The organism is Bradyrhizobium sp. WSM4872 (assembly GCF_055811715.1).
On sequence record NZ_JBVVPT010000041.1, the window covers coordinates 1 to 51,476 of the forward strand.

Below are 51,476 nucleotides of genomic sequence, written 5' to 3' on the forward strand. Positions count from 1 at the left end.
CCCCCCCCCCCCCCCCCCCCCCCCCCCCCCCCCCCGCCCCCCCCCCCCCCCCCCCCCCCCCCCCCCCCCCCGCCCCCGCCGGCCCCCCCCCCCCCCCCCCCCGTCATCATTTGACGCATGCGCGCATGTCTCGCTTGCGTATGCGCATGCCCTGCTTGAACCGCTCCGCGCCTCGACTACGTCCGGGAGGATTGCAACGAATTGAGGAGCACAGGATGCGCATCTTTGTTGCGGGCGCGACCGGCGCGGTCGGTCAGTATCTTGTTCCGGCGCTGGTCGCCGCGGGTCATTCCGTGATCGGCACGACACGGAGTGCGGCAAAAACAGAGCTTGTGCGGCGATTGGGTGCGGAGCCGGTCGTGGCCGACGGCCTCGATGCCGGCAGCATGCGGGCTGCGCTGATTGCGGCAAAGCCCGACGCAGTCGTCCATCAGATGACAGATCTCGCGGCCGCCACGGACCTCCGGCATTTCGATCGGGCCTTCGCGCGAACCAACGAGCTTCGCACCCGCGGAACCGACATTCTGCTGAATGCCGCACGCGAGGCCGGCGCCAGGCGCTTCATCGCGCAAAGCTTCTGCGGCTGGACCTTCAGTCGCGCCGGGGGAACGGTGAAGACCGAGACCGATGAGCTGGACTCGAATCCGCCGCGAGAGCTGCGACGCACGCTTGAGGCAATCCGTTATCTGGAGCGAAGCGTCACCGCTTCGACGACGCCGGAGGGCATCGTGCTGCGCTATGGATTCTTCTATGGACCTGACACCGGCACGCTCTCGCCGGCGATGATCGACCAACTGCGCCACCGGCGTGTGCCGGTGATCGGCGATGGCGGCGGCACGTGGTCGTTCATTCACACCGAAGATGCCGCCTCTGCCACGCGTGCCGCGCTCGAACGCGGGCGCGCCGGCAGCATCTACAATATCGTCGACGATCATCCGGCGCAGGTGAAGGATTGGTTGCCCGCGCTGGCCGAACTCCTCGGTGCCAAGCCGCCGCGTCACATTCCCGCCTGGCTCGGCCGCCTGCTTGCGGGCGAGCATATGGTGGCGATGATGACGGAGGTGCGTGGAGCCTCAAACGGCAAGGCCAAGCGCGAGCTCGGCTGGCTGCCGGCGCATGCTTCCTGGCGCGACGGCTTTGCCGACGCGGCACGGCAGCCCACCAGCCACCGCTCGGCGGCCTGAGGCTTCAGGCCAGCTTCCGCGGCAGCTCACCGCCCTTGGTGAAGGCGTCGATCGCCTCGACCATCTGGCCGTAATGGATGCGCAAGCCGTCCTCGGTGGCGTAGCCGAGATGCGGCGTCAGCACGAGATTGTCGAGCTTGCGGAAGGGATGGTCCGTCGGCAGCGGCTCGACCGAGAACACGTCGATGCCGGCGCCTGCAATCCTCTTCTGCTGCAACGCCTCGAGCAGCGCCTGCTCGTCCACGATCGGCCCGCGCGCGGTGTTGACGAGGAAGGCCGTCGGCTTCATCCGCGCGAGATCGGCAGCCCCGACCAGCCCACGCGAGCGCTCGCTCAGCACCACATGGATGCTGACGATATCGGCCTTGGCGAACAGCTCCTCCTTGGTGGCGTAGCCGACGCCGGCGTCCTTGCACTTCTCCGGGGTCAGGTTCGGGCTCCAGGCGATCACGTTCATTCCGAACGCCTTCGCAATGCCCGCCATCTTGCTGCCGAGCTTGCCAAGCCCGACGACGCCGAGCGTCAATCCTTCGATCTCGACACCGGCAAAGGCCTGCCAGGGCTCGCCCGCATGCATGCGCGCGTTCTCGCGGCCGATGCCGCGGGTCAATTCCAGGATCAGGCCCATGGCGAGGGGCGCGGTCGGATCGCGTGAATATTGCGTGCCGCCGATGATGACGCCACGCGCCTTGGCGGCCTCCATGTCGATCGAGGCGTTGCGCATGCCTGAGGTCAGCAGCAGCTTCAGCTTCGGCAGGCTCTCGAACAGGCTCTTTGGGAACGCGGTGCGTTCGCGCATCGCGCAGACGATCTCGAAGTCGGCCAGCGCGCTCGCCGCAGCCTGCTCGGAGGCGAAGGGATGGCTGAACACGGTGACGTCGATGCGGTCGGACAGGCTTTGCCAATCCGCGACGTCGAGGGCGAGGTTGAAATAGTCGTCGAGAATTGCACAGCGCAGCCGCGTCATCAGCGTTCTTCCATGGCGAGAGGTGGAACCAGGCCATGGTTGCGCGCAATCAGGACCGTGCGCAAGCCGTTCGCGTCTTCAAAAATCCGACAGGTGGTAAAGGCTCAGAGGTCGCGGGGCTTGAGCCGGAACGGCGCATTCATGCCGTGCTTGGCGCGCCAGGCGGGGCCGGGGCCGCGCATGTAATGCAGTTCGGGCCGGTACGGGTTGAAAGCGGTGGCAAAGAAGCGCTTCCAGAAGCCCTTGATCTCCGAGGCAAATGCGGAGGCGCTGCCGGCTTCCGCCGGAACGGGAAGGGAATGGGTCTCGATCATGGCCATGACGCTGTCTCGCTGTGCTCCCGTTCATTCTGAGCGGGTGGCGCTGTTTCCGCGCGAAACCGAGCTTTGGCCTGATTTATTAAAAGATGGTTTCAATTGTCCGGATCGGCGGCGGGATGGTGTCCGGCCCGTATTCATCCGTGGTGAACGGAGGGAAAACATTGCCCTTTGGGGGCGGGATCGCTACATCGGCGGCAAGCAAATTTCCTCAAATCGAAGGTTTTCGGGACCGATGGCGCGCCAGTTCATCTATTTCATGCAGGGCCTGACCAAGAGCTACCCGACCCGGAAGGTGCTCGACAACATCCATCTGAGCTTCTACCCGGACGCCAAGATCGGCGTGCTCGGTGTCAACGGCTCGGGCAAGTCGACGCTGCTCAAGATCATGGCCGGCCTCGACAAGGAGTATAACGGCGAGGCCTGGGTCGCCCAGGGCGCCCGCGTCGGCTATCTCGAGCAGGAGCCGCATCTCGATCCATCATTGAGCGTGCGCGAGAACGTCATGCTGGGCGTCGCCAAGCAGAAGGCTATCCTCGATCGCTACAACGAACTGGCGATGAACTACTCCGAGGAGACCGCCGACGAGATGACCAAGCTGCAGGACGAGATCGAGGCCCAGGGCCTCTGGGATCTCGACAGCAAGGTCGACCAGGCCATGGACGCGCTGCGCTGTCCGCCCGATGATGCCGACGTGTCGAAACTCTCTGGCGGTGAGCGCCGCCGCGTCGCGCTGTGCAAGCTGCTGCTCGACCAGCCCGAGCTCCTACTGCTTGACGAACCGACCAACCATCTCGACGCAGAGTCGGTGTCGTGGCTGGAAGGCCATCTGCGCAACTATCCCGGCGCGATCCTGATCGTCACCCATGACCGCTACTTCCTCGACAACGTCACGAGCTGGATCCTCGAGCTCGATCGCGGCAAGGGCATCCCCTACGAGGGCAATTACTCGTCCTGGCTGCAGCAGAAGCAGAAGCGGCTCGAGCAGGAGGGCCGCGAGGACGCTGCGCATCAGAAGACGCTGGCCCGCGAGCAGGAATGGATCGCGTCCTCGCCGAAAGCCCGCCAGGCCAAATCCAAGGCGCGCTATCAGCGCTATGACGAACTGCTGAAGCAGGCGAGCGAAAAGCAGACACAGACCGCGCAGATCACGATTCCGGTGGCCGAGCGCCTAGGTCAGAACGTGGTCGACTTCGAAGGGCTCAGCAAAGGTTTCGGCGATCGCATGCTGATCGACGATCTCACTTTCAAGCTGCCGCCCGGCGGTATCGTCGGCGTGATCGGCGCCAACGGCGCCGGCAAGACCACGCTGTTCAGGATGATCACAAAGCAGGAACAGCCGGACAAGGGCACCATCACGGTCGGGGAGAGCGTTCATCTCGGTTACGTCGACCAGTCGCGCGACGCGCTCGACGGCAGCAAGAATGTGTGGGAGGAGATCTCCGGCGGCAACGAGCTGATCCTGCTCGGCAAGAGGGAAGTCAATTCACGCGGCTATTGTTCGTCGTTCAACTTCAAGGGCGCCGACCAGCAGAAGAAAGTCGGCGCGCTTTCCGGCGGCGAACGCAACCGCGTGCACCTTGCGAAAATGCTGAAATCCGGCGCCAACGTTCTGCTGCTCGACGAGCCGACCAACGACCTCGACGTCGACACGCTGCGTGCGCTCGAAGAGGCGCTGGAGGATTTCGCCGGCTGCGCCGTCATCATCAGCCATGATCGCTGGTTCCTCGACCGCATCGCGACCCACATCCTGGCCTTCGAAGGCGACAGCCATGTGGAATGGTTCGAGGGCAACTTCCAGGACTACGAGAAGGACAAGATGCGCCGGCTCGGCCAGGACAGCATCATTCCGCATCGCGTGAAGTACAAGAAGCTGACGCGGTGATCTCGGCATGATGCGGCGGGCGCTCATAGCGGCGGTGATCGCTATCACCTGCGGCCTGTCGCCCGCCCGCGCCGCCGACGCCGCCTTTACGCAGTTCATCGCCTCGCTCTGGCCGGAGGCGGAGGCCGCCGGCGTGTCGCGCGCGACGTTCGAGCGAGAGACGCGCGGCCTCGAGCCGGATTACAAGCTGCCGGATCTGATCCTGCCGGGGCGGCCAGCGACCGGTGCGCCGTCGCAGGCTGAGTTCGTGCAGGTGCCGGCAGACTATGTCAGGGAAGCCTCGATCGCGCGGCTCGCCGCCGAGGGGCAGCGGCTGCTGCAAAAATACCGTTCCGCGCTGACAGAGATCGAGAAAAACTCCGGCGTTCCGGCAACCGTCATGCTGGCGATCTGGGGCCGCGAGACCGACTACGGCCGCTACACGTTGCCTTACGATCTCGTGCGCGTGCTGGCGACGCAGGCCTATGTCGGCCGCCGCAAGGACACCTACCGCAACGAGTTCATCCTCTCGCTGAAGATTCTCGGCGACGGCGTGGTGACACGCAAGGACATGCGTTCGTCCTGGGCCGGTGCGACCGGGCTCACGCAGTTCCTGCCGTCCGAATATTACAAGCACGGCGTCGATTTCGACCGCGACGGCCGCATCGATATCTGGCATTCGGTGCCGGATGCGTTGGCCTCCGCCGCGCAGCAGCTCGTCAACAAGGGCTGGCAGAGCGGCGTACGCTGGGCTTACGAGGTGCAGGCACCGACCAAGGTCGATTGCACCGCCGGCGTGCCCGAGGTGACGAAGCCGATCGGCCAGTGGCTGCGCGAAGGCTTCGTGCCGGTGGGTGGACAAAAGCTCACTGCCGCCGAGCAGGCACAGTCGGCCTCGCTGTTGCAGCCGGAAGGCATCTACGGCCCGTCCTTCCTGACCACGAAGAACTACTTCGTCATCAAGGAATACAATTTCTCCGATCTCTACGTGCTGTTCGTTGGCCATCTCGCCGACCGCATGACGAGCCCGCAGCCGTTCGCGACGCCGTGGTCTGCCTCGAAGCAATTGCGGACTAGGGACGTCGAGGCGATGCAGCGGGGGCTCACGCGCGTCGGGCTCTACAAGGACAAGATCGACGGCAAGGCCGGCATGCAGACGCGCGCTGCGCTCGGCGCCTACCAGAAGTCGGCAGGCCTCAAGGTCGATTGCTGGCCGAGCGAAGAAGTGCTGCACTCGATCCAGGCGGCACGATAGCGAGCCGCAGCTCTTCGCCAAAGAAAAAGCCCGGCCGAGGTGCTCGGCCGGGCTTCGATCGCGGCGCTCATGAGCGCCGTGCGATCAGATCAGTAGCAAACGCGAACCGGGCGGACGGTCCAGCCGTAGCCGTCCCAGTAGCGCTGGCGCTGCCAATAGCAGGGCGGCGGCGGCGGGCCGGGCTCGGCCACGTAAACCGGTCCACCATAGGCGGGACGGCTCGATGCGATGGCGCCGCCGACGATCGCGCCGCCGATCAGGCCGGCTGCGATGCCGACGCCGACGCCGTCATGGGCCTGGGCGGACGGCGTGGCGGTCACCAGCGAACCAGCGATCGTCGCAACCGTAAGGGCGGCAACTAAAGTCTTCTTCATACTCTTGGCTCTCCTGAGAGATGGATGCTCCTTGTTAGGAGCCCCCGGGGTTCAAAGGTTCACGCAGACTCTGATGGAATTGGCCTTGCAGCTAGGAAGCGCGCAAATGGTCAATCCGCAGTAAACGCACACGGAGCTGTGACGAGAAAAAGCGGTCTTTTTCAGGCCCCTAGATGAACGGCGCATCTGGAATGAACCGGCTTGGGGCGACTTCAGCCACAGACTCTGGCGCGGCGGACGCGCCAGGCATAACCGTCCCAGAAGCGCTGCTTCTGCCAGACGCAGCCGTTGCCGTAATAGTCGTCGGCGACGTAGCCCGGGCCCGGCGCGTAGTAGCGCGGCGGATAGTAGCCCGGGCTATATCCCGGACCATATGCGTAGCCGGGGCCAGGGCCAGGCCCGTAATAGTACGGAGAGGCCAGCGCCCCACCGACAATGGCGCCGCCGATGATGCCGGCGGCCACGCCCGCGGCAACGCCGCGTTGCGCCTGGGCTGGTGTAGCGGCGCTAAGGGCCACAGCGGCGACGGCAGCGATTGCCAGGAGCGACTTCTTCATGGGCTGACCTTTCGAGCAAAACACGCGGGAACTCTTTGGGGGTAAAGTTCCATATTTCGATTGAATGATCAATGAACGGCACCTTTGCCGCGGACGACCAATTAACATGGACCGCAGCCCAGCCAGGGGAGGGCGATGATGGGTAACGCGATGATAAATGCATTGATCGCTGCCGGGATCGTCTCCGCGATCGGCTACGGCTGGATCACCCATCTCCAGAACCGCGGCCAGCGGCGCTCCCGCGCCGGGGCCACCGGCAATAGCGATGGCGACACCTCCACGGGCACGAGCGACGGCTTCTCTTGGGGGAGCTGGTTTTCCAGCGATAGTTCCGGCAGCTCGACCGACGGCGGCAGCTGTTCCAGCAGCGATAGCGGCAGTAGTGGCGGAGATTGCGGTGGCGGCGGCGATGGTGGAGGCGGCGGCGGCGACTAGATCCGCCGCAATCTTGATCCAGCGCAAAGCTCTATTTTAGAGCCGTTCTAGGCTGTTTCCGGGCTAGTTTGGAATAGCTTCAAATTCCGCTTTTTCCTTTTGCATCCGGCCGGCCCCTTAAATATCGATGATGGCGCATCACCAAAGGGCCTGCCGCTTCCATGATCGTTTGTTCCTGTAACGTGCTGAGCGATGAGGACATCCGCGCCGCCGTCGCCGAGTCCGACGACGCCTTGCGCCATGCCAAGCAGGTCTATGGATGTCTCGGCTGTAGCGCCGAATGCGGCCGCTGCGCCCGGACGATCAAGACCATTATCGACGAAGCGCTTGGCCCCTGTGCCTCCTCCTGCTGCTCCGGCTGCCCGCACAACGACACTGTGGCGGCCAATGACGAGACGGCCCAGCCGGCCGAGTTCGCCCTCGCGGCCTGCTGAAATCTTCCGCCTCCCTGACTGAGCTTTTCCCCTGCTGCGTCCCCGTAGCCGGTTGCTCCAGTCTTCGAACTCATTTAGAAGCGTTCTAAATTCGGTTTACGGCCGATTTGGACTGCAAGAGCTGGAGTGAACCATGCAGGGCGACGCAAAAGTTATCGATTATCTCAACAAGGCACTGCGTCACGAGCTGACTGCGATCAACCAGTACTGGCTCCACTACCGCTTCCTCGACAATTGGGGCCTGCGGGACATGTCCAAGGTCTGGCGCAAGGAGTCCATCGAGGAGATGGAGCACGCCGACAAGCTCACGGAGCGGATCCTGTTCTTCGACGGCTTCCCGAACATGCAGGTGCTCGATCCCTTGCGTATCGGCCAGAACGTCAAGGAGATCATCGAGTGCGATCTCGCCGCCGAGATGAGCGCGCGGGCGCTCTACCAGGAAGCGGCGACCTACTGCCACAGCGTCAAGGACTACGTAACGCGCGACCTGTTCGAGAAGCTGATGAGCGACGAGGAGCACCACATCGACTTCCTCGAGACCCAGCTCGACCTGATCGGCCGCATCGGCCTCGAGCTCTATACTCAGAAGCACGTTGGCGGGCTCGAGGGCGAGGGACATTAGGTCCCTTACTCCGCACTCTCCATTCGTCATGGCCGGGCTTGTCCCGGCCATCCACGTGCTACCCCGCAACGAAAACGTGGATGCCCGGGACAAGCCCGGGCATGACGCCCGTGTGCGGTTCGAAAGCCCGGCTTATAGCTGCGTCTTGTAGAGCGCTTCCACCACGTCCTGACTCTGCGGCTCACCAAGGCCGGTCTGCTCGTGGACCACTTCGACGATGCTCGGCATCACCGAGCGCGGCACCTTCTCGGATGACCACAGCTTCGAGCGCATCAGGGCCTTGCCGCAGTGGAAATAGACTTCGCTGACGGCGACGTTCAGCACCGCGCGCGGCGACTTGCCAAACTCAACCATCGAGGCGAGCAGGTCCGGATCGGCGGACAGCGTGCCGCGGCCGCCGACGCGCAGCGTCTCGTCGATGCCGGGTACGAAGAACAACAGATGCACGAAGCCCGAGCCCTCGACCACATTTCGAAAACTGTCGATCCGGTTGTTGCCGGAGCGATCAGGCATCAGCAGCTGGCTGGGGCCGGCGACGTGGACGAAGCCAGTGCCGCCGCCGCGTGGTGAGGCATCGACGCTGCCGTCCGCTCCCGATGTCGCGAGCACGCAGAACGGCGACATCTCGATGAATTTCTTCGCATGCGTGTCGATTGCGGGGCGCGCTTTCGCGATCACGCGCGGGCTCGGCTGGGCATAGATCGTGGCGAGGTCTTCGGCGCAAAGATCAGTCACGAAGGTCTCCCTGATTGAATGCCTGAGAATATCATCTCCCGGCCCGATCGCTATCCCCTTGTCGCGCCGCCACGGCCACTCGATCACGCCGGCGCAGTACGGAGCCCACCAGATCAGGACCGGCTGAAGCGCCAGCCGCGGCCCGTGATGGAGCCAGCTGTCGGGGATGGGTCGAAGGTCGATGCCTCCAGGCATGCTTGATGTTTTGCGGCCCACAGGCCAAGCGCATAGAGAGCGAGCGCGCGTTCTGTCGGTTGCAGGAGCCATCGGTCGACCTAGCACGCGCGGCGTCGAGGCGCTATCGCGCTACACCGCATCCGCCGGCACAAAGCAACTGATGATGATGGCGCCGCGGTGATGGACGTACCACACCACGGCCTGGCCGACCGGATTGCCGCGGTCGCGGATGATGGCGCGCTCGGGCACCTCGATCCACTGTCCCTCGATCGGCACCCAATAGGCGCCGCTGCGCACGTCGTACTCCGTGCGATGGCCGTCGGAGACGTCGCAGCAGGGCACGCCGTTCGGTGCGATCACGCTCTTGAACCAGGCGCGGATGTCGGGCGGGACGTGATCATATTGCCCATTGTCGAACGCGAACGCGGCGCTTGTCAGCGCGGCCAACCAAACGCACAGTGCGAGCCTGTGCATGCGATCCTCCTCGTCGCGTGTCGTGCCATCGGCGCGCGATGGTCCCGCGCGTCGATTCGGACATCGATGCGATTAAGCCCGAGCAGCCGGCGTAATGCATGCTCAAATAATATGCGGCCTCGACGGCCGTTGATGCGATGCAAAATCAGCGGCGCGCAGATTCAATCGTTTGCTGCGGCGCGGCTTGCAGAAACTGGCGGACCTGCTCGCTGTAGAATTTTGCGTTCCCGGTGGTGCCGTGGCCGCGCGTCTCGGTGCTGGCCGGGATGAGATACAGTTTGCCGTTCTTGACCCGCGTCATCGCAGCGTCCGTGATGCCGGTCTCCGGCGGGTTGCGCTCGTCATCGGCGGAATTGATCAGCAGCAGCGACGCTTCGATGGCTTCGAGCTTCTCGCCGGCATTGTAGTCATGCGAGGACTCCCACTGGTAGACGAAGTCGTTGGCATCTGCCGCGATCGGCATGGCCAGCCGCTCGTCGACGATCTTGTCGGCCTTGGCCGCCGTCGGCGCCTGCGATTGATAGGCCAGCGTTCCGCCGATGCTCGCGATGCCGTAGGCGGTGATGGCATATTTCATCATGCGCGGCTGGCTGATGTAATTGCCACCATTGTAGTCGGGATCGCTGCGGATGGTATCGAGCATGATCCGCCGCAGCATCCAGTTGCGCGACGCCATCTCGGTCGGCTGCGAGGCCATCGGGATCAGCGCGTCCATCGCCTTCGGATATTTCTCGCCCCACAGCCAGGTGTGCATGCCGCCCATCGAATTGCCGATCACGAGCCGCAGGTGCTTGACACCGAGCCCTTCCGTCACCAGGCGGTACTGGGCATCGACCATGTCGTCGTAATCGTATTTCGGGAAACCCGTCTTCATTCCGTCGGAGGGTTTTGACGATTTGCCATGGCCGATATTGTCGGGGATGATGATGTAATATTTGGAGGCATCGAGTGGTTGCCCTGCGCCGAACAGCTCGCCGGCAAAGGCTGGCGACAGCAGGCTCGCGCCCGAGCCGCCGGTGCCGTGCAGCACCAGGACGGGCTGGCCGCTCGGCTCACCCACGGTGGTGTAGTGCAGCTTCAGCTCCGGCATGGTCTCGCCGGTGTGGAACTTGAAATCCCTGGCGACCCAGTCGCCCTGTTTCGGCGCTGGATAATCGGTCGCCCATGCGGATGTCGAGATGCTCGACAAAGCGACGGACAACAGGATGGCTGACAGCGCCGCGCAAGAAGCTTTCATGTCTATTTCCCCCGTGCGGCTCTGGTCGGCGGCCGCGTTGCGGCGGAACTTAGCAGAACTGTCCGGAAGGATGTAGGATTTCGTTTTCGCCGGTCGTCCTCGAGGGAAAGGTCAGGAGAGACTGCATGTGCCGCAACATCAAGACGCTGTTCAACTTCGAGCCGGAGGCGACGGAGGATGAGATCCACGCCAGCGCGCTCCAGTTCGTTCGCAAACTGTCCGGCTTCAACAGACCGTCGCAGGTCAACGAGGCGGCCTTCGACCATGCGGTGGCGGAGGTCTCGGAGGCTGCGCGAAAGCTCCTGACGTCGCTGCATACCCATGCTCCGGCGCGCGACCGTGAGGTCGAGGCGGAAAAGGCCAAGGAACGTTCGCGGCTGCGCTTCGGTTAGGCGGCTCGAACGTCCGTTCCGTGACCTGGCTCACGGTGGCAACGGTCGCAACGCGCGATGATGTTCGCCGGGCTTTTGACACCCGGGAGCACCACCATGACCCGCCCTCTTCTTCCACTGAAAGCAGGCGCTATCGTTTTTACGCTGCTGTGGACCGCGTGGATGACGTGGTGGAGCGGCTCGTTCTCGAGCGCAAGCGTCGTGATCCTGGCCTTGTGCGGCGCGGCGGTCGGCTATCTCTGGTACCGCGCCATGCGCTGGCAGTTCGAGCGCATGGGCATGCTGCCGCGACGCGAGAACGGGACGAAATAGATTCGTCTGTCAGTCCTTGTGGCCGTGCTTCTTCCTTTTCTTCTTTTTCCTGTGATTGTCGTCTTCGCTGCCGTCATCCTCATCGCCGAAGGGCGCGTCGTCGGTTTCCTGCACGGCGGCTTCCAGCGCGTCGCGCTCGGCGGCTTCGCGCTCGCGCTGGCGGCGGCGCTCGTCCCAGGCGTCGAACAGCTGATCGAGCCACGGCAGCACCTGCTCGATTGACGGCAATGGGCCGGGCGGCCCCGGTTCGCCGCGCGGGCCTTGCGGCCCCGCCGGCCCTTGCGGTCCGACGGGTCCCTCTGCACCGGCCGCCCCGCGCGGTCCGGCTTCGCCCTGCTTGCCTTGCGGACCGGGCTTGCCCAGCGGTCCGGCCTTCCCGATCGGCCCCGGCTTGCCCTGCGGACCCGGCTTGCCACGCGCGCCATCGGGGCCCCGCTTGCCCGGATGACCCTGCGGTCCCGGCCGCCCCGGTTCGCCCTGACGTCCGCGCGGTCCTTGAGGTCCCTGTCGTTTTTGTTCGTCTGCCACGCCGCTGCTCCCTTGACCGGAAGCAAGCTAATTAGCGGCGTTTGACGACAGCGGCAATTCCGCCGGGCTCGCGCCTGGGCATGATCAACACCAATCGGCGGCACGTCGCGCGCTAGTCGTGATAGGCGGGGACCTCGATGCCGGAGGCGGCGTAGAGCCTGATCTTGTTGCGCAGCGTGCGCACCGAGAGGCCGAGCACGCGCGACGCGCGCGTGCGATTGCCGTCGCAGCGGGCGAGCGTCTGCAGCACGAGCTCACGCTCGACCTCGTCGACGGTCGCGCCGATCAGCAGCGGAACGATCTGGTTCGGTGAAAGGACATACGCGCCCGGCTCGGACGCAGCGACATGAACAGTGGTCATCGACTCACTCCCCGATCAACGCCCGCTCCCGTCTTTGGAAGCGGATCGAGAACAAACGACCCCCAAGCCGTAGATCTACGGTGGGCGGGTTTGGTTAACGAAAGGTTAACCGCGGGCGATCGCACGAATTGACCTTGGGAATGCCGCCGCACCGCCGCGATTGGCACGGATTGCATGTTCCCGCGAGCATACTCCGCATTACCAAGCGGGCATCATCCCCCTCACACCGTCCGGTATCCGCCGTCCACCATCACGATCGTTCCCGTGACGTAAGCCGACATGTCCGACGCAAGGAAGATCGCCGGACCCACGATGTCCTCGGGCTTGCCGGTGCGCGCCAGCGGGGTGTGATCGACGAAGGCCTGTACCAGCGCCGGATTGGTCGCGCGCACATTGGCGTTGATGTTGGTCTCGATGAAGCCCGGCCCGATCGCATTGACGCGCACGCCCTCCTTGCCGAGCTCCACCGCGAGCGCCTTCGTAAAGCCGAGCACGCCGTGTTTCGAGGTGGTGTAGGCCGCCGAACTCGGCGTGCGCAGATGCACGAAGGACTGGATCGAGCCGATATTGACGATGCGGCCCTTCGCGGCGCGCAAGGGGCTGAGGAATGCCTGCGTCATGTTGAAGACGCCGTTGAGGTTGAGCGAGATGATATCGTTCCAGTCCTTCGCCACCGTCTCCGGCTCCGCGGTGAAGGCGTTGCGGCGGGTGATGCCGGCATTGTTGACGAGGATCGAGACCTGCCCGACCTTGTCGGCGACCTGCTTGGCGAGCGCAAAGCAGTCGTCACGCTTGGTCACATCCAGCGCAAAGCTCTCGGCCTTGCCGCCGGACTTGCGGATCTCCTCGGCGGCTTCCGCGACCGTGTCGGCATTGACGTCGAGCAGCACCACCTGCGCGCCCTCGCGGGCATAGCCGGAAGCGATGGCCCGGCCGATGCCCGAACCGGCGCCCGTGACGATTGCGATGTGGTTCGCGAGCAACGCCATGACAATTTCCTCCCGATTTCTTCTCGAAGTTTCATGAAAGGCTAACTCGAAATTAAGGGGTCGGAAACGGCGGCCTTGGCATACTGGTGTTGATTGCTAAACGTTGCGCGCATGATGGAACGGCTTGAATCCTGGAAACTCGCACTCGAACGCCTGCGGTCGGCGGACGGCGCCGATTGGGCCGAGGCGGGCCGTCTCGTGGCCGAGATCTCGCGGATGAGCACCGATACCATGCTGCGTCAGGCTGCCGAGCAGGCGCTTCCAGTGCTGCGCCAGGCCGTGGACAATGACGATCACAGCGTCACGCTGGCGGCCCGCCGCCGTCTCGGCGTGGTGCTCGATGTCGTTCACGACCTGACCGCGCCGCGCTTCGGCCGCCGCAATGCTGCGCCGAAAAAATTGTCCAGCGAGGACCGCGCCCGCAAGGTGCTCGGCCTGCCGCTCGGGGTGCAGCTCACCTGCGAGGACATCAACCAGGCCTATCGCCGCGCCGCCAAGGGCATGCACCCCGACCAGGGCGGCAGCGCGCAAGCATTTATCGACCTTGCCGCAGCGCGCGACATCCTGATCCATCCCCGCGCCTACAAGGACGCGTGAGAGCTCAGCTCTTGTTCACGCAGCTCGGATAGGGCGCGGCTTCGCCTGCTACGATCGGACAGAGCTCGATCGGGCTGAGCGCGCGCAAACGCGCCTGCCAGCGGTCGTCGTTCACCGGCGGCTCGTCGGTTTCGGGGCCGCGCTCGGCCCATTGGATCGTGTAATAGTCGCTCGTGCCCTTCAGCGTGACCAGGAGTGCGGTCTCGCTGTGCCGCGTCGGGCCGCTGTCGATGCGGCCGCAGCCGATCACGGCGACGAAACCTTCGAAGCGGCCGAATGTGCTGGCGCCGAGCGGCCTTGCCGCGAAGCTGTCGGGACAGGCGGATTTGAAACCGCCTGCGATCGAGCCCGCGAACTTCTCCGGCGATGAACCTGGAGTGAGCGTCATGCCCTTCTCGCCGGTCACGGTGATCATCTCGCTCCAGCGTTCAGGCGTCTCGCCCTTCAGCACGGCCTCGCGGATGTAGTGGCCGCCCTTGGTGTTCTCGAACACCGCGGAAAAATTCGAAGGCATCGCGAAGCTGACAAGCTGGCCGAAGACCGGCGAGATCACGCGAAAGGATTGCGGGGCCTGCGCGTACGCCGTTGCGGCGAGCAGGAGCGATGCGGCGAAAATCATTGCTGTCGTCGGCGCGCGCATCGATTGGCTCCAAAGCCGCGAGGTGAAAAACAAGCGGGCAAAAACAAGCGGGCAAGGATGGTGGTTGGCGCGGGACGCTTGGGGGTGCGCCCCGGAAAGATGTGAGTAGGTCCGCCAACCGGCCAGGTTCAAAGCGGGTGCGCGGAAAATGCGCGATGTCGGCCGAAAACCAGTGGCCCGTCCAAAAGAAAAGGGCGGACCGCTTGCGCGACCCGCCCTTTGAAATCCGATCTGTCGCCTCACGCCTAGAGCGTGCAGCGGCGCTCCCCGCGCAGCTTGATCTGGAGCTCCGAGGCGGCGGTGAAGGTCGGGAGCGGCTTGCTGACGACCTTGTAGGTCGACACGCCCCACTGGAACGGCTTGTACTTGAGGTCTTCGTTCCAGACCTGGCAGATGCCGGTGTTGTCCCAGCGGATCACGTAATAGCCGACCGCCGCGGACGCCGGCACGGCGAACACGGAGGTGGCGATGCCGGCAACGGCACAAAGGGCGAGAACGCGACGCATGAAATATCTCCTGATGGGAACGTGAGGCAAAACTGGTGCGGCAAAATGGTGCGGCTGGCAAGCGGGGCGGCGACCGTTCACGGATATGTCAGCCGTTCGTCGGCTGTTCGAACGACCCTTATCCCTTGACTGTCGCTTGACGATCACTCGTCTAGCCCTTGGCCAGCGACGCCACCGCCTCGATCTCGATCAGCATCTTCGGATCGGGCAGTGCGTGGACCACGCAGGTGGTGCGGGCGGGGTAAGGCGGCGGGCCGAAAGCGCCGGCGTAGAGCGCGTTCATGGCGGCGACGTCGGAGGCGCGGGTCAGCAGCACATTGAGCTTGACGAGATCGCGGATCTCGGCGCCGGCCTCCGCCAGCACGCGCTTGATGTTGACGACGACGTTGGCGAACTGCGCGTCGAAGCCATCGGGCAGCGCGCCGCTCGCGTCGAAGCCGGGAATGCCGGAGACGAACAGGAGATCGCCGGCGCGCGTCGCAAAGGACAGCGGCGGCGCTTTGACGTGCGGCGGGGGCGCGAAATGCTGGATCGGCATGGGATCACCTCGGATGGACGGCTGGACGCGCAAGCGTAGCGGCAGGTTGGGGCGCCTCCAACAAAAAACGCGAAAACAACCCCATGCACAGTAGGCATCCGGCGGGAATCATTGATGTTTCTTTTTGATTTCGGGAAAAGCAAAATAATCGTTGCGCCGTCGGGCAAAACAGGAGCAGAATGGCATGATGGCGGGTGAGCGTCTTGTCGCGCCAAACTCCGCCGTCATGCCCCGGCTTGACCGGGGCATCCAGTACGCCGCGGCGTCGCCGTATCCCACCGCGGTCTCTGGAATACTGGATCGTCCGGTCAAGCCGGACGATGACAGTTGAATGCGCTGCCGCACCTCGCGCTCTATACCCCCATCATGTTGCCGCCGCGATGCATCGGATACATTCGCTGCGTCTGATTCGTTTCCCTCCTTGAAGAATAGCCCCCGGAGACCCCCATGAAGTTCGGATCCACCCTTCGCGCCGCGCTGGTCGGCATTGCCGCGCTTGCCGGCCTCTCGACCTCGGCGTTGGCCGACGGCGGCACCGTGGTGCTGACGATCTACAAGGCGGGCTGGATCATCGGCGGGTCCGGCGGCTCCGGCGTGCTGAACTTCCGCGGTCGGGCCTATTCGCTCTCGACCGGCGGTCTCGATTACGGCCTCGTCTTCGGCGGCTCCAAGACCGTGCTGCGCGGCCGCGTCTCCAATATCAACCGGCCCTCCGACATCGCCGGCGTCTACGGCGCCGCCGGTGCGGGCATTGCAGTGGGCCGCGGCGCGCGTGCGATCGTGCTGACCAACCAGAAGGGCGCCGTGCTCGAGCTGTCCGGCACGCAGGTCGGCCTGATGGCGAATGCGGATCTCAGCGGCCTTGCGATCACGATGCGATAGGGGCGATGCCGTAGCACTTGGTGCCGTACGGTGGGCAAAGGCGCGCAAGCGCCGTGCCCACATGGTGTCAGCGGAATATGAAAAGTTGGTGGGCACGCTTCGCTTTGCCCACCCTGCGAGACCTGCGGACTACGCGCTCACCATCGCATGTACCCGCTCGCAATGCGCGACGAGATTCGCGTGCGCATCGACGAAGGCCTTCAGCGGTGTCGGGATCGGAAAGTAATAGATGTTGGCGATGAAGCCGTAGATGCCGGCATCGACGCTTGTTGGCGCCGCGCCGTGCACGAAGCCGTTCGCCGGCACGATCTCCGCCAGCACCTGCAGATCGGCCAGCCCCCGCGCATAGGCCTGCTCCGGCGTGTAGCGGCCGATGCCCTGGAAATGATAGCGCTGCGCATTATACGCCTTCGCCTTCTCGAACCCTGCCGCATCGATCTGATTGTGCTGCGCGATGAAGGCGTCGCGAAACGCGGGATAATAACGCTCGTCCTTCCAGCGTGAATACGACATCACCCAGTAGAGGTCGTCGAGCATGCGCGTGACGAAGTGATTGGTGCGGCGCTGCTCCGGTGAAAGCGTCGCGTCGATCGTCAGGCGGTATTTCGCGGTCGCGTGCGCGATGATGGTCTCGCTGTCGCCGATCGTCTCGCCGTCATCCACGATATAGGGCAGCTGCCCGCGCGGCGCGGCGGAGGCATCGAACAAATGCTCATGCACGAACGGTACGCAAGCGAGTTTCAGGAAGGCATAGACCTTGAGGCCGTAGCCGTTGTTGTCGGCGGCGCCGAACAGCTCTGGATAGGAGTAGAGGGTCAGCATCGGACGCTCCTCGCGCTGAAGTCGTATCGCCGCAGTGACGCCCTTGCAACAGTCTCGCGCCTGGTGCGCCGCCTCCTTCGATCGGAGGACGATAGGCGCCGCCCGTTCGCAGTATGGAATCGCTCGACATTCCTGCAGCGAGCCAAGGCCGACATGCGACGTTCATCGACCCGCCGAATGATTGCCGCCCTGCGGTGTGGCACGGCACTTTTGGCCGGATTGGCTCTCGTAGCACCGGCGAAGGCCGCCGACATCGCGCCAAAACCGTACACGAAGGCGCCGCCGCTCGCGGCCTCGTCCTGGACCGGCTTCTACGCCGGGCTGGGCCTCGGCTTTCGATCGACCAGCGCGGATCTCACCACCACATCAGTGCTGCAAGACGGCGTTCCCCGTGACTTGACCGGCGCTGTGCTGACCCAGCCGTTCGACGGTGCCGGCTTTCGCGTCAATCCCTATGCCGGCTTCAACTGGCAGGTGGCACCCAGCTGGGTCGTCGGCGTCGAAGGCGATGTCGGCTTCGGGGACAAGACCACGGCACTTCCCGGGTTTCGCGCCTCGCCCTGGGCCGGCTCGTCCACCTTTGGGATCGACAGCGTTTCAGTCAAAGCCGGTTGGGACGCGAGCCTACGCGGCCGCGCCGGTTATCTGCTGACGCCGGCGACGCTGGTCTATGCCACCGGCGGCCTCGCCTGGCAGCACTATGACGTCACCTTGATCTGCGTCAGCGCCAGCTGTGCCAGCAACGGCCTGGCACCCAATTTGATCTCGAATTCCACGACCAGGACCGGCTGGACTTTAGGTGCCGGCATCGAGACCGCGCTGTGGGGCAACTGGCTCGTGCGCGCCGAATATCGCTACGCGGATTTCGGCGCGGCGCCGTTCAATTTCACGCGCACGGCGACTGCAGGCCCGGCGCTCACGGTCGACAATTTCGACGCGAGCTTGCGGACGCACACCGCAAGCGTCGGCCTCGCCTGGAAGTTCGGCGAGCCCGTCATCGGCGGCCATTCGCATCCGCTGGCTGCGCAGGCCGCGATCCTGCCGTCCTGGACCGGCGCGTATGTGGGCTTGGGTCAAGGTGCGCGCGCCACGCGCACCGATCTCATCACGACGTCCGAATCGCGTGCCGGCTTCCGCGAGGATCTGACGCGTCGCGCCACCATTCGCCCGATGGACAACACCGGGTTCCGCGTCAACCCCTATGCCGGCTATCTCTGGCAGTTCGCCCCGCAATGGACCGCGGGCTTCGAAGGCGATTTTGGCTTTGCCGACAGCACCACCACGCGCGAAGGCTTCACCACCATATCGCTCGCCGACTCCCAGTCTCGCGGCGAGAGCCTGGCGATTCGCACCAAATGGGACGCCAGCCTGCGGGGCCGGCTCGGCTATCTCGTGACACCGCGGACGCTGCTCTACGCGACCGGCGGCGTGGCCTGGCAGCACTATGAGCTGACCTCGACCTGCGTCAGCGTCGTCTGCGGCCTTTTCGGGTTGACGCCGGCGATCATCTCGGGGGCGACCACAAAAGCAGGGTGGACGGCCGGCGGCGGCATCGAAACCGCGCTCTTCGGCCACTGGCTGGCGCGCGCCGAATACCGCTATGCCGACTACGGCAGTTCGTCCTTTACTGTCGCGAGATCCGCCACCGACGCCAGCCGCAATCCGTCCGCCAGCACCTACGACGTCGCGATGCGAACGCATCTGGCGACGTTCGGGGTGGCGTACCGGTTTGATTGAGAAGCCGCTTGCTGTGATCCCGCGGCGCTGGTTTGTCCCCGACAACGCCGCCTGAAATCGCTACACTCTGCATCCTGGTGACGTCAGCAGGATGGGATCCCATGGCGAGAGAATTGGAAGGCAAGGTTGCGGCCGTGACCGGGGCCGCGTCGGGCATCGGATTGGCCAGCACCGAGGCGATGTTGGCCGCGGGCGCGCGCGTGGTGATGGTCGACCGCGACGAGGCCGCGCTGAAGGCGCTCTGCGACAAGCACGGCGACGCCGTGCTGCCGCTGCTGGTCGACCTGCTGAATCCAAAGGATTGCGCAACGCTGCTGCCGCGCGTTCTGGAGCAGGCCGGTCAGCTCGACATCCTGCATGCGAATGCGGGGACGTATGTTGGTGGCGATCTGGTCGATGCCGACACCATGGCGATCGACCGGATGCTGAACCTGAATGTCAACGTCGTGATGAAAAACGTGCACGACGTGCTGCCGCACATGATCGCGCGCGGAACCGGCGACATCATCGTCACGAGCTCGCTGGCGGCGCATTTTCCCACGCCATGGGAGCCGGTTTATGCGTCGTCCAAATGGGCGGTCAACTGCTTCGTCCAGACGGTGCGGCGCCAGGTCTTCAAGCACGGCATCCGCGTCGGCTCGATCTCGCCAGGCCCCGTCGTCAGCGCGCTGCTCGCGGACTGGCCGCCGGAGAAGCTGAAGGAAGCCAGGGACTCCGGCAGCCTGCTGGAGGCCAGCGACGTGGCTGAGGTCGTGATGTTCATGCTGACGCGGCCGCGCGGCATGACCATTCGCGACGTGGTGATGCTGCCGACCAATTTCGATCTTTAGGGCCTAGACGGGTCGCGAGACCCATCTACGGTAACGGTGTCGTCCCGGCGAAGGCCGGGACCCATACCGCGGAATCTCTCGGTTGCGGCCAGTAGAAGTACCGAACGACGAGTCTTCACCAAACCCTTGCCTGTGATTCTGGGTCCCGGCCTTCGCCGGGACGACGCTGAGGCTGGAGCGACGATCCGCTATCCACCTGCGATCCACTTCGCCAACTCCCGCCACGGCCCCAGCGTCCAATGCCCGGACGCAGCGCCGGACGGCGAGGGCAGCACGAATATTTCGGGCAATCTCTCCTCCCGCGGCTGCCGCCCCAACGCAATCGCGGCCGACGGCCTGCCGTAAAACAAGCTCGCAGCCTTCTTGCTCGTGAACGCAATCGTCCTTGGGCGAAATTTCTCGATCTTGGCCCTGAACCCCGGCACGTCGATCGTCTCAGGCGCAATCTGGTGATCCATCCCGGCGCCCGACTTGCAGAGATCGGTGAAGCCGATCCCGAGATCAAGCAAGCTCGAGAACTCGCCCGGCTGATACCGCCGCGGCGTGATCCCGGCCTCATGGATCGCGCGCCAGAAGCGGTTGCCGGGATGGGCGTAGTAGTGCCCGAGCTCGGCCGAGCGTGTGCTGGCGGCCGTGCCGACGAAGACGAGGCGGAGGTTGGGGCGGAGCTGGTCGGGGAGGCGGTGGAGAGGGACAGTAGCCAAATTATAGGTCCATAAGATGAGCGCCGCAAAATCGGTCTATCGTTCGCTGTTGGAGAAGCCTGCGAGAACAAGAAGTTCCTTGCAACCGTTCGATTGGAGTCGATAGAATTACTCTCAGTACTTGCATTTTCGCGATAGCGGGTTCGAAGATGAGTGAGGGCAGTGAAAAGTCACCGAGTGAACTGACGGTTTGGCCAGACCATCTCAAGGCGGCGCAAGAGATCACTGCGGTTGAAATTGGTGGCCGAGTCTATCCTCGAATTCCTTACGGCGATGAGCTCGGTGACTGGGGGGCCGATCGGGGATGTTGTGGCGATTGCGGGATAATAAAGGGCCAGTTTCATGTCGAAGGTTGCGATATCGAGAGATGCCCCAAGTGCGCGGGCCAGTGGATTTCGTGCGACTGCACGGAACAAGATACAGCAGACGGCAATTTCGATTTCGACTCCCATAGAGATAAGGCCGTAAGTGCCTATCTGCTCAAGCGTCCTTACTACGAGCAGCTTTGTTTGGTTGCGAAGAACATTATCAAAGAAGCCATCGATCGAAAAAATATCAAAGTGAGCTCTATAGATTGGAGAGCAAAGGGCATCGAAAGTTTCGCCGAAAAAGTGGTGAAGCCGAATGACTTGAACCCTCGAGAGCCAAAATATCGAAGCCCTTTGGAGCAAATCACCGATCTTTCTGGAATTCGAATTATAACGTTTTTCCCCGATACGCTTGTTCAGGTCGACAAGATCATCTCAGAGGAATTCCAAATTCTGGAAAGGTCGGACAAAGGCGAGAAACTCCTCGACGAAGATCGATTTGGATACAAAAGCATACACTTTCTAGTAGTTCTTGCGGCAAATCGAGCTTCACTCGCGGAGTACGCAAAATTCGAAGGAGCCGTCTTCGAGATTCAGGTTAGGACGATTTTGCAGCATGCTTGGGCAGAAATAGAGCACGACATTCAATATAAGTCGGCGTCAGTGATCCCTCACCAAATTGGCAGGCGCTTCAACGCGCTCGCTGGTATGTTGGAAGTCGCCGATCGCGAATTCCAAGCGATTCAGGATGAGGATGATACGCTTCGCCAGCTTGCGAGGCAGATGATTAAAGAAGGCGAGATTGATGAAATTGAAATCACGCCAGACGCGCTTAAGGCGTTTCTCACCAAAAAACTGGGTGGCGATCGGAGAATTACGTGGCTCTCATACGACTATTTAGCCCGAACTCTACGAAGGTGCGGATTTCGCACTCTGAGGCAGGTTGAAGATTGTACGCGGGGCTATGATGATGATGCGCTCAGTCAGCTCGTCTACGGGTTCAAGCAGGGGCAAATACATCGGTTTGAATTGGTCTTACTGGCCGGAATGGGAGAAAAGTACACGAATCGTCATTTGTGGCATGCTGAGACTTGGTTTCAAACCACAACGCAAGAAATCCTAGAAAGATTCCGCTTATACAATGTTGAGATACGCGATTTTGATCCGCTGGCCGACGGTTAAGCGCAGCGGAGCCTGACGGACGCGCGGTATTCTCGCTTCGCCCGCCGTGTATGGGAAGATTGGCCCAATGCCCGACTCTATAGATTTTAGTTGGCTTCAGCTATTCGGTGTGGCGCTTGGCGGAGGCGTGACAGTTAAGGTAATCGATATTATCTACCAGGAGTTCCGTCGACGCTACGACAAATCTCAGTCAGCCGGAAAATTTGTCGACGACCATTTGGATCCTCTGCTCAAGGCCGCAGATGAGCTGGTCGGAAAAGTTCACTCGCTTGCGACGTCCGACTTCAGTTCGTTGCGACGAGGTGCTTGTTCTCTGAACCCCTTGACCGATAATGACTTCGGAAGCTTGCTCTATCTGTTCAGCCGTTTTTGGGCTCGGATCGAAATTCTTCGGCAGGAAGGGCTGTCCGTTTCAATCTCGGAAGACGTCCGCGGTGCGAAGCTTCAGAGCTTCTTCGCTTGCCTCGAGTCAAGGAAGATTCGGATCGTTGATCGAATTTCCCAGCGCGCAATCGCTGAACTCTTGATAAAGCCGTCTCCCGAATACCTCCGAAATATTGGATATATCGAATTCGTAAAATTGGTAGAAGGCGACGAGAGCGCTCGAAGGTGGATTGTGCCGTTGGCCGCAGTTTTCGACAAGACCGCAAAGACGGCTACCCGGCAGCAACTCTTGCAGTATGGAGTGGTCGTTCATGCAATGATTGATACGCTCGATCCCAAGCATACCGTCACTAACCGACGACCTTCCTACCCAGTTAAGCTGTCCACTAAGACGCGAAATGACCTAAAATATAGGGTCTTTCGAGTTTACCTGAGCTTTGTGAGCGACAAAGGTAAGTATCTCTTTTGGAATCCCGATTCCAAAAAAGGTTAAGGCGGTCACTCGCTGACTCGGCATCTTTCAATGCCTAAACGCCAGGTTGGACCGCCTTGATTTCCTCGACGCACTTAAGCGTTCACCCAAAGATCCTAACTGTTTTGTAACAGTAGGGCAAGACGAATCCCCCTCACAACACCCGATTACTCTCCTTCACCTTCTCCGCATCCAGATAAACGCTTGAGCCCATCTCCTTGAACTTCGCGCTCATCTTGGCCATGCCGTCCTCGGCGGTTCCGCTCATCGACATGCCCACGCCGTTCGGGTCGTTCAACGTCGCCGCGTAGTCGCGGACGTCCTGCGTGATCTTCATCGAGCAGAATTTCGGGCCGCACATCGAGCAGAAATGCGCGACCTTGTGGGCTTCCTTCGGCAGGGTCTCGTCGTGGAAGTTTTTCGCCGTGTCGGGGTCGAGGCCGAGGTTGAACTGGTCGCTCCAGCGGAAGTCGAACCTCGCACGGGACAGCGCGTCGTCGCGCAGCTGGGCGGCCGGGTGACCCTTGGCGAGATCGGAGGCGTGGGCGGCGATCTTGTAGGTGATGACGCCGACCTTGACGTCGTTGCGATCGGGTAGCCCAAGATGCTCCTTCGGCGTGACGTAGCAGAGCATGGCGCAGCCGAACCAGCCGATCATGGCCGCGCCGATGCCTGAGGTGATGTGGTCGTAGCCCGGCGCGATGTCGGTGGTCAGGGGCCCGAGGGTGTAGAACGGCGCTTCGCCGCACTCCCTGAGTTGCTTGTCCATGTTGATCTTGATCTTGTGCATCGGCACGTGGCCGGGGCCTTCGATCATGACCTGGCAGCCCTTGTCCCACGCGATCTTGGTGAGCTCTCCGAGCGTCTCCAGCTCGGCGAACTGCGCGCGATCGTTGGCGTCGGCGATCGAGCCCGGACGCAGGCCGTCGCCGAGCGAGAACGAGACGTCATACTTGCGCATGAGGTCGCAGATCTCGTCGAAATGGGTGTAGAGGAAGCTTTCCTTGTGATGCGCCAGGCACCACTTCGCCATGATCGAGCCGCCGCGGCTGACGATGCCGGTGACGCGGTTGGCGGTGAGGTGGATGTATTGCAGGCGCACGCCGGCGTGGATGGTGAAATAATCGACGCCCTGCTCGCACTGCTCGATCAGCGTGTCCTTGTAGAGCTCCCAGGTCAGCTTGACCGGGTCGCCGTCGCACTTCTCCAGCGCCTGATAAATCGGAACGGTGCCGATCGGCACCGGCGCGTTGCGCAAAATCCATTCGCGGGTGGTGTGGATGTTGCGGCCCGTCGACAGGTCCATCACGGTATCGGCGCCCCAGCGGATCGCCCACACCATCTTCTCGACCTCTTCCTCGACCGAGGACGTCACCGCCGAGTTGCCGATATTGGCGTTGATCTTGGTCAGGAAGTTGCGGCCGATGATCATCGGCTCGAGTTCGCTGTGATTGATGTTGCAGGGGATGATGGCGCGGCCGCGCGCGATCTCGGAGCGGACGAACTCCGGGGTGATGAAGGCGGGGACTTCCGCGCCGAAGCTTTCGCCGTCGGCAAGGGCTGCTTCCGCGCGCTCGAGCTGCTCTTTGCGGCCGAGATTTTCGCGCGCCGCGACGTAGATCATCTCCTTGGTGATGATGCCGGCGCGGGCGAATTCGAGCTGGGTGATCTTGTGGCCGTCGAGGCCGCGCAGCGGCTGGTGATAGGCCGAGAAGGCGCGCGCGGCCTTGTCGGTGGAGACGCTGCCATTGTCCTCCGGCTTGATCTGGCGGCCCTGATATTCCTCGACGCCGCCGCGCTCCAGCACCCAGGCCTTGCGGCCGCGCGCCAGACCGGCGTTGACGTCGATGGTCACGCTCGGGTCGGTGTAGGGGCCGGAGGTGTCGTACACCGGCAGGTTCGGCTCGCCGGCGCCTTCGGACAGGATGATCTCGCGCAACGGCACGCGCAGATCAGGCGCGGCGTCGGGCGAGGCAAAGATCTTTCGCGACGAGGGCAGCGGGCCGGTGGTGACGGCGGGGACGGTCTTGTCGGGGTTGGAGCGGATGTTCATGGGATCCTCCGTTGAATATGGTTTTGCGTCGTCGCGTGCTGTTCGTCATCCTGAGGTGCGAGCACTTGCGAGCCTCGAAGGATGGAGCCGGGCCGTCGCCCTGCGAGGGCCGCTGAAGAAGCGGCGACCTCCAGCGACAACGGCTTCGCCGTTGCGCGGGGGTGACGGATTAAAGAGAGGGCGAGGCGCATCACGCCGCCTCCGCGGATAGGCCGAGCCATTGCCGCACCCGCGCATCCGGGTCGGCGTTCTGGGTGACGTCGCTGACGACGGCGATGGAATCCGCGCCTGCCGCAAAAATCTCCGCCGCGTGCTCGAACTTGATGCCGCCGATCGCGACCAGCGGGATGGGGCCGATGCGCTTCTTCCATTCCGTGATCTTCGGAATGCCCTGCGGCTCGAAGCGCATCGATTTGAGCGTGGTGAAGAAGATCGGACCCAGCGCGACGTAATCGGGCTCGGCGGCGAGCGCGATGTCCAGCTCCGCATCGTCATGGGTGGAGACGCCGAGTGACAAGCCGGCCTCGCGGATGGCCGCGAGGTCCGCGTCGGCCAAGTCCTCCTGGCCAAGATGCAGGTATTTCGCGCCGGCGACGATCGCCGCGCGCCAATAGTCGTTGACGACCAGCTTGGCCGGCGTGCCCGCGGTGATCGCCAGCGCATCGGTGACCATCTGCAGCGATTGCGAATCGTCGAGATCTTTTGCGCGCAGCTGAATGGTGCCGACGCCGAGCCTGGTCAGGCGCTCGACCCAACTGAGGCTGTCGACGACGGGATAAAAGCGATCAGGATACGGCATGCCAAAAAGGTGTCCCAACGACAGGGGTGGAAGGGGAGGCGAAGTCGCGGGCGTTCATCAGCCCGGCTTCGTAAGCGGTGCGGCCGGCCTCGATCCCGAGGCGGAAGGCGTTGGCCATGGCGACGGGATCGGCGGCTTTTGCGATGGCCGTGTTGAGCAGCACGGCGTCGTAGCCGAGCTCGAGCGCCTGCGTCGCGTGCGACGGCGCACCGATGCCGGCGTCGACCACCAGCGTGATATCGGGCAGCCGCTCGCGCATCAGCTTGAGCGCGTCGCGGTTGGTGATGCCTTTTGCGCTGCCGATGGGCGCCGCCCACGGCATCACCACCTTGCAGCCGGCATCGACCAGGCGGTTGGCGACCGAGAGATCCTCGGTGCAATAGGGGAACACTTCAAAGCCGTCCTTGATCAGGAGGCTTGCTGCTTCCACGAGACCCACCACATCGGGCTGCAGCGTGTCGTTGTCGGCGATGACTTCGAGCTTGATCCAGCTCGTGCCGAACAATTCGCGTGCGAGCTTGGCCGTCGTCACCGCCTCGCGCACGCTGCGGCAGCCGGCGGTGTTCGGCAGCACGGTGACGTCGAGCTCGCGGATCAGATTCCAGAACGCGTCCCCGGTCTTGCCGCCGGCGGATTCTCGTCGCAGCGACACCGTGACGATGTTCGAGCCCGAGGCGCGGATCGCCGCCTGCATGATCGCAGGCGAGGGATAGAGCGCGCTGCCGATCAGCAGGCGGGAGGGGAAGGATTTGCCGTAGAAGGTCACCATGGGCGAGGTGTCTCCTCAAATGACGCTGTCATCCCCGCGAAGGCGGGGATCCAGTATTCCAGAGGCCGTGCGATGATACGGAGGCGCCGCGGCGTACTGGATCGCCCGGTCGAGCCGGGCGATGACAGCGGAGTGTGTGGCGCGCGCCAAGGCGATAAATGGAGAGCCATCCCCATCACCCTCCCTGCCGCGGTGTGATGATCTCGATTTCGTCGCCGGCCTTCAGCGCGGTTTCGGCCCAGCGGCTTTTCGGCACGACGTCGTAGTTGAGCGCGATGGCGAAATGGGTGCCCTCGTAATCGAGCTCGGCGAGCAGCGCGTCCACGCTGGCCGAGCTTACCTCGCGCTGCTCGCCGTTCACGATCACGCGCATTGCATCACCTCATTGTCGATCTGGCCGCGCTCGACAAAGCCGAGCGTCAGCTCGGCCAGGGCCGGCGCGATCAGGAAGCCGTGGCGGTAGAGGCCGTTCACGCTGATCGTGTTGCCGCGGATGCCGATGCGCGGCAGATTATCGGGAAAAGCAGGGCGCAGGCCGGAGCCGAATTCGACGATGCGGGCCTCGCCGAAGGCGGGATGGACGGCATAGGCCGCGCCCAACAGCTCCAGCGCCGAGCGCACGCTGACGCCGGTGTCCTCGGCCTCGATCGAGGTCGCGCCCAGCATGAACAGATTGTCCTCGCGCGGGATCACATAGAGCGGCCAGCGCGGATGGATCAGCCGCACCGGGCGCGCGAGCTGCACCTCGGCGGTCTCGATCAGGATCATCTCGCCTTTGACGCCGCGAAGCTCCGGCTGCTCGTCGCGCGCAGCAAGGCCGCGGCAGTCGATCACGATGCCTTTGGGATTACGTTTTGCGAGTTCGGCCGCGGCGACGTCGCTGTCGAATTTGATGGTGCCGCCCGCGGCGCGGATGCGCTCGTGCAGTTTCGGCAGCACGCGGCGCGGCTCGACATGGCCCTCGGTCGGGAAGAACAGCGCATCGCGGAAGCGGCCTTCGAGCGACGGCTCGAGCTCGGCAAGGCAGGCGGCATCGAGCCGGCGATGGCCTTCGGTCATCCGGGCAAAGCGCTCGAAATCGTTGCGCTCGCGCGGATGGGCGACGACCAGCGAGCCGTTGAAGGGCGTGTCGGGCAGCTCGCGCCGCCAGATGTCGAGCGAGCGCAGGCCGAGCCTGGAGATGATCGGTTCGGAAACTTCCGCCTCGCAATAGGGCGCGAGCATGCCGCCGGCCCAATGGCTGGTGGCATCGGTCATGTCGGCGTCACCGCGCTCGTGCAGGGTGACGGCGTGGCCGGCCTGCGCGAACAGCAAGGCCTGCCAGGCGCCAGCAATGCCTGCGCCGATGATGGATACCGGGGAATCCGATCGCTTGGTCGTCTGCAACATCCCTGTCCCTTCGCCGGCATGACCCGGATCAGGTTCAAAGGGTCACCGCGGTCCTGGGCGGATTTGCCCATTTAGCGGTATCTCAGCTCCTCCTCGGAGCACCCCTCGGAACGGCTCTAATGTATGCCAGCAGGGCTGGGTGGTCAACGCGCTTGGCGGGAACCGCGCTTACCTGGGCGTTTACTTGGGCGCCTGTGCCCGGGCGTTGCGGACGCGCTGGGCGAGCTTGCGGTGCGGGGCGGTGCCGAACATCGGCTGCGGATTGCCGTTCGGCTCGAGCCAGGGGGCGCCCACATTGGCCTCGCCCATATTGGCGACCTGCACGGCCTCCTGCCGCTGCCGCTTTGCGGCGTAGTAATAGCCGCCGGCGAAATAACGAACGGCCCGGGTGTGATCGCCATTGGCGGCGCGATAGGCGCCGGCGAGATATTTCACGGCATAGGTGAGGTTGGTGTTGGGATCGCGCAGGCCGGCGGCGTCGCCGGTGTAGCCGACCCCGCGGGCGGTCGCGAGCTTGATCTGCATCAGCCCGATGGTGCCGCCATGGCCGACCAGGCCGGGCTGATAGCGGCTTTCGCGCATGATGACGCGATGCACCAGCGCCTCCGGCACACCGTTGGCGCGGGCATGGGCGGCGACCATGTCGGCGTACTCCGCTTGGCCTGCGAATGCGGCCTGCGGCAACGTCAGTCCGGCCGCGAGCAGCGCGGCGACATGTAAAATTTTCATCAGATATCCCGGAGGTCCCTGAGACCGAGTGAAGGCCAGCGCCCGGCTGCCGTTTAGGCCTCCCGAACGCGGCAATGATGTGACCAAACGCCGCCGTTAATTTTTTCGCGGCGGAGCCGCAGTGACGACTCAATGCTGGCGCCAGAGTTCCTTCAGGCGGACAACTCGCGACAGCAGGCCTGTCTATTCGCACCGGCGCACGAAAGCGAGTATGTCACGGCCAGCGAATCGGGAGAGGTGCCATGACAAAATCAACCATGGTCAAAGCCCACAGCGGCGACATGTCAGAACACGATTTGCCCAGAAACAACCCCTGTGCCCAATGCGGCACGCTGATCCCTACGCCCGACTGGATCGAGCCGGGCGAAGGGCGCGTCTCCTATCTCTGGACGTGCCACGCCTGCAATTATCGCTTCGAGGCGGTGGCGATCTTCGACGATATGCCCATCGCGCATCCGCCCCTCGCGGCCTGAAGTTAAGCCGCAAGCCGCGGCTGCTGCCAGATCGGCAATTGCATCCGCACGATCAGCCCATGCGGCTCCCGGTCGTGCAGCGACAGCTCGCCGCCATGGGCGAGGGCGATCGCGCGCGCGATCGACAGACCGAGGCCGAAGCCGGTGGACTCGTCCATGGTGCGCGCATCGTCGCCGCGGACGAACGGCTCCAGCATCTCCTGCTTACGGGCATCCGAAATGCCGGGACCATCGTCCTCGACGTCGATGACGAGCCTGGTGCCTGAGATGTCGAGCCGGATCGTCACCTCGGCACCGAAGCGCACCGCGTTCTCGACGAGGTTGGTGACGCCGCGATGCAGATCGTCGGGCCGCGCCGCGGCGGTCGCAGATAGCGGGCCATCATAGCGCACGACGTGGCCCATGTCGCCGAACTGGTCGGCGATGAGCTGCAGCGTGCTCGCGATGTCGACCAGCGTCACCGCCTCGATCTGGCGGTCGTTGCGCAACAGCGACAAAACGGATTCCAGCATCGCGCGCATCTGGTCGAGATCGATCAGCATGCGCTTGCGGTTGCCTTCGTCCTCGACGAACTCGGCGCGCAGGCGCAGCCGCGTGATCGGCGTGCGCAGATCGTGGCTGATCGCGGCAAGCATCCGCGTGCGGTCCGACATCAGCCGCGCGATCCGCTCGTGCATGCGGTTGAGCGCGCGCGCTACCGAGCGGATCTCTTCCGGGCCGCGCTCGGGAAGTGGATCGGCCGTCCCGTCCAGGCTGAAATTCTCGGCCGCCTTTGCAAACGAAGACAGCGGCGCGGCGAGCGCGTGCGCAGCCCATACGCCGAGCAACGTCACGCTGATCACGGCAGATAGCAGCGTCGATATCCAGGGATTGCCCCAGAACCAGCCCGGCCGCCCCCGTTCAACATGGCCCGCGACTGTCGTGCCGTCGGGCAGCTGAATGCCGATCCGCGACGAACCGCCGTTCGGCGGCAGCGTGACGACCTTGTAGCCCTCACCGAGATGGCGGCGCATCCCGTGCATATGGGGGCCGTCGGCGATGGCCGTCACGGAGCCGGGCGCGATCGCTTCGAGCCGCAGATCCGGAAAGGCGCGCGCGATGTCGGCGAGCAGGCGCGGCCGCTCGCTCGCGTCGGCCGCGGACAGCAGCAGCGCGGCATTGGCGAGCTCATGCTCGCTGTCGGGCGGCGCCGCCGCGCGATCCGGCCGCGTGATCAGAAAACCCGCCGTGATGACCAGATGAAGCGCGACGATCGACACCACGACGAGCGCAGCGATCTGGCCGCTGATGCTCCTGAGATGGAAAAATCCCAAAAGCCGCATGTCAGATGCTCAAGACTGCCGCGACCGCTTCCGCGCTTGTCGTTTCCGTGTTTGCCGCTTCCGTTCTCACCACTTCGGTTCTCGGCGTGAACAGATAGCCGCCGGAGCGCACCGTCTTGATCATGGTCGGATCGCCCGGATTGGGCTCGATCTTGCGGCGGATGCGGCTGACCAGCACGTCGATCGAACGCTCGAACGAGCCGGTGCTGCGCCCTTGGGTGAGGTCGAGCAGGCTGTCGCGCGACAGCACGCGGCCGGGACGCTCGCAGAACGTCCGCAGCAAATCGAACTCGGCGCTGGTCACCGCGACGCGCGCGCCCTCGGGATTGCGCAGCTCGCGCAGGCGCAGATCGATGCGCCAGCCCTCGAAGGCGAGCGTGCTCGCGCCTTCGATCGAGCTTGCCGCCTGCGCGGCCGCCTGGCGGCGCAGCACCGCGTTGATGCGGGCGAGCAGCTCGCGCGGGTTGAACGGTTTCGGCAGATAGTCGTCCGCGCCCATCTCCAGACCGACGATGCGGTCGACGTCCTCGCCGCGTGCGGTCAGCATGATGATCGGCGTCTGTCCTTCCGCGCGCAGCTTGCGGCACAGGCTGAGGCCGTCCTCGCCCGGCAGCATGACGTCGAGGATGATGAGGTCGACGCGATGATCGGCCATCGCGCGCGACATCTCGCGGCCGTCGCTCACGGCGGTGACGTTGCAGGCGTTGTTGCGCAGGTATTTCGCAATCAACGTCCGGGTTTCACGGTCGTCTTCGACGACAAGGATGTTGGGATTGGGAAGGGCCATGCGCTTTGTTTGTCCAAGATTCGGGCCAAATGGCGAGGAGATTTGTTTCAGATTGTTTCCATGGCCCATGCCGCAACAGCAGGACATCACCGGGCAGGGAAGCGGCAAGGTCTCGTTAAGCGCGCTAACCATACCGTGGCGTGGTCGGCTACGAAACCCCCGCAGAACTCACGGAGCCATCATGACCTCGATTTCGGCGGCCTCCGCCGGTCACCACCAGTCGCCGTTGCAGCGGCTGCAGCAGGAATTGCAATCGGACGTGTCCGCCGGCACGGTCTCGTCGTCGGACCAGTCGGCGCTTTCGACGGCGCTGACCGACATCGACACGGCGCTTCAGCGGGGCCGGTCGAGCGATCAGTCGAGCGGCGCGCGTCCTTCCAAGGACGACATCAAGTCGAAGATCGACGATCTCATCACCAACGAGGTGTCGAACGGGACGCTGACGTCAGACCAGGCCGACGAGCTGAAGAACGTATTCCAGTCCGCCTTCGCCAATGGCGCCGGCGGCCCCGGTGGTGCGGGCGGTCCCCCGCCAGGCCCGCCGCCGGACGACAGCTCATCGGATTCGTCGTCGACGGACGCGACCAGCAGCACGTCGACCGTCTCCACCACGGCCGAAATACTCAAGCAGTTTCTCCAGGCACTGCAGCAGTCGCAATCGTCATCGTCGTCTTACGGCGCCAACGGCAGCTCATCCGGCGGCTCGGACTTCGCCGCGCTTCTGATCGATTACAAGAGCTGACCTGCGCGACGGAGATCAGCGCGTTCCTCGCTGCGGTCGTGCTTCACCCAGGACGCACGATCGTCGGCGAGGAACAGTGCGCTGCAAAATGTTCCTGAGTGACTTAGGAACAATCGCACACGGCTCCGATGCTCGCGCAGCACGCGACGAAATTGCAGCACGCGCGGAACTGGGACTGATCCGAGCTGTTTTCTCCGCACGAGTTTTCTGCTGAAGGAGAGGACAATATGTTGATGAAATCGATCGCGGCCGGTCTCGCCGGTACCGCACTGCTCGCAACCGTTGCGTTCGCGCAAAATCCGACCGCCACCACCGACAAGGCGCCGGCTGCCGCCGCCTCGACGACCACCACGACCGCATCGGGACAGTGGCGTACGTCCAAGATGGACGGCATCAAGGTCTATAACGACGCCAACGAGAACATCGGCTCGATCAACGATCTGTTGATGGACAAGAGCGGCAACATCAAGATCGCCGTGATCGGCGTCGGCGGCTTCCTCGGCCTGGGCGAGCATCTGGTCGCGGTGCCCTATGAGAAGCTGAAGTTCGTCAACGAGGCGGTGGCCTACACCGGTACTGCCGGAAACAACCCGAACAGCGCAGCCAACCGGCCGGCGGCGACCACCACGACGGGTGCCGCGACCGGCACCGACAACAAGCCTGCGACGACGGCCACGTCCTCGTCGAAATGGTATCCGGACCACGCCGTGTTCAATGCCAGCAAGGACGAGCTGAAGAACATGCCGGAGTTCAAGTACTCGGAGTAACGCGGCTCTGAACTGCTAAACGAAGCGCGCCCGCTTTTGCCGGGCGCGCTGTCGTGTCTTTTTTCGCCTCCGTCATTGCGAGGAGCTCTTGCGACGAAGCAATCCAGGCTGCCACCGCGGATGCACTTCTGGATTGCTTCGCTTCCGGCTTCGCTCTTCGAGCACGCCGGACAAGTCGCTCGCAACGATCGAGAGTATCCCTAGTTCCCCTTCACCAGCGGGCAGCCGCCCTTGTCGAGCGGGCGGAAGGCCTCGTCGCCGGGCACGGTGGCGATCAGCTTGTAGAGGTCCCACTCGCCCTTGGATTCCTCGGGCTTCTTGACCTCGAACAGATACATGTCGTGGACCATGCGGCCGTCGATGCGGATCTTGCCGTTCTTGGCGAAGAAGTCGTTGACCGGCGTCTTGCGCATCTGCTCCATCACTTTCGGTGCCTCGTCGGTCTTGATGGCGTCGATCGCCTTCAGATAGTGCATGGTCGCCGAATAGAGCCCCGCCTGGATCATGGTCGGCATGTGGCCGACCTTCTCGTTGAAGCGCTTGGAGAAGGCGCGCGTCTCCTCGTTGGTGTCCCAGTAGAACGCATCGGTGATGATCAGGCCTTGCGTCGACTTGATGCCGAGCGAATGAACGTCGGTGATCTCCATGAGCAAGGCGATCATCTTCTGGCCGCCCTGCGTCAGGCCGAACTCGGCCGCCTGTTTCAGCGCATTGGTAGTGTCGCCGCCGGCATTGGCCAGCGCGACCACCTTGGCTTTGGAGGCCTGGGCCTGGAGCAGGAAGGAGGAGAAGTCCGACGAGTTGAGCGGATGCCGGACCTCGCCGAGCACCTTGCCGCCGCTCTCCTTGACCACGTTGGCGGCGTCGCGCTGCAGCGCCATGCCGAAGGCGTAGTCGGCGGTGACGAAGAACCAGGTGTCCTCGCCGCGCTTGACCATCGCCTTGCCGGCGACGTTCGACAGCGCATAGGTGTCGTAGGTCCAGTGCACCGTGTTGGGCGAGCAGGCGACGCCCGTGATATCGGATGAGCCGCCGCCGGAATTGATGTGGATCTTGTTCTTCTCGCGCGTCAGCGCCGAGATCGGCAGCGCCACCGACGAGGTCGGCACGTCGAAGATCGCGTCGACCTTGTCGTTGTCGTACCAGTTGCGGGCGATGTTGACGCCGACGTCGGGCTTGTTCTGGTGATCGGCGGAGACCACCTGCACGGGCTTTCCCGCGACCTTGGCGCCGTAATCGGCGACCGCCATCTCGACGGCGGCGAGCGAGCCCTTGCCGGTCGCATCCGCATAGAGGCTCGACATGTCCGTGAGCACGCCGATCCTGACGACATCGTCGGAAATCTGCGCCTGCGCGGCGCCTGACGTGGCGGCGAGAGCGAGGCCGGCCGCGATCGCGGCGATGAGTTTTTGCATTTGTTTTTCTCCCTCAGCATTGTTGTTTGGGGTTTTGTTGCGGGGACCGTTCTAACGACAATCGGTCGCGGGAGCAAAGCCCGGAATGCGCGAGGAGGGTTGAGAAATAAGCAGGGGTGTTTCCATCATTCCGGGGCGCGCCCCTTTGGGCGCGAACCCGGAATCCATTCAGCCACCCTCGCTGCGGCACGATAGATTCCGGGCTCGCGCTTCGCGCGCCCCGGAATGACGATAAGACCGTTCACGCGCTGCCGCCCTTGAGCCGTTCATTGCGCCGGCGCAGGCCTTCCAGTGTGGCGAGCAGGATGACCGAGACCGTCGTCAGGATCACCGCCGCTGCCGTGATGGTCGGGCTGATGTTCTCGCGGATGCCGCTGAACATCTCGCGCGGCAGGGTGCGCTGCTCCGGACCTGCCATGAACAGCACGATCACCACCTCATCGAAGCTCGTCGCGAAGGCGAACAGGGCCCCCGACGCCACGCCGGGCAGGATCAGCGGCAGGATCACGCGGCGGAACGCCTCAAGCGGCGAAGCACCGAGCGAGGCGGCGGCGCGGGCCAGATTGGTGTCGAAGCTCTGCAGCGTTGCACCGACCGTGATCACCACGAAGGGCGTCGCCAGCGCGGTGTGGGCCAGAATCAAGCCGAGATAACTGCCGGTCAGCCCGATCGGCGCGAAGAAGAAATACAGACCGACTGCGGTGATGACCCCGGGCACGACAACCGGCGACAGCACGAAGGCCAGCACGAGCGGCTTGAACCGGCTCTTCCACTGCGCCAGCCCCAGCGCCGCCAGCGTGCCAAGCATCATCGACAGCAGGGTCGATGCCACACCGATGATCATGCTGTTCTTCAGCGAATTCATCCAGCGCGGCGAATTGACGAAGTCGTCGTACCAGCGGAGCGAGAGGCCCGGCAGCGGATAGGTGAGGTACGAGCCCGAGCTGAAGGACAGCGGCATGATCGCGAGGATCGGCGCGATCAGGAAGATGAACACCAGCGTGGAGATCACGATGGTCGCGGTCCACGCGATGCGCTGGCTCGGCGTGCGGATGGAGGAATTGTCGCTCAATTCTTCATCCCTCCCGTCACCTGCTGTCCCTGCACCAGCTTTCCGTAAACGAGCGCGAGCAGAACAGTGGCGAGCAGCAGCACCGCACCCAGTGCCGACGCAAGGCCCCAATTGGCGGTCTCGGTCGTGTAGAGCGCGATGAAGTAGCTGATCATCTGGTCGGCGGCGCCGCCGACGAGTGCTGGCGTGATGTAATAGCCGAGCGCCAGGATGAAGACGAGCAGGCTTCCCGCGCCGATGCCGGGCAGCGTCTGAGGCAGGTAGATCCGCAGGAAGGCGGTGAGGGGTGGCGCACCGAGCGAGGCGGCGGCACGCATGTAAGCCGGTGAGATCGCCTTCATGCTGCTGTACAGCGGCAGGATCATGAACGGCAGGAGAACGTGGGTCATGGCCACGCAGACACCGAAGCGATTGTAGATCAGGCGCAACGGCGCATCGATGATGCCAAGCCAGAGCAGGCTGTCGTTCACGACGCCTTTGCTCTGCAACAGAACGATCCAGGCGCAGGTGCGGACCAGCAGCGATGTCCAGAACGGCAGCAGGACGAAGATCATCAGCAGGTTCGACCGGCCGGGCGGCAGCGCGGCCAGCAAGTAAGCGACCGGGAAGCCGAGGATCAGGCAGAGTACCGTGACGCTGAAGCTGATGATGAAGGTGCGGGCGAAAACGTCGCGGTAGATGGCCTGATCCGGCGGGGCTGCGATAATCGCGCCGTCTGCGTTCCGCGTCAGATCGAGCGCCGACAAAAGATAGAAGCCGGTTATGGGACCGCTGGCGTCCTTGATCGTGGTCCAGGTGGCGCGCTCGCGCCAGGCCGGGTTGATCTTGCCCAGCGTCTCCTTCGCCGTGCCGGGCTCGGGCACGGTCTTCAGATTGCGTGCGGTGCTGGTCAGGATCGTGCGAAAGCCGTTCTGGGCGTAGTTGAGCCGCTTGGCCGCGATCGCGATCGTTCCGGAAGCGCGCGCGGCCAGGATGTCGCCCGCCAGCGCCGCGTAGGCCTTTTCGTCCGGCAGATTCCTGCCGTCCCAACTGGCGAGAGCCGCGATGGTCTGAGGCAGAACCAGACGCACCTCCCGGTCATCGACGGCGCGCCACAGCATGCCGGCGATGGGCCCAGCGAAGGTGAAGAGCAGGAAGACGAGAAGCGGCAGAACCAGCGCCAATGCTTTGACCTGGCGTGCTCGCTCCGCCCGCCGCAATCGGCGCTTGAGCGGCACCTCGGTCGACGCATCGGCGCCGATCAAGAGCGCATCCGTCATTGGTGTTACCTTCGGTCGAGCCCTGCGGAGCGCGCTACTTCGCGGCCCATTTGTTGAAGCGCTCGGTCAGGCGGTCGATGTTCTCGAGCCAGAAGGCAACGTTGATCTCGACCGCATTCTTGATGTTGTCGGGCGCTGTCGGCAGGTCCTTCAGAACGGCAGGCGCGAGCAGGGCGGCTGCGTCCTTGTTCGAGGTGCCATAAGCAATGTTCTCCGACAGTTTCGATTGGTTCTCCGCCTTGCCCGCGAAGTCCAGGAACTTGTAGGCCGCGTCCTTGTTCGGGCTACCTTTCAGGATCACCCAGGTGTCGAGGGTGAAGAGGGCTCCGTCCCACACCATGCCGAAATTCTTCTTCTCGTTCTTGTTCGCGGTGTCGATGCGGCCATTGTAGACCGAGGTCATCGCCACCTCGCCCGAGGCGAGCAATTGCGGCGGCTGAGCGCCGGCCTTCCACCAGACGATGTCGCCCTTGATGGTGTCCAGCTTCTTGAACGCGCGCTCGACGCCTTCGTCGGTCGCCAGCACCTTGTAGACGTCCTTTGGCGCGACGCCGTCGGCCATGAGGGCGATCTCGAGCGTGGTCTTCGGTCCCTGACGCAAGGCACGCTTGCCCGGGATCTTTTTGGTGTCGAAGAAGTCGGCCCAGCCCTTCGGGGCCTCCTTGAGCTTGTCCTTGTCGTAGCCGAGAACGAAATCGTAGAGGATGGCGCCAACGCCGCAAGCGTTGACCGACGGTGGGATATAGGCGGCCTCGCCGCCGATCTTCGAATAATCCAGCTTCTCGAACAGGCCTTCTTCGCAGCCGACCGCCAGTTCGTCGCTCTCGACCTGGACGACGTCCCAGGTGGCGGCGCCACCCTGCACCTTGGCGCGCAGCACGCCGACTCCGCCGTCCCAGGACTCGTCGTTCATCGCAACGCCGGCCGCTTTCTTGAACGGCTCGAAATAGACCTTCTTCTGGGCATCCTGATAGGCCCCGCCCCACGACACGACGGTGAGGTCACGCGCCTGCGCCACCGTGGCCAGCGCCGCGCTGGCGGTGAGTGCCGCGGCGAAACCCAGGACAATCTTGCGCTTCAGCATGGTCTTTGTTCCTTCTTCTTCACGTGACTTGCGTTGAGCTTGGTCGGTGCAGGTCCGCCCGCGTTGGAGCGATGCTGCATGGTTGGTTCAGACGGGATCGAGGGCCAGGCAGTCCTCCGGGCGGAAGGTGATGAACACGTCATCGCCAGGTGTTAGGCTGCCAGCTCTCAGGTTGCCATGTGTCAGGCTGTCATGCGCCCCCGGCTGAAGTTTGACCATGAACTCCTTGTTGTCGGCGACATCGAGCACGGCCAGCGCGTGGTCGCCGAGATAGATGGTGTTCTGCACCTTTGCCGGCAGTCGGTTCGGTTCGTCGCCGGAGGTGCCATCCGGGATAATGGCGATCCGCTCCGGCCGCACCGACAGCGAGGTCGATGCGCCCGCGCCTGATACGTTGACCGCTCGTGCGGTCACGGCGCCGCCGCCAGCCAGCGCAACGCGGCAATATTCTTTTTCAACCGTCTCGACGGTGCCGGACAAAACATTGTTCTCGCCGATGAAATGGGCGACGAAGCTGTTCACCGGATGCTCATACAGCGCGTCGGGCCTGTCGATCTGCTGCACGATGCCGTCGTTGAATACGGCGATGCGGTCCGACATGGTGAGCGCTTCACCCTGATCGTGGGTGACGTAGACGACGGTGATGCCCATCGTCTCGTGCAGTTGCTTGATCTCCAGCTGCATCTGCTCCCGAAGGCGCTTGTCCAGGGCGCCCAGCGGCTCGTCCATCAGCACGAGTTGTGGATTGAAAACCAGGGCGCGGGCCAGCGCCACGCGTTGCTGCTGACCGCCGGACAGTTGCCCGGGCCGGCGCTGCGCCAGGGTTTCCATCTTGATCATGCGCAATGCCGCTTTGACACGATCCTGCGCTTCGGCCTTGTTCGTGTTGCGAACCGAGAGCGGGAAGGCGATATTTTCCGCAATCGTCAGGTGCGGAAACAGGGCATAGTTCTGGAACACCATGCCGATGTCGCGCTTGTGTGGCGGCACGTTCTTGATCGGCCGGTCCGCGAGGTAGATCTCGCCATGGGTCGGAACCTCGAAGCCGGCCAGCATCATCAGCGTAGTCGTCTTGCCGGAGCCCGACGGACCAAGCAGGGTGACGAACTCACCCTTCCTGATGTCGAGATCGAGGTTCTTCACCACGAGGTGCTCGCCATCGTAGGTCTTCTGAATGCCGGAAAAGCGCACCAGCGCCGGCGCAGGCGTGACCATGCCGGCTTCCATGTCGTCCTCGCGTTGTCAGCACCAGTGCTGTCAGCACCTCGTCCCCGGGGTGCGAGGAATAGCTTAGCATCCTCCGACCAGATTGCCAGCGGCGCAAACGACGACGCGCACGGAGCCGTCGGGAAAAGGCGCGCGCTACATTCCCGACAATTTCGTCACGGACACATTCAGCGAGCCCCCGGCTTCCGCGATCACGCGCAGCGTCTTGGAGTCGAAGGCGATGTCGGCCAGCGTCAGGCTGTCGATCTTTGCATCGACCCTGACGCCGTCCTCGCTCTTCTGGAAGTCGGCGATCGCGGCGGCGATCTTCTCGCGTGCATTGGCGGCAATCGGCTTTAGATCGATTGTCGCTTTCTGCACCAGCGCCTGCTGCATCTGCGGCACCACCGCGCGCGCCGCGGCACCCAGCAGGCCGAAGGCCGCCTCGGACTCTACCGCGAGCTGGATGTCGGCGAGCCGCAGCGTCTGCTGCGCCTGGTCGAGCATCGGCCGGACCCAGATGTGCACGGTCGCTTCGGCGCCGAGACCAAGCCAGCTCTTCTTCTCCTTGGCGCGCACCAGCAGCGAGATCAGGAGGCGCTCGCCCGACGGGACTACGTTGACGCTCTTGACGGTGACGTCCACGGGACCGGAGCCGTCCTCGGGATAGGTGTGGCCGACCATCTGCGCGGCGATCAGCTTGTTGATCTCGGTGAAAGGCACGTCGATCGGGACGCCGATGTTCACACCGGTGCCGGTCGGCGGCACGATCGAGATCTTGTCGGGGAACGGGCAGTCGGGCTTGGTCGGCGTGGAGGTGACGCGCGTCTCCGCTTCCAGGCCCATCAGCAGGGTCACGGCCTGCGCGTCGACGCGCGGCTGCGCCGCGATGGCGCGGATCGGCTTCATCTCCAGCCAGAGCGGCGGCAGCGCGGCCGAGGAGCCCGAGCCTTGCAGCGGGATCGAGCGGCAGGCCTTGGCCCATTGCAGCTTCGCGTTCTCCCGCAAGGTCGGATCGTTGCGCATCCGTTCGGAAACGGCGTTGATCTGTTCGCCGACGGTCTTGTCGATCAGCGGCTTCACCTGTGCAGGTACGTTGACCTTGGCGCCGGAGATGTTGAGGTTGGTATCGCCGAGATTGACCTGGGCGCCGAGATTGGGCTCGAGATGCCAGTTGGCCGCGAGCTTCGGCCGCGAGGTGACGACGACGTTGCCCTTGATCTCGGCGCTGGCGTTCAGATTCTTGATGTTGACCGCGCCGATCTGTTTCGCGGCATTGCCGCCGAGCACGCTACCGAGCGCCTCGCCGAGCGCGCCGGTGGCTTTCGACGACAGCGAGCCCGTCACGTTCAGCTTGCCCGTGAGCGGCGTCGAGATCGTCAGCACGTCCTTGTCGCCGGCAGCTGCCATCGGCCCGCGCACGGCGGACCAGCCGATGTCGGCGTTCTCCAGGATTTGCGAAATCGGGTTCTCGGCCTTGCCGGCGAAATTGCGCGGGGCGGCCTTCTCGGCCTGCTCGCGAATCGCCGACAGCGCGATGGCGACCGGCGCCACCACGATCGAGCTCTTCGCGACCGGCGGCAGCGGCGGCAGTTGCGCGACCGGCGGTGCGGAATTCGTCGCTCGCGGCGACAGCCAGTCCATCGCCTTCAGGCTGATGAAAAACGACGCCGCGAGCACCGCGACGGCGATCAGGACAGTTTTCAAGTTCAGCGTCAGTCGCATCAATCCCCCAGGCCGCCCGGGCAGAAGTCTACAGGGCAGGCGAGGAGGGCGCTAGAGCCCACCGATGGGGTGGAATTGGGGCAAACAAATTAACGGCTGCGATCGCGCAATTGCCGTGCATTCTTCATGGCACACCCTAGCTGCGCTTCGGACGGCGGACCGTTCTCACATTGCCGCGATCTCCGCCCCCGCAGAAGAAGCGGTCGCCGCCATCGGACTCCAATCCTGACACCATGGTCCCGGCGGGCAGGTCGAGCTGCTCCAGCACCTTGCCCGTCTCGGGATCGATCCGCCTGATGTCGCTGTCCTCGCCTTCCCAGGTGCCGTGCCAGAGCTCGCCGTCGACCCACGTCACTCCGGTGACGAAGCGTTTGCTTTCGATGGTGCGGAGAATTTTTCCCGTCTGGGGATCGACCTGATGGATCTTGCGCTCCCGATACTGTCCGACCCAGAGCGAGCCCTCGGCCCAGGCCAATCCAGAGTCGCCGCCGCCGCCGGGCGCGGGGATGGTGGCGAGCACCTTGCCGGTCGCAGCGTCAATCTTCTGGATGCGGTCCTCGGCGATCTGGAACAGGTGGCGGCCGTCGAACGCCGTTCCCGCATGCGCGGCGACATCGATGGAGCGAGCGATCTTGCCATCGGCCGGATCGACCGCATTCAATTTGTCGCCGGATGCGAACCACATATGGCTGCCGTCATAGGTGACGCCGTGCACGGCTTCGACGCCTGCAAAGGGCCCGTATTCCCTGACGATCTCGGCGGCTGAACGTTTCATCTGCTCGGTCCCTGTGGTGTGAATCCCATCTTAGGTCTTCATGAGCGGTCCGGGGAGTAACAAGCCTGTCGGGAAACCCGGCACGGGCGGCGTCATCCAGCGCCGCGCCCGTCCGTGTCCGAAGGACTGCACCTTGTTCGATCGCGCCAGCTCTTCGAGGGCCCGCTGCACGGTGCGCGCGCTCGTTCCCAGCGCCAGCGTGAGCGCCGAGCTCGACCAGGGCTCGCCGTCGGAGAGGAAGGCCAGCACATTGGCGTGCTTCTCCTCGACGGGCCGCGCCAGCACGAGAACCTGCCGCGTGTTGCGCGGCGTCAGCGCAAAACCTTGCCGGGTCGCGCGGATATCGGCGAGAGGCTCGAGCTTGGTGCGGAGCCGTCCGATTTCGACGCGCAGCCGGGCGCGATGCGATTCATCGACGTGCCTTGCCTGAAACGCTCCCGTGATCAACGCTTCCCGCGAGACATCGGCCGGCCAGGACTGCGCCAGGATGCGGGCGAGCGCGAACAGCACCGGCCGCGTTCCGAGCGACACGAGGATGCCTCGCCTGCGAACCGCGTGATGGAACGTGTCCACCACGAGCGACTCCGACGTCGCGAGGTCCTCGACCTCCTCGAGCAGCAACGGCCGTTCGTGCCCGCGCGTGATCAGGCGCGCTGCGGGCGTGTCGAGCACGCGGCTCGTGCCTTCGACCTCGGCCGCAAGCGCGGCAATGCCGGCCTGCCGTGCTGCGCTCGCCGCGCGCCCGAGCGCCGCGCGCGCCTCTTTCGTTCTGAGCCGCCTGATGGCAATGCCGGCAATCACGAGCTCGCGGGCGACCTGCGCAGCAGGGGGCAATGGCGTGGTCTTGGTCTCGGCCAGCGTGCGCTCGGCCTCGTCGAGGCATCCGAGCAGGAGAAGTCGGCGCGCTTCGATGTGACCCGCATGGGCGGCGTTGGCGAGGTCACCGTGGCTTGCGAGCGTCGCCCGCGCGGCCGCGAGCGTGTTGGCCGGCCAGTTCAGGTCGCGCGAGACGAGTGCGATCTCGGCTTCCGCCACCACGCATCTTGCGCGCGCGACTGCCTCTCTCGGACCGAAGGCGCGTGCGGCGCTGCGCAGCAATGTCTTCGCCTTGGCGAGATCGCCGAGCTGCGCCATCGCGATGCCGCGCAGCGCCAGCGAAGGTGCATCGTTGCGCAGCGCAACGCGGTTTAGCGCGCCGAGCGGATCGCCGGCTTGGAGCGCGCGGGCCGCGGCCGTGATCAGCGACTCCATTCAAATCCCGCCACACTTGTTACTCCCACTACGCAACCGTCCGGTGCGAGAGATCGTTGACGGCCGACAATGTGCGGCGAGGGACGAGCGGTTCCGCATCTTCCATCGCGAGATCCGGAACGGCCGCCCGGGAAAAGTTGGAGACCCATGATGACATCAGCTGACAACGCAGGGAATAACGGACAGGCCGCCATGCAAACACCGCCGGTGGTGTCGCCGCAGGACTGGGAGGCCGCCCGTCAGCAACTGCTCGTGAAGGAAAAGGCGCATACCCGTGCCCGCGACGCCCTGGTCGCCGAGCGCCGGCGCATGCCGTGGATGGAAGTCACCAAAACCTATGCGTTCGAGGGGCCCGGCGGCAAGGTCAGTCTGCACGACCTGTTCCAGGGCCGGCGACAACTGATCGTCTACCGCGCCTTCTTCGAGCCGGGCGTGTTCGGCTGGCCGGATCATGCCTGCCGCGGCTGCTCCATGGTGGCCGACCAGGTCGCCCATGTCGCGCATCTGAATGCCCGCGACACCACGCTGGTGTTCGCCTCGCGGGCGCCGCAGGCTGATATCAGCAGGCTGAAGCAGCGGATGGGCTGGACCATGCCATGGGTCACCGTCACCGATAGTTTCGATGCGGATTTCGGCGTCGACGAGTGGCACGGGACCAACGTGTTCTACCGGGACGGGACGCGCATCTTCCGCACCTACTTCGTCAAGAGCCGCGGCGACGAGCAGATGGGCGGCACCTGGAATTACCTCGACATCACGCCGCTGGGACGGCAGGAGGTCTGGGAGGATTCGCCGAAGGGTTATCCGCAGACGCCGACCTACAAATGGTGGAATTGGCACGACAGCTACACCGAAGGTGCGGCACCCGACAAGAAATGGGTCGAGATCTCGACCGCCGGCGAGAAGGCTTTTCGCGAGGAGGCCGCTGAAGGACGTGACTAGTCCCATGAGCGCAACTGCCGGCGCGAGCCGCAACGGTATGGTGGCCGCGCGCCACCTCGCCAGATGGCTGGCGTTGGCGGCGACGCCGACCTTCGCGATCATGGCCGTGCTGACGGTCGCGCCCGATGGCCCCGCGGACATGCTGTGCGGCGCCGGACATGGGGCGATGCTCGAAGGGATGGTGCCGATGTATCTCTTAATGAGCGCGTTTCATTCGGCGGCGTGGCTGAGGTTGATTGCGGAGCGGTGAAGTCGGTAGCTCTACCGCGAAGCCGCCTGCAAATAAGCAACGATCTTGCCCGCTTCCTCCGCCGAGACGCCGCCATAGGGCTGCATCTTGTTGCCGGATACGATTTCGTCCGGCTTGACCATGAAGCGGGTGAGTTTGTCCTGGTCCCAGACGAAGCCGGCTTCTTTCATCGAGGAGGAATAATTGTAGTTCGGCAGCGAGCCGGCCTTGCGTCCCACGATTTTATTGAGGTTGGGGCCTAGACGATTGTCGCCCTCTTTCACCGAGTGGCAGGTGCGGCAGGAATTGTTGAAGGCCTGTTGGGCTGCGTCGTCGCTCGGCGGCTGCTGTGCGAGCGAGGCGGGCGCGGTCAACAGCAGTGCCAATGCGCCGGCTCCGGCGATCGCGCGCAGCCATGTGCCTTGCGGCGTTTGCGGACGTGATTGCATTCGCGCCTCCATCAGGGATCGCGCCGCAGCACGCGCGCGTCGGGATGCCGAGGGCAAACGAAAACGGCCCCGGTGGGTTCCGGGGCCGTTTGCGTCACAATGTCCTGTCGCTTACCGCGTCGCGGCGCCGAGGTCGGCGCGGCGTTCCGTCATCGGCAGCACGATGACCTTCGTGCCGACGTTGACGCGGGAGTAGAGGTCCGCGACATCGTCGTTGGTCAGGCGGATGCAGCCGGAGGAGACGTGCTTGCCGATGGTGTCGGGGGCGTTGGTGCCATGGATGCGGTAGATGGTGCCGCCGAGATACATGGCGCGCGCGCCGAGCGGGTTGCCGGGGCCGCCGGCCATGTGGCGCGGCAGATAAGGCTGGCGGGCGATCATTTCCGGCGGCGGGGTCCAATCCGGCCACTCCGCCTTCTTGGTCACCGACTGGGTGCCGGACCAGGTGAAGCCGTCGCGGCCGACGCCGATGCCGTAGCGCATCGCCTGGCCGTTGCCGAGCACGAGATAGAGGTAGGTGTTGGGCGTATCGATGATGATGGTGCCCGGCGCCTCACGCGTCGCATAGGTGACGGTCTGGCGACGGAAGCGGGCCGGGGTTTCGACGGCGTCCTGATCCTCGGACGGCGCGGCCTGATAGGGCGTGGCTTGATAAGGCTGATACGGCTGCGGCGCCGCGATCGGCGGCAGCGGCTGGAAGAACGGGAAGAGCTGCACCGGCGCGGCCTTTGCCGGGCCAGCGAACGCGATCGCGGTGACAGCCACTGCGCCAAACGCAACGGCGCGCGAATAAGTCTTCAACGTCTCCAGATTGATCATTGGTCGCCCCTGTTGCGCGGTGTTTCTTGGTCACCCCGGCACCGTTTCGGTGCTCTGTTGGCTAGATCACTAACGGAAAGAAGTTTCGGGACGTTTGCGCGGAAAACCGAAAACGGCTTCATGGCGGCAAGGATTGTTTCATGACGGTTTCGTGGCTGCGCGGACCCGTTAACGAACAAAACAGCGGGCCGACACTTCCATGACGTCACACGCCTGAAATATCCGTGGTTGATGGTCCAAAGCCGAGAATCATAAAAATCTCGGGATTTCCCCATGCGGGTATTAATCGCGACTGACGCCTGGCATCCTCAGGTCAACGGTGTGGTGCGGACGTTGACCTCGCTGGCCGGCGCTGCCAAGACGTTGGATGTCGAGATCGACTTCCTGACGCCGGACGGTTTTCGGTCGTGGCCGTTGCCGACCTATCCGGGGCTGCGCATTGCGCTGCCGAGCGGCAAGGAGATTGCGCGGCGGATCGAGAGGGCGGCGCCGGAAGCGCTGCACATCGCGACCGAAGGGCCGATCGGCTGGGCGGCGCGGGCCTATTGCCGTCGCAACCGGCTCGCCTTCACCACCTCCTACACCACGCGCTTTCCCGAATACGTTTCGGTGCGGACCGGCATTCCCGCGAGCGTCGGCTATGCCGTGCTGCGCCACTTCCACGATGCCGCCGCCATGACGATGGTCGCAACGCCCTCGCTGCGGCAGGAGCTCTCCGAGCGCGGCTTCAAGCGGCTCGGCTTCTGGACCCGCGGCGTCAATACCGAGCTGTTCCATCCGGACTCTCCGGCCAAGCTCGATCTGCCCGGGCCGATCTTCATGACGATGGGCCGCGTGGCGGTGGAGAAGAACCTCGAAGCGTTCCTCTCGCTCGACCTGCCCGGCACCAAGGTCGTCGTCGGGGACGGCCCGCAGAAAGCTGCGCTCGAAAAGAAATATCCCGACGTCGTCTTCCTCGGCGAGAAGAAGGGCGCCGATCTCACCGCGCATCTTGCCGCCGCCGACGTGTTCGTGTTTCCGAGCCTGACCGACACGTTCGGCGTGGTGCAGCTCGAGGCGCTCGCCTGCGGCACCCCGGTTGCGGCGTTTCCGGTGACGGGTCCGAAGGACGTCATCGCCGATCATCCGATCGGCGCGATCGACCACGATCTGCGCGCCGCGTGTCTGCGCGCGCTCACCATGTCGCGCCAGACCTGCCGCAACTTCGCGCTGGAGCGCTCCTGGGAAAACAGCGCGCGCCAGTTCGTCGGCAACCTCACCTCACTTCAGCCGAGCCGTGCCTTGCGCGCCTCGCCTCGCATGGCGCGGCGGCCGGTGCGTGGTTGACCCAACGTTCGAACCACAGCGAGAACCTCATCGATGGCTAAGATCATGAACCTTGACGGCACCCAGCAGCTCGACCTCACTCGTGGCACGGTCGAGCAGGCCTATGACCGCTGGGCACCAGTCTACGACCTCGTGTTCGGAGGCGTGTTCGCCAAGGGCCGGCAGGCCGCGATCGCGGCCACCAACAAGATCGGCGGCCGGGTGCTCGAGGTCGGCGTCGGCACCGGCATTTCGCTGCCGCTCTACGCGCCGCATCTGCGCATCTTCGGCACCGACATCTCGGAGGCGATGCTCGACAAGGCGCGCCAGCGCGTCACCGAGGGCAAGCTGAACAACGTCGAAGGCCTCGCGGTGATGGATGCCGAGAAGCTCGAATTCCCCGACGACTCCTTCGACGTCGTGATGGCGCAATACGTCGTCACCGCCGTGCCGAATCCGGAAGTCGCGCTGGACGAATTCGCCCGCGTGCTGCGCCCGGGCGGCGAGCTCATCATCCTCACCCGCGTCAGCGCCGATACCGGCATGCGCCGCTTCATCGAGCAGAAGCTGCAGCCGGTGGTGCGTCCGCTCGGCTTCCGCACCGCCGAGTTCGCCTGGTCGCGCTATGCCAAATGGCTCGCCGGCGCCAACGGCATCGAGCTTGCCGAGCGCCGCCTGATTCCGCCGCTCGGTCATTTCTCGCTGGTGCGCTTCCGCAAGGTCGACGTCGCCAAGGCAGCGTAACCCAAGCTCACGCGTCGCGTGCGTCACCGCGCCGCTGCACATCGTCACATGACAAAATGATGATGTCACACGGCCTACATCGAATCTCTGTAAATCCTGAACCCGAAAGCATTTGGGGGAGAGCATGATCAAGAACTATCTCGAGCAGCTGCGGATCCAGCGCTGGGACGACCATCGCTACTATCACCACAGCCGCATCAATCAGGCCCTGCACTTCGTCAGTGCGCTGAGCTTCCTGTTCGCCTATGTCTGGCTGTTCATCGATCCCATGGTATCGGCGCTGGTCGGCTGGCTGGTCTCGATGACCTCGCGCCAGGCCGGTCATTTCTTCTTCGAGCCGCACGGCTACGACCAGATCAACCAGGCGACGCACGAGCACAAGGAAGAGATCAAGGTCGGCTACAATCTTCAGCGCAAGGTGGTGCTGATGTCGATCTGGGCGCTGTCGCCGCTGGTGCTCGTCGTCGATCCCACGCTGTTCGGACTGTTCACACCCTGGGCGGGTGCGACCGACTTCATGCGGCAGGTCGCCAAGATCTGGCTCGTGGTCGGCGGCGGCGGTCTCATGTTCCGCACGGTGCACCTGTTCTTCATCCGCGACGTCGAGACCGGCCTCGTCTGGATGACGAAGATCCTGACCGACCCCTTCCACGATCTGATGCTCTACCGCAACGCGCCGCTGGCGCTGATGCGCGGCGAGCTGATGGACCCCGGCCTGCACCTTAACCCCGAGCACACCCTGGGCCTCATCGGCGAGCCCACGCTCGAAGAGCAGCACGCCTGAGCGCGCCGTTCTCACAAGATACTCCGATGTCGATTGGCTACGTCATGCCCGGGCTTGTCCCGGGCATCCACGTCTTGGGAGCCGCGAACGCGGTGCTTCCTTCACCTCTCCCCGCGTGCGGGGAGAGGTCGGGGTTTGGTGTGGCGCCACACCCGGGGGGGGGGGGGCTCCGCGCGGGCCGCGCGCGCCCGGGGGGGGGGGGCGGCGCGCCCCCCCCACCCCGCGGCGCCGCCCCCCCCCCCCCCCCCCCCCCCCCCCCCCCCCCGCGGGGCCCCCCCCCCCCCGGGGGGGGGGGGGCGGCCCGCCCCCCCCCCCCCCCCCCCCCCCCCCCCCCCCCCCTCTCCGCGAGTCCAGCTCTCACCGTGATTGCGGAAGCAGCCCCTCACCCCAACCCTCTCCCCGCGAAGAGCGGGGAGAGGGAGAGGAGAGGCTGTGCCCCGGACTGACCGTGGTGGAAGGAAGAACCTCAGCGCCCGAAGCGCTTGGCCAGCATCTCTTTCAGGATCTGCCGCTTGATGGTCTTGTTGGTGAGGACGCCATCGTGCCACCAGAAGCCGTCGGCCTTCATTTTCTCGGCGGCGCGAACGAAACGCTCGGCGACCTCGGTGAAATCGGCGTCGGTGTAGTTCAGGCTGAAGATCAGCCGGCCGGTGCCGACCCAGCTCAGGGACAGGCCTTCGGCGCGCAGATAGTACTGCAGCATCCAGTTGTAGCGGGACGGCGTGGCGTATTTCACCGTCCAGATCGACGAGAAGTTCGCGAACCGCACCGGCAGGTCGGCATCGGTCATCATCCGGTTGAGCTTTTGCGCGCGCTCGTTCCAGGTCTCATCCAACCCTTCATAGACGGCACGGAAGTTCGGGCTGGCGAGCCGGCTCAGGAACTCGTCCATCGCCGTCATGACGTAGGGGTGCGAGTTGAAGGTGCCGCGGGCGAAGCAGACGTCGGCGGGACGATCGTCGCGGAAGCGGCGCATCAGCTCGCGTTTGCCGCAGACCACGCCGACCGGCAAGCCGCCGGCGAGGCTCTTGCCGTAGGTCACCATGTCGGCCTTGATGCCAAAGTATTCCTGGGCGCCGCCTGCAGCGAGACGGAAGCCGACGAAGACCTCGTCGAAGATCAGCACGATGCCACGCTCCGTGCAGACGTCGCGCAGCTTCTTGAGCCATTCGGTGTAGGCCGCGCGGTCGAAATTGCCGCCGCGGGAGGAATCAACCAGCGAGGAGTCGCCGGGCGCGTTGCTATTCGGATGCAGCCCCTGCAGCGGATTGACCAGCACGCAGGCGATGTCCTTGCGCGTCCGCAGCACGTGCAGCGTCTTCTCCGACATCTCGGCGAGGGTGTAGGTCTCGTGCGCGGTGATCGGATTGCCGACGCCGGGCTGCACGTCGCCCCACCAGCCATGATAGGCGCCGGCGAAACGGACCAGATGGGTGCGCCGGGTGTGATAGCGCGCAAGCCGCACCGCCTGCATCACGGCTTCGGTGCCGGACATGTGGAAGGACACTTCGTCGAGGCCCGATATCTGGCACAGCCGCGCCACGTTCTCGAGGATGACCGGATGGTAGGGGCCGAGCACCGGTCCGAGCGCATGCGCCCGCTTCTCGGAGCCCTCGATGCACTCCTTGTAGAAGTCGTTGCCGAAGATGTTGACGCCGTAGGACCCCGTGAGGTCGTAGGAGGTGTTGCCGTCGACATCGGTGACGGTGACGCCGCGCGAGGACTCCACGAAGCTCGAGGTGCCCAAATGCTCGCGAACGAGACGCGAGAACTGGAACGGCACGCGGTAAGTTTCGGTGAAGTGCAGGTCGGAGATCTTTTCCGCCGCTTCCTTCGTCATCGCGCGGCCCTTGGGATAGCGCTCGGCGTAGAGACGCGCGAGACGGAAGAAGCCGTCCTTGCGCAGGCCTGCGATGTTCGCCGGCGCGCCGTCGCAGGCGAAGTACGCATCGCCTTCGAATTCGTAGAACGGAAGCAGCCTGGCCACGCGGCGCGACATCTTGGAGTGCCCGGCGAGCGAGCGGTGCTTGGCGCGGGACAATTCGATCCGCGCCTTGAGCTTCGGGAAGGCGGCGGCAGCGGACGCTGCGGCGGCCACGGACAAAGAAAGAATCGGGAGTGTCGTTTCCATGACAACAAGCGCTAATACTGCGAGCTGACAGATTCATGACAGTCAAAGCCCTCATCGCCTCTTTCACCCAGCAGGAAGACCTCAACTTCCTGTTGACCAACCGCATCCCTCGCGCCGCGCTGACCCGCTTCATGGGCTGGTTCTCGAAGATCGAGAACCCGCTGGTGCGGGACGGCTCCATCGCGCTGTGGAAGCTGTTCTCCGACCTCGATCTGTCGGAGGCGCGCAAGACCCATTTCAGGAGTCTGCACGACTGCTTCACCCGGAAGCTCAAGCCCGGCTTGCGACCCTTTGATCCGGACCCCTCCATCGTCGCCAGCCCGTCCGACGGCATCGTCGGCGCCCATGGCCGGATCGCCGACACCGAGCTGTTCCAGGTCAAGGGCGCGCCGTACTCGCTGCTCGATCTGCTCGGCGATTCCGCGCTGGTCGACCAGCACCGCAACGGCTCCTTCGTCACGCTGCGGCTGACCTCGAGCATGTATCACCGCTTCCACGCGCCCTTTGACGCGCATATTGAGCGCGTCACGCTGATCCATGGCGATGTCTGGAACGTCAACCCGATCGCGCTGAAGCGGGTCGAGCGTCTGTTTTGCAAGAACGAGCGCGCGGTGATCCGCACGCGTTTGCCGACGGGCGAGGCCGTGACGCTGGTGCCGGTCGCCGCCATCCTGGTCGCAAGCATCCGTCTGCATTTCCTCGACATGGTGCTGAACGCGCAGACAAGGGGTCCGGTCAATTTTCCCTGCGACGTCAACGTGAGCAAGGGCGAGGAGCTCGGCTGGTTCGAGCATGGCTCGACCATTATTATCCTCGCGCCCGGCGATTTCACCTTCTGCGACGGCATCGCCGAAGGCACGCGCATCCGGGCGGGTCAAGCGCTGCTGAGAAAAAACTAGCCTTCAATCTGGCGCCTCGGCCGCCTATATCGTTCGTGGGGACGTTTCTACGACGACGGATTGGGTGATGGCACGGGCGCCGGTCATGGCGGCGGGTGGTATTGTGCTGCGGCGAGGTGCGCCGCCGCTGATTGCCGTCGTGCGCCAGCGCAAGCGCAACGAATGGGTCTTGCCCAAGGGCAAGCTCGACGACGGCGAAACGCCGAGAGAAGCCGCGCATCGCGAGGTGCTGGAAGAGACCGGCCACGACGTCGCCATCCACGAATTTCTGGGCACGCTCGTCTATCAGTCCGGTGGCCGCTCCAAGGTCGTGCATTTCTGGCGCATGGAGACCGGGGGCGGTCCCGTCCGCAAGTTGATGAACGACATCAAGGCGGTCGACTGGCTGACGCTGGAAGACGCGCTCGCGCGCCTGTCGCGCGAGTATGAGCGTGTGTTCCTGACCCAGGTTGGCCCCATCGCGCTCGCGGCGGCGGGGCTTGCATCGTCGTCTGCGCCCGAGCCGACGCTGGCAACCAACGAGGTCGACGCAGCTTTGCAGACACTGACACCGGCTGAAGCGGCCTCGGTGGGCGAGTTGCGGCACGGTCTGTTGCAGAAGATGAAAGCCTGGCTGTGCGGCGAGGCGTGAGTTTAGCAACATCGCTGTCGAGCCGCGCTGACAGTTCCCCTCTCCCCTTGTGGGAGAGGGTGGCTCGCCGCGCAGCGGCGAGACGGGTGAGCGACTATCTCTGTTGTCAA

Annotated in this window: 58 protein-coding genes and 1 riboswitch; of the genes, 24 read left to right on the forward strand and 34 right to left on the reverse strand. The window is 64.2% G+C overall.

The window, feature by feature from the left end:
• The first annotated feature begins 215 nt into the window (after positions 1-215).
• On the forward strand, positions 216-1,184 hold the full coding sequence (locus AC0L3C_RS33245) for an NAD-dependent epimerase/dehydratase family protein (RefSeq protein ID WP_473263007.1): 969 nt from the start codon (positions 216-218) through the stop codon (positions 1,182-1,184).
• A gap of 4 nt (positions 1,185-1,188) precedes the next feature.
• Here the strand turns inward: AC0L3C_RS33245 and AC0L3C_RS33250 are convergent, their stop codons facing one another.
• Both AC0L3C_RS33250 and AC0L3C_RS33255 read right to left on the reverse strand, forming a co-directional pair.
• Positions 1,189-2,151 (reverse strand): D-2-hydroxyacid dehydrogenase family protein, encoded by a 963-nt coding sequence (locus AC0L3C_RS33250; RefSeq protein WP_473263006.1) that lies wholly within the window; start codon positions 2,149-2,151, stop codon positions 1,189-1,191.
• Positions 2,152-2,255: 104 nt separating this feature from the next.
• A complete protein-coding gene (locus AC0L3C_RS33255; RefSeq protein ID WP_027519710.1) occupies positions 2,256-2,471 on the reverse strand; it encodes a hypothetical protein in 216 nt (71 codons plus the stop codon).
• Between the two features lie 232 nt (positions 2,472-2,703).
• Between AC0L3C_RS33255 and ettA the strand changes: the two genes are divergently transcribed.
• Together ettA and AC0L3C_RS33265 are read left to right on the forward strand one after the other, a co-directional pair.
• The gene (gene ettA, locus AC0L3C_RS33260; protein ID WP_473263005.1) at positions 2,704-4,353 is read left to right on the forward strand and encodes an energy-dependent translational throttle protein EttA; all 1,650 of its coding nucleotides are present in this window, start codon (positions 2,704-2,706) and stop codon (positions 4,351-4,353) included.
• A gap of 7 nt (positions 4,354-4,360) precedes the next feature.
• Positions 4,361-5,587 carry a lytic murein transglycosylase gene (locus AC0L3C_RS33265; RefSeq protein ID WP_473279294.1) on the forward strand — a complete coding sequence of 409 codons (1,227 nt, stop codon included), beginning with the start codon at positions 4,361-4,363 and terminating at the stop codon, positions 5,585-5,587.
• 89 nt (positions 5,588-5,676) lie between these two features.
• On the opposite strand, the gene AC0L3C_RS33270 is transcribed toward AC0L3C_RS33265, so the two are convergent.
• Positions 5,677-5,961, reverse strand: coding sequence for a hypothetical protein (locus tag AC0L3C_RS33270; protein ID WP_007613695.1), 285 nt, complete (start codon positions 5,959-5,961; stop codon positions 5,677-5,679).
• A gap of 212 nt (positions 5,962-6,173) precedes the next feature.
• Complete coding sequence (locus AC0L3C_RS33275; RefSeq protein ID WP_247358544.1) at positions 6,174-6,518, reverse strand: hypothetical protein; 345 nt, start codon at positions 6,516-6,518, stop codon at positions 6,174-6,176.
• 135 nt (positions 6,519-6,653) lie between these two features.
• Between AC0L3C_RS33275 and AC0L3C_RS33280 the strand changes: the two genes are divergently transcribed.
• From AC0L3C_RS33280 to bfr, 3 genes are all read left to right on the forward strand, one after another.
• Complete coding sequence (locus tag AC0L3C_RS33280; RefSeq protein WP_473263003.1) at positions 6,654-6,953, forward strand: hypothetical protein; 300 nt, start codon at positions 6,654-6,656, stop codon at positions 6,951-6,953.
• A gap of 161 nt (positions 6,954-7,114) precedes the next feature.
• Positions 7,115-7,387 carry a (2Fe-2S)-binding protein gene (locus tag AC0L3C_RS33285; RefSeq protein WP_473410095.1) on the forward strand — a complete coding sequence of 91 codons (273 nt, stop codon included), beginning with the start codon at positions 7,115-7,117 and terminating at the stop codon, positions 7,385-7,387.
• Between the two features lie 133 nt (positions 7,388-7,520).
• Positions 7,521-8,009 (forward strand): bacterioferritin, encoded by a 489-nt coding sequence (gene bfr, locus AC0L3C_RS33290; protein ID WP_007600720.1) that lies wholly within the window; start codon positions 7,521-7,523, stop codon positions 8,007-8,009.
• Positions 8,010-8,141: 132 nt separating this feature from the next.
• On the opposite strand, the gene AC0L3C_RS33295 is transcribed toward bfr, so the two are convergent.
• The 3 genes from AC0L3C_RS33295 to AC0L3C_RS33305 form a co-directional block, all read right to left on the reverse strand.
• Positions 8,142-8,744: an MSMEG_1061 family FMN-dependent PPOX-type flavoprotein gene (locus AC0L3C_RS33295; RefSeq protein ID WP_473263001.1), complete on the reverse strand. Its 603-nt coding sequence runs from the start codon at positions 8,742-8,744 to the stop codon at positions 8,142-8,144.
• Positions 8,745-9,050: 306 nt separating this feature from the next.
• Complete coding sequence (locus AC0L3C_RS33300; RefSeq protein WP_473263000.1) at positions 9,051-9,395, reverse strand: hypothetical protein; 345 nt, start codon at positions 9,393-9,395, stop codon at positions 9,051-9,053.
• A gap of 145 nt (positions 9,396-9,540) precedes the next feature.
• Positions 9,541-10,632, reverse strand: a complete 1,092-nt coding sequence (locus AC0L3C_RS33305) for an alpha/beta fold hydrolase (protein WP_473410096.1) — start codon at positions 10,630-10,632, stop codon at positions 9,541-9,543.
• A 125-nt stretch (positions 10,633-10,757) separates the two neighbouring features.
• On the opposite strand from AC0L3C_RS33305, the gene AC0L3C_RS33310 reads away from it, so the two are divergent.
• Both AC0L3C_RS33310 and AC0L3C_RS33315 read left to right on the forward strand, forming a co-directional pair.
• Positions 10,758-11,024 carry a DUF2277 domain-containing protein gene (locus AC0L3C_RS33310; protein ID WP_473279290.1) on the forward strand — a complete coding sequence of 89 codons (267 nt, stop codon included), beginning with the start codon at positions 10,758-10,760 and terminating at the stop codon, positions 11,022-11,024.
• Positions 11,025-11,120: 96 nt separating this feature from the next.
• Positions 11,121-11,336 carry a hypothetical protein gene (locus tag AC0L3C_RS33315; protein ID WP_473262997.1) on the forward strand — a complete coding sequence of 72 codons (216 nt, stop codon included), beginning with the start codon at positions 11,121-11,123 and terminating at the stop codon, positions 11,334-11,336.
• Positions 11,337-11,345: 9 nt separating this feature from the next.
• On the opposite strand, the gene AC0L3C_RS33320 is transcribed toward AC0L3C_RS33315, so the two are convergent.
• The 3 genes from AC0L3C_RS33320 to AC0L3C_RS33330 all read right to left on the reverse strand — a co-directional run bounded on the left by AC0L3C_RS33320 (position 11,346) and on the right by AC0L3C_RS33330 (position 13,214).
• The gene (locus AC0L3C_RS33320) at positions 11,346-11,864 is read right to left on the reverse strand and encodes a collagen-like protein (protein ID WP_473262996.1); all 519 of its coding nucleotides are present in this window, start codon (positions 11,862-11,864) and stop codon (positions 11,346-11,348) included.
• Positions 11,865-11,976: 112 nt separating this feature from the next.
• Positions 11,977-12,225: a helix-turn-helix domain-containing protein gene (locus AC0L3C_RS33325; protein WP_018454141.1), complete on the reverse strand. Its 249-nt coding sequence runs from the start codon at positions 12,223-12,225 to the stop codon at positions 11,977-11,979.
• Between the two features lie 221 nt (positions 12,226-12,446).
• Entirely contained in the window at positions 12,447-13,214 is a 768-nt protein-coding gene (locus AC0L3C_RS33330) for an SDR family NAD(P)-dependent oxidoreductase (protein WP_473262994.1), read from the reverse strand.
• Between the two features lie 111 nt (positions 13,215-13,325).
• On the opposite strand from AC0L3C_RS33330, the gene AC0L3C_RS33335 reads away from it, so the two are divergent.
• Entirely contained in the window at positions 13,326-13,811 is a 486-nt protein-coding gene (locus AC0L3C_RS33335; RefSeq protein ID WP_473262993.1) for a J domain-containing protein, read from the forward strand.
• Positions 13,812-13,815: 4 nt separating this feature from the next.
• Here the strand turns inward: AC0L3C_RS33335 and AC0L3C_RS33340 are convergent, their stop codons facing one another.
• The 3 genes from AC0L3C_RS33340 to AC0L3C_RS33350 form a co-directional block, all read right to left on the reverse strand.
• Complete coding sequence (locus AC0L3C_RS33340) at positions 13,816-14,451, reverse strand: hypothetical protein (RefSeq protein WP_473410097.1); 636 nt, start codon at positions 14,449-14,451, stop codon at positions 13,816-13,818.
• A gap of 245 nt (positions 14,452-14,696) precedes the next feature.
• Complete coding sequence (locus AC0L3C_RS33345; protein ID WP_007600739.1) at positions 14,697-14,957, reverse strand: hypothetical protein; 261 nt, start codon at positions 14,955-14,957, stop codon at positions 14,697-14,699.
• A gap of 151 nt (positions 14,958-15,108) precedes the next feature.
• Entirely contained in the window at positions 15,109-15,495 is a 387-nt protein-coding gene (locus AC0L3C_RS33350; protein WP_473410098.1) for a RidA family protein, read from the reverse strand.
• 447 nt (positions 15,496-15,942) lie between these two features.
• On the opposite strand from AC0L3C_RS33350, the gene AC0L3C_RS33355 reads away from it, so the two are divergent.
• Positions 15,943-16,377 carry a hypothetical protein gene (locus tag AC0L3C_RS33355; RefSeq protein WP_473279284.1) on the forward strand — a complete coding sequence of 145 codons (435 nt, stop codon included), beginning with the start codon at positions 15,943-15,945 and terminating at the stop codon, positions 16,375-16,377.
• A 129-nt stretch (positions 16,378-16,506) separates the two neighbouring features.
• On the opposite strand, the gene AC0L3C_RS33360 is transcribed toward AC0L3C_RS33355, so the two are convergent.
• A complete protein-coding gene (locus AC0L3C_RS33360) occupies positions 16,507-17,199 on the reverse strand; it encodes a glutathione S-transferase family protein (RefSeq protein ID WP_473410099.1) in 693 nt (230 codons plus the stop codon).
• Positions 17,200-17,418: 219 nt separating this feature from the next.
• Here AC0L3C_RS33360 and AC0L3C_RS33365 point away from each other — a divergent pair, with 219 nt between their 5' ends.
• On the forward strand, positions 17,419-18,936 hold the full coding sequence (locus AC0L3C_RS33365) for an outer membrane protein (RefSeq protein ID WP_473410100.1): 1,518 nt from the start codon (positions 17,419-17,421) through the stop codon (positions 18,934-18,936).
• Between the two features lie 101 nt (positions 18,937-19,037).
• Positions 19,038-19,766, forward strand: a complete 729-nt coding sequence (locus tag AC0L3C_RS33370; protein WP_473410101.1) for an SDR family oxidoreductase — start codon at positions 19,038-19,040, stop codon at positions 19,764-19,766.
• Between the two features lie 188 nt (positions 19,767-19,954).
• Here AC0L3C_RS33370 and AC0L3C_RS33375 read toward each other — a convergent pair whose 3' ends face one another.
• Positions 19,955-20,470, reverse strand: coding sequence for a mismatch-specific DNA-glycosylase (locus tag AC0L3C_RS33375; RefSeq protein ID WP_473410102.1), 516 nt, complete (start codon positions 20,468-20,470; stop codon positions 19,955-19,957).
• 149 nt (positions 20,471-20,619) lie between these two features.
• On the opposite strand from AC0L3C_RS33375, the gene AC0L3C_RS33380 reads away from it, so the two are divergent.
• Positions 20,620-21,960 (forward strand): GTP pyrophosphokinase, encoded by a 1,341-nt coding sequence (locus AC0L3C_RS33380; protein WP_473410103.1) that lies wholly within the window; start codon positions 20,620-20,622, stop codon positions 21,958-21,960.
• 67 nt (positions 21,961-22,027) lie between these two features.
• Positions 22,028-22,837 (forward strand): hypothetical protein, encoded by an 810-nt coding sequence (locus tag AC0L3C_RS33385; protein WP_473410104.1) that lies wholly within the window; start codon positions 22,028-22,030, stop codon positions 22,835-22,837.
• Between the two features lie 133 nt (positions 22,838-22,970).
• Here AC0L3C_RS33385 and thiC read toward each other — a convergent pair whose 3' ends face one another.
• From thiC to AC0L3C_RS33415, 6 genes are all read right to left on the reverse strand, one after another.
• Entirely contained in the window at positions 22,971-24,869 is a 1,899-nt protein-coding gene (gene thiC, locus AC0L3C_RS33390; RefSeq protein WP_473410105.1) for a phosphomethylpyrimidine synthase ThiC, read from the reverse strand.
• Positions 24,870-25,059: 190 nt separating this feature from the next.
• Positions 25,060-25,668, reverse strand: coding sequence for a thiamine phosphate synthase (locus tag AC0L3C_RS33395; protein ID WP_473410106.1), 609 nt, complete (start codon positions 25,666-25,668; stop codon positions 25,060-25,062).
• A complete protein-coding gene (locus tag AC0L3C_RS33400) occupies positions 25,655-26,437 on the reverse strand; it encodes a thiazole synthase (protein ID WP_473410107.1) in 783 nt (260 codons plus the stop codon). The genes AC0L3C_RS33395 and AC0L3C_RS33400 overlap by 14 nt, the downstream gene beginning before the upstream one ends.
• A 175-nt stretch (positions 26,438-26,612) precedes the next feature.
• Complete coding sequence (gene thiS / locus AC0L3C_RS33405; RefSeq protein ID WP_473410108.1) at positions 26,613-26,810, reverse strand: sulfur carrier protein ThiS; 198 nt, start codon at positions 26,808-26,810, stop codon at positions 26,613-26,615.
• Positions 26,801-27,826 carry an FAD-dependent oxidoreductase gene (locus tag AC0L3C_RS33410; RefSeq protein ID WP_473410109.1) on the reverse strand — a complete coding sequence of 342 codons (1,026 nt, stop codon included), beginning with the start codon at positions 27,824-27,826 and terminating at the stop codon, positions 26,801-26,803. Before AC0L3C_RS33410 ends, thiS begins: the two co-directional genes overlap by 10 nt.
• Positions 27,814-27,942, reverse strand: a riboswitch (TPP riboswitch). (Overlaps the previous gene by 13 nt.)
• A gap of 64 nt (positions 27,943-28,006) precedes the next feature.
• Entirely contained in the window at positions 28,007-28,555 is a 549-nt protein-coding gene (locus AC0L3C_RS33415) for a transglycosylase SLT domain-containing protein (protein WP_473262979.1), read from the reverse strand.
• 242 nt (positions 28,556-28,797) lie between these two features.
• On the opposite strand from AC0L3C_RS33415, the gene AC0L3C_RS33420 reads away from it, so the two are divergent.
• Positions 28,798-29,028, forward strand: a complete 231-nt coding sequence (locus tag AC0L3C_RS33420) for a hypothetical protein (protein ID WP_473262978.1) — start codon at positions 28,798-28,800, stop codon at positions 29,026-29,028.
• 2 nt (positions 29,029-29,030) lie between these two features.
• Here AC0L3C_RS33420 and AC0L3C_RS33425 read toward each other — a convergent pair whose 3' ends face one another.
• The gene (locus tag AC0L3C_RS33425) at positions 29,031-30,350 is read right to left on the reverse strand and encodes an ATP-binding protein (protein ID WP_473262977.1); all 1,320 of its coding nucleotides are present in this window, start codon (positions 30,348-30,350) and stop codon (positions 29,031-29,033) included.
• A gap of 1 nt (position 30,351) precedes the next feature.
• Complete coding sequence (locus AC0L3C_RS33430) at positions 30,352-31,137, reverse strand: response regulator (protein ID WP_473262976.1); 786 nt, start codon at positions 31,135-31,137, stop codon at positions 30,352-30,354.
• A gap of 181 nt (positions 31,138-31,318) precedes the next feature.
• Between AC0L3C_RS33430 and AC0L3C_RS33435 the strand changes: the two genes are divergently transcribed.
• Together AC0L3C_RS33435 and AC0L3C_RS33440 are read left to right on the forward strand one after the other, a co-directional pair.
• Positions 31,319-31,879, forward strand: a complete 561-nt coding sequence (locus AC0L3C_RS33435; RefSeq protein WP_473262975.1) for a hypothetical protein — start codon at positions 31,319-31,321, stop codon at positions 31,877-31,879.
• A gap of 227 nt (positions 31,880-32,106) precedes the next feature.
• A complete protein-coding gene (locus AC0L3C_RS33440) occupies positions 32,107-32,646 on the forward strand; it encodes a PRC-barrel domain-containing protein (protein WP_473262973.1) in 540 nt (179 codons plus the stop codon).
• Between the two features lie 200 nt (positions 32,647-32,846).
• Here the strand turns inward: AC0L3C_RS33440 and AC0L3C_RS33445 are convergent, their stop codons facing one another.
• The 8 genes from AC0L3C_RS33445 to AC0L3C_RS33480 form a co-directional block, all read right to left on the reverse strand.
• The gene (locus AC0L3C_RS33445; RefSeq protein ID WP_473410110.1) at positions 32,847-34,061 is read right to left on the reverse strand and encodes an ABC transporter substrate-binding protein; all 1,215 of its coding nucleotides are present in this window, start codon (positions 34,059-34,061) and stop codon (positions 32,847-32,849) included.
• Between the two features lie 241 nt (positions 34,062-34,302).
• Positions 34,303-35,133: an ABC transporter permease gene (locus AC0L3C_RS33450; protein ID WP_473279269.1), complete on the reverse strand. Its 831-nt coding sequence runs from the start codon at positions 35,131-35,133 to the stop codon at positions 34,303-34,305.
• Positions 35,130-36,392, reverse strand: coding sequence for an ABC transporter permease (locus AC0L3C_RS33455; protein ID WP_473262969.1), 1,263 nt, complete (start codon positions 36,390-36,392; stop codon positions 35,130-35,132). Before AC0L3C_RS33455 ends, AC0L3C_RS33450 begins: the two co-directional genes overlap by 4 nt.
• A gap of 34 nt (positions 36,393-36,426) precedes the next feature.
• Complete coding sequence (locus AC0L3C_RS33460) at positions 36,427-37,476, reverse strand: ABC transporter substrate-binding protein (protein WP_473410111.1); 1,050 nt, start codon at positions 37,474-37,476, stop codon at positions 36,427-36,429.
• An 87-nt stretch (positions 37,477-37,563) separates the two neighbouring features.
• Positions 37,564-38,703, reverse strand: a complete 1,140-nt coding sequence (locus tag AC0L3C_RS33465; protein WP_473410112.1) for an ABC transporter ATP-binding protein — start codon at positions 38,701-38,703, stop codon at positions 37,564-37,566.
• A 135-nt stretch (positions 38,704-38,838) separates the two neighbouring features.
• Positions 38,839-40,407, reverse strand: coding sequence for a DUF4403 family protein (locus AC0L3C_RS33470; RefSeq protein ID WP_473410113.1), 1,569 nt, complete (start codon positions 40,405-40,407; stop codon positions 38,839-38,841).
• Between the two features lie 136 nt (positions 40,408-40,543).
• Positions 40,544-41,182, reverse strand: coding sequence for a Vgb family protein (locus AC0L3C_RS33475; RefSeq protein WP_473279263.1), 639 nt, complete (start codon positions 41,180-41,182; stop codon positions 40,544-40,546).
• Positions 41,183-41,212: 30 nt separating this feature from the next.
• The gene (locus AC0L3C_RS33480) at positions 41,213-42,433 is read right to left on the reverse strand and encodes a helix-turn-helix domain-containing protein (protein ID WP_473410114.1); all 1,221 of its coding nucleotides are present in this window, start codon (positions 42,431-42,433) and stop codon (positions 41,213-41,215) included.
• A gap of 147 nt (positions 42,434-42,580) precedes the next feature.
• Between AC0L3C_RS33480 and AC0L3C_RS33485 the strand changes: the two genes are divergently transcribed.
• Together AC0L3C_RS33485 and AC0L3C_RS33490 are read left to right on the forward strand one after the other, a co-directional pair.
• Positions 42,581-43,375 (forward strand): DUF899 domain-containing protein, encoded by a 795-nt coding sequence (locus AC0L3C_RS33485; RefSeq protein ID WP_473410115.1) that lies wholly within the window; start codon positions 42,581-42,583, stop codon positions 43,373-43,375.
• A complete protein-coding gene (locus tag AC0L3C_RS33490) occupies positions 43,368-43,625 on the forward strand; it encodes a hypothetical protein (RefSeq protein ID WP_473410116.1) in 258 nt (85 codons plus the stop codon). Before AC0L3C_RS33485 ends, AC0L3C_RS33490 begins: the two co-directional genes overlap by 8 nt.
• Before the next feature lie 11 nt (positions 43,626-43,636).
• Here AC0L3C_RS33490 and AC0L3C_RS33495 read toward each other — a convergent pair whose 3' ends face one another.
• Together AC0L3C_RS33495 and AC0L3C_RS33500 are read right to left on the reverse strand one after the other, a co-directional pair.
• Positions 43,637-44,053, reverse strand: coding sequence for a c-type cytochrome (locus AC0L3C_RS33495; RefSeq protein WP_473262960.1), 417 nt, complete (start codon positions 44,051-44,053; stop codon positions 43,637-43,639).
• A 111-nt stretch (positions 44,054-44,164) separates the two neighbouring features.
• Positions 44,165-44,872, reverse strand: a complete 708-nt coding sequence (locus tag AC0L3C_RS33500) for a L,D-transpeptidase (RefSeq protein WP_473410117.1) — start codon at positions 44,870-44,872, stop codon at positions 44,165-44,167.
• 273 nt (positions 44,873-45,145) lie between these two features.
• On the opposite strand from AC0L3C_RS33500, the gene AC0L3C_RS33505 reads away from it, so the two are divergent.
• The 3 genes from AC0L3C_RS33505 (at position 45,146) to AC0L3C_RS33515 (ending at position 47,705) form a co-directional block, all read left to right on the forward strand.
• Complete coding sequence (locus tag AC0L3C_RS33505; RefSeq protein WP_473410118.1) at positions 45,146-46,198, forward strand: glycosyltransferase family 4 protein; 1,053 nt, start codon at positions 45,146-45,148, stop codon at positions 46,196-46,198.
• A 33-nt stretch (positions 46,199-46,231) separates the two neighbouring features.
• Positions 46,232-46,921, forward strand: coding sequence for a class I SAM-dependent methyltransferase (locus AC0L3C_RS33510; protein ID WP_473410119.1), 690 nt, complete (start codon positions 46,232-46,234; stop codon positions 46,919-46,921).
• A gap of 124 nt (positions 46,922-47,045) precedes the next feature.
• Positions 47,046-47,705 carry a hypothetical protein gene (locus tag AC0L3C_RS33515; RefSeq protein ID WP_473410120.1) on the forward strand — a complete coding sequence of 220 codons (660 nt, stop codon included), beginning with the start codon at positions 47,046-47,048 and terminating at the stop codon, positions 47,703-47,705.
• A 466-nt stretch (positions 47,706-48,171) separates the two neighbouring features.
• Here AC0L3C_RS33515 and AC0L3C_RS33520 read toward each other — a convergent pair whose 3' ends face one another.
• Positions 48,172-49,836, reverse strand: coding sequence for an aminotransferase class III-fold pyridoxal phosphate-dependent enzyme (locus AC0L3C_RS33520; RefSeq protein ID WP_473410121.1), 1,665 nt, complete (start codon positions 49,834-49,836; stop codon positions 48,172-48,174).
• A 35-nt stretch (positions 49,837-49,871) separates the two neighbouring features.
• On the opposite strand from AC0L3C_RS33520, the gene asd reads away from it, so the two are divergent.
• Both asd and AC0L3C_RS33530 read left to right on the forward strand, forming a co-directional pair.
• Positions 49,872-50,735 carry an archaetidylserine decarboxylase gene (gene asd / locus AC0L3C_RS33525; protein ID WP_473410122.1) on the forward strand — a complete coding sequence of 288 codons (864 nt, stop codon included), beginning with the start codon at positions 49,872-49,874 and terminating at the stop codon, positions 50,733-50,735.
• A gap of 67 nt (positions 50,736-50,802) precedes the next feature.
• Positions 50,803-51,366, forward strand: a complete 564-nt coding sequence (locus AC0L3C_RS33530; RefSeq protein ID WP_473410123.1) for an NUDIX hydrolase — start codon at positions 50,803-50,805, stop codon at positions 51,364-51,366.
• The last annotated feature ends 110 nt before the right edge of the window (positions 51,367-51,476 follow it).

Bases quoted from the DNA above. Each gene is read 5' to 3' on its own strand.
- AC0L3C_RS33300 (WP_473263000.1), bottom strand. From the start codon at position 9,395: ATGCACAGGCTCGCACTGTGCGTTTGGTTGGCCGCGCTGACAAGCGCC.
- AC0L3C_RS33285 (WP_473410095.1), top strand. From the start codon at position 7,115: ATGATCGTTTGTTCCTGTAACGTGCTGAGCGATGAGGACATCCGCGCC.
- AC0L3C_RS33430 (WP_473262976.1), bottom strand. From the start codon at position 31,137: ATGGCCCTTCCCAATCCCAACATCCTTGTCGTCGAAGACGACCGTGAA.
- AC0L3C_RS33455 (WP_473262969.1), bottom strand. From the start codon at position 36,392: ATGACGGATGCGCTCTTGATCGGCGCCGATGCGTCGACCGAGGTGCCG.
- AC0L3C_RS33350 (WP_473410098.1), bottom strand. From the start codon at position 15,495: ATGCCGATCCAGCATTTCGCGCCCCCGCCGCACGTCAAAGCGCCGCCG.
- AC0L3C_RS33255 (WP_027519710.1), bottom strand. From the start codon at position 2,471: ATGGCCATGATCGAGACCCATTCCCTTCCCGTTCCGGCGGAAGCCGGC.
- AC0L3C_RS33370 (WP_473410101.1), top strand. From the start codon at position 19,038: ATGGCGAGAGAATTGGAAGGCAAGGTTGCGGCCGTGACCGGGGCCGCG.
- AC0L3C_RS33245 (WP_473263007.1), top strand. From the start codon at position 216: ATGCGCATCTTTGTTGCGGGCGCGACCGGCGCGGTCGGTCAGTATCTT.
- AC0L3C_RS33330 (WP_473262994.1), bottom strand. From the start codon at position 13,214: ATGGCGTTGCTCGCGAACCACATCGCAATCGTCACGGGCGCCGGTTCG.
- thiS (WP_473410108.1), bottom strand. From the start codon at position 26,810: ATGCGCGTGATCGTGAACGGCGAGCAGCGCGAGGTAAGCTCGGCCAGC.
- AC0L3C_RS33530 (WP_473410123.1), top strand. From the start codon at position 50,803: ATGGCACGGGCGCCGGTCATGGCGGCGGGTGGTATTGTGCTGCGGCGA.
- AC0L3C_RS33485 (WP_473410115.1), top strand. From the start codon at position 42,581: ATGATGACATCAGCTGACAACGCAGGGAATAACGGACAGGCCGCCATG.
- AC0L3C_RS33500 (WP_473410117.1), bottom strand. From the start codon at position 44,872: ATGATCAATCTGGAGACGTTGAAGACTTATTCGCGCGCCGTTGCGTTT.
- AC0L3C_RS33305 (WP_473410096.1), bottom strand. From the start codon at position 10,632: ATGAAAGCTTCTTGCGCGGCGCTGTCAGCCATCCTGTTGTCCGTCGCT.
- AC0L3C_RS33380 (WP_473410103.1), top strand. From the start codon at position 20,620: ATGAGTGAGGGCAGTGAAAAGTCACCGAGTGAACTGACGGTTTGGCCA.
- AC0L3C_RS33355 (WP_473279284.1), top strand. From the start codon at position 15,943: ATGAAGTTCGGATCCACCCTTCGCGCCGCGCTGGTCGGCATTGCCGCG.
- AC0L3C_RS33345 (WP_007600739.1), bottom strand. From the start codon at position 14,957: ATGCGTCGCGTTCTCGCCCTTTGTGCCGTTGCCGGCATCGCCACCTCC.
- AC0L3C_RS33510 (WP_473410119.1), top strand. From the start codon at position 46,232: ATGGCTAAGATCATGAACCTTGACGGCACCCAGCAGCTCGACCTCACT.
- AC0L3C_RS33395 (WP_473410106.1), bottom strand. From the start codon at position 25,668: ATGCCGTATCCTGATCGCTTTTATCCCGTCGTCGACAGCCTCAGTTGG.
- AC0L3C_RS33470 (WP_473410113.1), bottom strand. From the start codon at position 40,407: ATGCGACTGACGCTGAACTTGAAAACTGTCCTGATCGCCGTCGCGGTG.
- AC0L3C_RS33410 (WP_473410109.1), bottom strand. From the start codon at position 27,826: ATGTTGCAGACGACCAAGCGATCGGATTCCCCGGTATCCATCATCGGC.
- asd (WP_473410122.1), top strand. From the start codon at position 49,872: ATGACAGTCAAAGCCCTCATCGCCTCTTTCACCCAGCAGGAAGACCTC.
- AC0L3C_RS33465 (WP_473410112.1), bottom strand. From the start codon at position 38,703: ATGGAAGCCGGCATGGTCACGCCTGCGCCGGCGCTGGTGCGCTTTTCC.
- AC0L3C_RS33360 (WP_473410099.1), bottom strand. From the start codon at position 17,199: ATGCTGACCCTCTACTCCTATCCAGAGCTGTTCGGCGCCGCCGACAAC.
- AC0L3C_RS33505 (WP_473410118.1), top strand. From the start codon at position 45,146: ATGCGGGTATTAATCGCGACTGACGCCTGGCATCCTCAGGTCAACGGT.
- AC0L3C_RS33265 (WP_473279294.1), top strand. From the start codon at position 4,361: ATGATGCGGCGGGCGCTCATAGCGGCGGTGATCGCTATCACCTGCGGC.
- AC0L3C_RS33340 (WP_473410097.1), bottom strand. From the start codon at position 14,451: ATGCGCGCGCCGACGACAGCAATGATTTTCGCCGCATCGCTCCTGCTC.
- AC0L3C_RS33335 (WP_473262993.1), top strand. From the start codon at position 13,326: ATGATGGAACGGCTTGAATCCTGGAAACTCGCACTCGAACGCCTGCGG.
- AC0L3C_RS33400 (WP_473410107.1), bottom strand. From the start codon at position 26,437: ATGGTGACCTTCTACGGCAAATCCTTCCCCTCCCGCCTGCTGATCGGC.
- AC0L3C_RS33435 (WP_473262975.1), top strand. From the start codon at position 31,319: ATGACCTCGATTTCGGCGGCCTCCGCCGGTCACCACCAGTCGCCGTTG.
- ettA (WP_473263005.1), top strand. From the start codon at position 2,704: ATGGCGCGCCAGTTCATCTATTTCATGCAGGGCCTGACCAAGAGCTAC.
- AC0L3C_RS33440 (WP_473262973.1), top strand. From the start codon at position 32,107: ATGTTGATGAAATCGATCGCGGCCGGTCTCGCCGGTACCGCACTGCTC.
- AC0L3C_RS33420 (WP_473262978.1), top strand. From the start codon at position 28,798: ATGACAAAATCAACCATGGTCAAAGCCCACAGCGGCGACATGTCAGAA.
- AC0L3C_RS33445 (WP_473410110.1), bottom strand. From the start codon at position 34,061: ATGCAAAAACTCATCGCCGCGATCGCGGCCGGCCTCGCTCTCGCCGCC.
- AC0L3C_RS33495 (WP_473262960.1), bottom strand. From the start codon at position 44,053: ATGCAATCACGTCCGCAAACGCCGCAAGGCACATGGCTGCGCGCGATC.
- AC0L3C_RS33520 (WP_473410121.1), bottom strand. From the start codon at position 49,836: ATGGAAACGACACTCCCGATTCTTTCTTTGTCCGTGGCCGCCGCAGCG.
- AC0L3C_RS33425 (WP_473262977.1), bottom strand. From the start codon at position 30,350: ATGCGGCTTTTGGGATTTTTCCATCTCAGGAGCATCAGCGGCCAGATC.
- AC0L3C_RS33385 (WP_473410104.1), top strand. From the start codon at position 22,028: ATGCCCGACTCTATAGATTTTAGTTGGCTTCAGCTATTCGGTGTGGCG.
- bfr (WP_007600720.1), top strand. From the start codon at position 7,521: ATGCAGGGCGACGCAAAAGTTATCGATTATCTCAACAAGGCACTGCGT.
- AC0L3C_RS33315 (WP_473262997.1), top strand. From the start codon at position 11,121: ATGACCCGCCCTCTTCTTCCACTGAAAGCAGGCGCTATCGTTTTTACG.
- AC0L3C_RS33515 (WP_473410120.1), top strand. From the start codon at position 47,046: ATGATCAAGAACTATCTCGAGCAGCTGCGGATCCAGCGCTGGGACGAC.
- AC0L3C_RS33270 (WP_007613695.1), bottom strand. From the start codon at position 5,961: ATGAAGAAGACTTTAGTTGCCGCCCTTACGGTTGCGACGATCGCTGGT.
- AC0L3C_RS33250 (WP_473263006.1), bottom strand. From the start codon at position 2,151: ATGACGCGGCTGCGCTGTGCAATTCTCGACGACTATTTCAACCTCGCC.
- AC0L3C_RS33475 (WP_473279263.1), bottom strand. From the start codon at position 41,182: ATGAAACGTTCAGCCGCCGAGATCGTCAGGGAATACGGGCCCTTTGCA.
- AC0L3C_RS33275 (WP_247358544.1), bottom strand. From the start codon at position 6,518: ATGAAGAAGTCGCTCCTGGCAATCGCTGCCGTCGCCGCTGTGGCCCTT.
- AC0L3C_RS33280 (WP_473263003.1), top strand. From the start codon at position 6,654: ATGATGGGTAACGCGATGATAAATGCATTGATCGCTGCCGGGATCGTC.
- thiC (WP_473410105.1), bottom strand. From the start codon at position 24,869: ATGAACATCCGCTCCAACCCCGACAAGACCGTCCCCGCCGTCACCACC.
- AC0L3C_RS33460 (WP_473410111.1), bottom strand. From the start codon at position 37,476: ATGCTGAAGCGCAAGATTGTCCTGGGTTTCGCCGCGGCACTCACCGCC.
- AC0L3C_RS33325 (WP_018454141.1), bottom strand. From the start codon at position 12,225: ATGACCACTGTTCATGTCGCTGCGTCCGAGCCGGGCGCGTATGTCCTT.
- AC0L3C_RS33480 (WP_473410114.1), bottom strand. From the start codon at position 42,433: ATGGAGTCGCTGATCACGGCCGCGGCCCGCGCGCTCCAAGCCGGCGAT.
- AC0L3C_RS33415 (WP_473262979.1), bottom strand. From the start codon at position 28,555: ATGAAAATTTTACATGTCGCCGCGCTGCTCGCGGCCGGACTGACGTTG.
- AC0L3C_RS33310 (WP_473279290.1), top strand. From the start codon at position 10,758: ATGTGCCGCAACATCAAGACGCTGTTCAACTTCGAGCCGGAGGCGACG.